General features: G+C 71.6%; 50 protein-coding genes (1 of these 50 cut by a window edge). 33 read left to right on the forward strand and 17 right to left on the reverse strand.

Annotated elements, in window-relative coordinates; all coding sequences use genetic code 11:
* Window positions 1-31 precede the first annotated feature (31 nt).
* Genes P1V51_07375 through greB form a run of 5 tightly spaced genes read left to right on the forward strand, consistent with a single transcriptional unit; the run spans window position 32 to window position 4715 of the window.
* Window positions 32-1003 carry an NAD-dependent epimerase/dehydratase family protein gene (locus P1V51_07375; GenBank protein MDF1562847.1) on the forward strand — a complete coding sequence of 324 codons (972 nt, stop codon included), beginning with the start codon at window positions 32-34 and terminating at the stop codon, window positions 1001-1003.
* 11 nt (window positions 1004-1014) lie between these two features.
* Entirely contained in the window at window positions 1015-2241 is a 1227-nt protein-coding gene (locus P1V51_07380) for an aminotransferase class I/II-fold pyridoxal phosphate-dependent enzyme (GenBank protein ID MDF1562848.1), read from the forward strand.
* A 4-nt stretch (window positions 2242-2245) separates the two neighbouring features.
* The gene (locus P1V51_07385; protein ID MDF1562849.1) at window positions 2246-2983 is read left to right on the forward strand and encodes a hypothetical protein; all 738 of its coding nucleotides are present in this window, start codon (window positions 2246-2248) and stop codon (window positions 2981-2983) included.
* An 11-nt stretch (window positions 2984-2994) separates the two neighbouring features.
* Window positions 2995-4239 (forward strand): DUF819 family protein, encoded by a 1245-nt coding sequence (locus P1V51_07390; protein ID MDF1562850.1) that lies wholly within the window; start codon window positions 2995-2997, stop codon window positions 4237-4239.
* Complete coding sequence (gene greB / locus P1V51_07395; protein MDF1562851.1) at window positions 4236-4715, forward strand: transcription elongation factor GreB; 480 nt, start codon at window positions 4236-4238, stop codon at window positions 4713-4715. The genes P1V51_07390 and greB overlap by 4 nt, the downstream gene beginning before the upstream one ends.
* Here greB and P1V51_07400 read toward each other — a convergent pair.
* Together P1V51_07400 and P1V51_07405 are read right to left on the reverse strand one after the other, a co-directional pair.
* Window positions 4712-7375, reverse strand: coding sequence for a VIT domain-containing protein (locus P1V51_07400; protein MDF1562852.1), 2664 nt, complete (start codon window positions 7373-7375; stop codon window positions 4712-4714). The two genes, greB and P1V51_07400, sit on opposite strands and share 4 nt — an antisense overlap.
* A gap of 96 nt (window positions 7376-7471) precedes the next feature.
* Window positions 7472-9982, reverse strand: coding sequence for a VIT domain-containing protein (locus P1V51_07405; GenBank protein MDF1562853.1), 2511 nt, complete (start codon window positions 9980-9982; stop codon window positions 7472-7474).
* A gap of 220 nt (window positions 9983-10202) precedes the next feature.
* On the opposite strand from P1V51_07405, the gene P1V51_07410 reads away from it, so the two are divergent.
* Both P1V51_07410 and P1V51_07415 read left to right on the forward strand, forming a co-directional pair.
* On the forward strand, window positions 10203-10820 hold the full coding sequence (locus P1V51_07410) for a TetR family transcriptional regulator (protein MDF1562854.1): 618 nt from the start codon (window positions 10203-10205) through the stop codon (window positions 10818-10820).
* Window positions 10817-11887 (forward strand): hypothetical protein, encoded by a 1071-nt coding sequence (locus tag P1V51_07415; protein ID MDF1562855.1) that lies wholly within the window; start codon window positions 10817-10819, stop codon window positions 11885-11887. Before P1V51_07410 ends, P1V51_07415 begins: the two co-directional genes overlap by 4 nt.
* Window positions 11888-11891: 4 nt before the next feature.
* On the opposite strand, the gene P1V51_07420 is transcribed toward P1V51_07415, so the two are convergent.
* Entirely contained in the window at window positions 11892-12701 is an 810-nt protein-coding gene (locus tag P1V51_07420; protein MDF1562856.1) for a hypothetical protein, read from the reverse strand.
* 46 nt (window positions 12702-12747) lie between these two features.
* Here P1V51_07420 and P1V51_07425 point away from each other — a divergent pair, with 46 nt between their 5' ends.
* Window positions 12748-13206 carry a hypothetical protein gene (locus P1V51_07425; GenBank protein MDF1562857.1) on the forward strand — a complete coding sequence of 153 codons (459 nt, stop codon included), beginning with the start codon at window positions 12748-12750 and terminating at the stop codon, window positions 13204-13206.
* A 3-nt stretch (window positions 13207-13209) separates the two neighbouring features.
* On the opposite strand, the gene P1V51_07430 is transcribed toward P1V51_07425, so the two are convergent.
* Entirely contained in the window at window positions 13210-13788 is a 579-nt protein-coding gene (locus tag P1V51_07430; GenBank protein ID MDF1562858.1) for a hypothetical protein, read from the reverse strand.
* Window positions 13789-13849: 61 nt separating this feature from the next.
* Window positions 13850-15607, reverse strand: a complete 1758-nt coding sequence (locus tag P1V51_07435) for a mucoidy inhibitor MuiA family protein (GenBank protein ID MDF1562859.1) — start codon at window positions 15605-15607, stop codon at window positions 13850-13852.
* Between the two features lie 231 nt (window positions 15608-15838).
* On the opposite strand from P1V51_07435, the gene P1V51_07440 reads away from it, so the two are divergent.
* The 5 genes from P1V51_07440 (at window position 15839) to P1V51_07460 (ending at window position 20982) form a co-directional block, all read left to right on the forward strand.
* Entirely contained in the window at window positions 15839-16813 is a 975-nt protein-coding gene (locus tag P1V51_07440) for a retropepsin-like aspartic protease (GenBank protein ID MDF1562860.1), read from the forward strand.
* A 56-nt stretch (window positions 16814-16869) separates the two neighbouring features.
* The gene (locus tag P1V51_07445) at window positions 16870-18000 is read left to right on the forward strand and encodes a hypothetical protein (GenBank protein ID MDF1562861.1); all 1131 of its coding nucleotides are present in this window, start codon (window positions 16870-16872) and stop codon (window positions 17998-18000) included.
* Window positions 17997-18650, forward strand: a complete 654-nt coding sequence (locus P1V51_07450; protein MDF1562862.1) for a class I SAM-dependent methyltransferase — start codon at window positions 17997-17999, stop codon at window positions 18648-18650. Before P1V51_07445 ends, P1V51_07450 begins: the two co-directional genes overlap by 4 nt.
* Window positions 18651-18655: 5 nt before the next feature.
* Window positions 18656-19648, forward strand: coding sequence for an NADP-dependent oxidoreductase (locus P1V51_07455; GenBank protein ID MDF1562863.1), 993 nt, complete (start codon window positions 18656-18658; stop codon window positions 19646-19648).
* A 77-nt stretch (window positions 19649-19725) separates the two neighbouring features.
* A complete protein-coding gene (locus tag P1V51_07460) occupies window positions 19726-20982 on the forward strand; it encodes a tetratricopeptide repeat protein (GenBank protein ID MDF1562864.1) in 1257 nt (418 codons plus the stop codon).
* Window positions 20983-20986: 4 nt separating this feature from the next.
* On the opposite strand, the gene P1V51_07465 is transcribed toward P1V51_07460, so the two are convergent.
* Genes P1V51_07465 through P1V51_07480 form a run of 4 tightly spaced genes read right to left on the reverse strand, consistent with a single transcriptional unit; the run spans window position 20987 to window position 24466 of the window.
* Entirely contained in the window at window positions 20987-21463 is a 477-nt protein-coding gene (locus P1V51_07465) for a hypothetical protein (protein ID MDF1562865.1), read from the reverse strand.
* Entirely contained in the window at window positions 21460-22071 is a 612-nt protein-coding gene (locus P1V51_07470) for an FMN-binding protein (protein MDF1562866.1), read from the reverse strand. The genes P1V51_07465 and P1V51_07470 overlap by 4 nt, the downstream gene beginning before the upstream one ends.
* On the reverse strand, window positions 22068-23195 hold the full coding sequence (locus P1V51_07475; GenBank protein MDF1562867.1) for an FAD:protein FMN transferase: 1128 nt from the start codon (window positions 23193-23195) through the stop codon (window positions 22068-22070). The genes P1V51_07470 and P1V51_07475 overlap by 4 nt, the downstream gene beginning before the upstream one ends.
* Window positions 23195-24466, reverse strand: a complete 1272-nt coding sequence (locus P1V51_07480; protein ID MDF1562868.1) for a hypothetical protein — start codon at window positions 24464-24466, stop codon at window positions 23195-23197. The genes P1V51_07475 and P1V51_07480 overlap by 1 nt, the downstream gene beginning before the upstream one ends.
* Window positions 24467-24627: 161 nt before the next feature.
* On the opposite strand from P1V51_07480, the gene P1V51_07485 reads away from it, so the two are divergent.
* Together P1V51_07485 and P1V51_07490 are read left to right on the forward strand one after the other, a co-directional pair.
* Window positions 24628-25356, forward strand: a complete 729-nt coding sequence (locus P1V51_07485; protein MDF1562869.1) for a putative metal-binding motif-containing protein — start codon at window positions 24628-24630, stop codon at window positions 25354-25356.
* On the forward strand, window positions 25356-27461 hold the full coding sequence (locus tag P1V51_07490) for a phospholipase D-like domain-containing protein (protein ID MDF1562870.1): 2106 nt from the start codon (window positions 25356-25358) through the stop codon (window positions 27459-27461). The genes P1V51_07485 and P1V51_07490 overlap by 1 nt, the downstream gene beginning before the upstream one ends.
* Window positions 27462-27483: 22 nt before the next feature.
* Here the strand turns inward: P1V51_07490 and P1V51_07495 are convergent, their stop codons facing one another.
* Together P1V51_07495 and P1V51_07500 are read right to left on the reverse strand one after the other, a co-directional pair.
* Window positions 27484-28386, reverse strand: a complete 903-nt coding sequence (locus P1V51_07495) for a metallophosphoesterase (protein ID MDF1562871.1) — start codon at window positions 28384-28386, stop codon at window positions 27484-27486.
* 44 nt (window positions 28387-28430) lie between these two features.
* Window positions 28431-28916 carry a cupredoxin domain-containing protein gene (locus P1V51_07500; GenBank protein MDF1562872.1) on the reverse strand — a complete coding sequence of 162 codons (486 nt, stop codon included), beginning with the start codon at window positions 28914-28916 and terminating at the stop codon, window positions 28431-28433.
* 172 nt (window positions 28917-29088) lie between these two features.
* Here P1V51_07500 and P1V51_07505 point away from each other — a divergent pair, with 172 nt between their 5' ends.
* Both P1V51_07505 and P1V51_07510 read left to right on the forward strand, forming a co-directional pair.
* Window positions 29089-30114 carry an alpha/beta hydrolase-fold protein gene (locus tag P1V51_07505; protein MDF1562873.1) on the forward strand — a complete coding sequence of 342 codons (1026 nt, stop codon included), beginning with the start codon at window positions 29089-29091 and terminating at the stop codon, window positions 30112-30114.
* Between the two features lie 121 nt (window positions 30115-30235).
* Entirely contained in the window at window positions 30236-31186 is a 951-nt protein-coding gene (locus P1V51_07510) for a hypothetical protein (GenBank protein ID MDF1562874.1), read from the forward strand.
* Between the two features lies 1 nt (window position 31187).
* Here the strand turns inward: P1V51_07510 and P1V51_07515 are convergent, their stop codons facing one another.
* Window positions 31188-32300 (reverse strand): hypothetical protein, encoded by a 1113-nt coding sequence (locus tag P1V51_07515; GenBank protein MDF1562875.1) that lies wholly within the window; start codon window positions 32298-32300, stop codon window positions 31188-31190.
* Between the two features lie 61 nt (window positions 32301-32361).
* On the opposite strand from P1V51_07515, the gene xth reads away from it, so the two are divergent.
* Window positions 32362-33132: an exodeoxyribonuclease III gene (gene xth, locus P1V51_07520; protein ID MDF1562876.1), complete on the forward strand. Its 771-nt coding sequence runs from the start codon at window positions 32362-32364 to the stop codon at window positions 33130-33132.
* A 31-nt stretch (window positions 33133-33163) separates the two neighbouring features.
* Here the strand turns inward: xth and P1V51_07525 are convergent, their stop codons facing one another.
* Complete coding sequence (locus tag P1V51_07525) at window positions 33164-33508, reverse strand: HPF/RaiA family ribosome-associated protein (protein MDF1562877.1); 345 nt, start codon at window positions 33506-33508, stop codon at window positions 33164-33166.
* A 161-nt stretch (window positions 33509-33669) separates the two neighbouring features.
* Window positions 33670-33876: a Trm112 family protein gene (locus P1V51_07530; protein ID MDF1562878.1), complete on the reverse strand. Its 207-nt coding sequence runs from the start codon at window positions 33874-33876 to the stop codon at window positions 33670-33672.
* Between the two features lie 49 nt (window positions 33877-33925).
* On the opposite strand from P1V51_07530, the gene P1V51_07535 reads away from it, so the two are divergent.
* Window positions 33926-34447: a molybdopterin-binding protein gene (locus P1V51_07535; GenBank protein ID MDF1562879.1), complete on the forward strand. Its 522-nt coding sequence runs from the start codon at window positions 33926-33928 to the stop codon at window positions 34445-34447.
* Between the two features lie 4 nt (window positions 34448-34451).
* The gene (locus P1V51_07540) at window positions 34452-34889 is read left to right on the forward strand and encodes a CoA-binding protein (protein ID MDF1562880.1); all 438 of its coding nucleotides are present in this window, start codon (window positions 34452-34454) and stop codon (window positions 34887-34889) included.
* Here P1V51_07540 and P1V51_07545 read toward each other — a convergent pair.
* Entirely contained in the window at window positions 34886-35335 is a 450-nt protein-coding gene (locus P1V51_07545) for a VOC family protein (GenBank protein MDF1562881.1), read from the reverse strand. The genes P1V51_07540 and P1V51_07545 overlap by 4 nt on opposite strands.
* 51 nt (window positions 35336-35386) lie before the next feature.
* Here P1V51_07545 and P1V51_07550 point away from each other — a divergent pair, with 51 nt between their 5' ends.
* Both P1V51_07550 and P1V51_07555 read left to right on the forward strand, forming a co-directional pair.
* Window positions 35387-36757 (forward strand): FAD-binding oxidoreductase, encoded by a 1371-nt coding sequence (locus tag P1V51_07550; protein MDF1562882.1) that lies wholly within the window; start codon window positions 35387-35389, stop codon window positions 36755-36757.
* Window positions 36754-37494 carry an SDR family oxidoreductase gene (locus tag P1V51_07555; protein MDF1562883.1) on the forward strand — a complete coding sequence of 247 codons (741 nt, stop codon included), beginning with the start codon at window positions 36754-36756 and terminating at the stop codon, window positions 37492-37494. Before P1V51_07550 ends, P1V51_07555 begins: the two co-directional genes overlap by 4 nt.
* 10 nt (window positions 37495-37504) lie before the next feature.
* Here the strand turns inward: P1V51_07555 and P1V51_07560 are convergent, their stop codons facing one another.
* Entirely contained in the window at window positions 37505-38482 is a 978-nt protein-coding gene (locus P1V51_07560) for an SMP-30/gluconolactonase/LRE family protein (protein MDF1562884.1), read from the reverse strand.
* A 112-nt stretch (window positions 38483-38594) separates the two neighbouring features.
* Here P1V51_07560 and P1V51_07565 point away from each other — a divergent pair, with 112 nt between their 5' ends.
* From P1V51_07565 to P1V51_07575, 3 genes are read left to right on the forward strand one after another with little or no spacing between them, the layout of a single operon-like run.
* Complete coding sequence (locus P1V51_07565; protein MDF1562885.1) at window positions 38595-40193, forward strand: UUP1 family membrane protein; 1599 nt, start codon at window positions 38595-38597, stop codon at window positions 40191-40193.
* On the forward strand, window positions 40190-41080 hold the full coding sequence (locus P1V51_07570) for a sugar-transfer associated ATP-grasp domain-containing protein (GenBank protein MDF1562886.1): 891 nt from the start codon (window positions 40190-40192) through the stop codon (window positions 41078-41080). The genes P1V51_07565 and P1V51_07570 overlap by 4 nt, the downstream gene beginning before the upstream one ends.
* Complete coding sequence (locus tag P1V51_07575; GenBank protein ID MDF1562887.1) at window positions 41077-42987, forward strand: tetratricopeptide repeat protein; 1911 nt, start codon at window positions 41077-41079, stop codon at window positions 42985-42987. Before P1V51_07570 ends, P1V51_07575 begins: the two co-directional genes overlap by 4 nt.
* A 10-nt stretch (window positions 42988-42997) precedes the next feature.
* Here P1V51_07575 and P1V51_07580 read toward each other — a convergent pair whose 3' ends face one another.
* On the reverse strand, window positions 42998-44122 hold the full coding sequence (locus P1V51_07580; protein ID MDF1562888.1) for a diguanylate cyclase: 1125 nt from the start codon (window positions 44120-44122) through the stop codon (window positions 42998-43000).
* A 213-nt stretch (window positions 44123-44335) separates the two neighbouring features.
* On the opposite strand from P1V51_07580, the gene P1V51_07585 reads away from it, so the two are divergent.
* The 8 genes from P1V51_07585 to P1V51_07620 all read left to right on the forward strand — a co-directional run.
* Window positions 44336-48736 carry an MG2 domain-containing protein gene (locus tag P1V51_07585; protein MDF1562889.1) on the forward strand — a complete coding sequence of 1467 codons (4401 nt, stop codon included), beginning with the start codon at window positions 44336-44338 and terminating at the stop codon, window positions 48734-48736.
* A 46-nt stretch (window positions 48737-48782) separates the two neighbouring features.
* Window positions 48783-50168 (forward strand): sigma-54 dependent transcriptional regulator, encoded by a 1386-nt coding sequence (locus tag P1V51_07590; protein ID MDF1562890.1) that lies wholly within the window; start codon window positions 48783-48785, stop codon window positions 50166-50168.
* A 195-nt stretch (window positions 50169-50363) separates the two neighbouring features.
* Complete coding sequence (locus P1V51_07595; protein ID MDF1562891.1) at window positions 50364-51125, forward strand: GAF domain-containing protein; 762 nt, start codon at window positions 50364-50366, stop codon at window positions 51123-51125.
* A 16-nt stretch (window positions 51126-51141) separates the two neighbouring features.
* Window positions 51142-52383, forward strand: a complete 1242-nt coding sequence (locus P1V51_07600) for a DUF4388 domain-containing protein (GenBank protein MDF1562892.1) — start codon at window positions 51142-51144, stop codon at window positions 52381-52383.
* 34 nt (window positions 52384-52417) lie between these two features.
* The gene (locus P1V51_07605) at window positions 52418-52786 is read left to right on the forward strand and encodes a response regulator (protein MDF1562893.1); all 369 of its coding nucleotides are present in this window, start codon (window positions 52418-52420) and stop codon (window positions 52784-52786) included.
* Between the two features lie 8 nt (window positions 52787-52794).
* Window positions 52795-53604, forward strand: a complete 810-nt coding sequence (locus tag P1V51_07610) for a GAF domain-containing protein (GenBank protein ID MDF1562894.1) — start codon at window positions 52795-52797, stop codon at window positions 53602-53604.
* A complete protein-coding gene (locus tag P1V51_07615) occupies window positions 53601-54146 on the forward strand; it encodes a chemotaxis protein CheD (GenBank protein MDF1562895.1) in 546 nt (181 codons plus the stop codon). Before P1V51_07610 ends, P1V51_07615 begins: the two co-directional genes overlap by 4 nt.
* Window positions 54143-55640: the 5' portion of a chemotaxis protein CheA gene (locus P1V51_07620; protein MDF1562896.1), read on the forward strand. 161 nt of this gene lie beyond the right edge of the window; the window shows 1498 of its 1659 coding nt (coding positions 1-1498); the start codon lies at window positions 54143-54145; its stop codon lies beyond the right edge, outside the window. The genes P1V51_07615 and P1V51_07620 overlap by 4 nt, the downstream gene beginning before the upstream one ends.

The raw sequence follows: 55640 nt of genomic DNA on the forward strand, positions 1-55640 counted from the left end.
CCAGAGCCCGCCGGCCAGCGTGAGGCCAGCCATGAACGGAAAGAGAAGGTTCCTCGTCACCGGCGCCGTGGGCCAGATCGGCTCCGAGCTCACCCATGCCCTGCGCAGGCACTACGGCGCCGAGCAGGTGGTCGCCACCGACATCCGCCTCCCCACCGATCCGGCCCTGCGGGACGCCGGGCCCTTCGAGTTCCTCGACTGCCTCGACCCGAACCACATCACCCGGGTCATGCAGCGCTACGAGACCGACGTCATCTACCACCTCGGGGCGATCCTCTCCGCCATCGGAGAGCTCAAGCCCGGCCAGGCCTGGCAGATCAACGTCGAGGGCACCTACAACATGCTCGAGGCGGCCCGGCAGTATGGCTGCGCCATCTTCTTCCCCTCGTCCATCGGCGCCTTCGGCCCCGAGACCCCCCGGGACGACACGCCTCAGGTCACCATCCAGCGCCCGAACACGATGTACGGGGTGACCAAGGTCACCGGCGAGCTGCTCTGCGACTACTACCACCAGCGCTTCGACGTCGACGTGCGGGGCCTGCGCTTCCCCGGCCTGATCTCACACGAGACCGAGCCTGGCGGCGGCACCACCGACTACGCCGTCGACATCTACCGGCAGGCGGTCGAGCACGCGGGCTACATCTCCTACCTGGGGCCCGACACGCGCCTGCCCATGATGTACATGCCGGACGCCATCCGGGCGATGATCGAGCTGATGGAGGCCGATCCCGCGCGCCTCGTGCACCGGAACGCCTACAACCTGGCGGCCATGAGCTTCACCCCGGAGGAGGTCGCGGCCGAGATCGCGAAGCACATCCCCTCCTTCGAGATCCGCTACCGGATCGACCCCACCCGCCAGGCGATCGCCGACTCCTGGCCGCGCTCCATCGACGACTCCGCCGCCCGGGCCGAGTGGGGGTGGAAGCCGCGCTACGACCTCACCTCCATGACCGAGGAGATGCTGCGCTCGCTGCAGGCAAACCTCGAGCACTCCCAGAGCTGAAAGGAAGCGACATGAGCCTCGAGAGATTCGAGAAACTCCTCGACCAGGAAGTGAAGGCGATCCGGGAGGCCGGCACCGCCAAGGGAGACGAGACGGTCATCGCCGGCGTGCTGAAGGCCGAGGGGGAGCGCGGTCCCCGCTACCTGCTCGAGGGGCAGGGGGAGAAGCCCTTCATCCGGATGAACGCCAACTCCTATCTCGGCCTCGCCCTCGAGCCCGAGATCATCGAGGCGGAGGAGCAGGCGGCCCGATCCTTCGGCGTGGGCCCGGGCGCGGTGCGGTTCATCAGCGGCAGCTTCACGCCGCACCTGGCGCTCGAGGCGCGGCTGGCTGCCTTCCACGGCCGCGAGGCCGCGATGATCACCTCTTCGGCCTACACCTCGACGCTGGGCGTGGTCAGCACGCTGACCACCCCGGAGACGATGATCATCTCCGACGAGCTCAACCACAACTGCATCATCAACGCGATGAAGCTCGCCCGCCCGAAGGGCAAGAAGATCTATCCCCACAACGATGTGGCGGCCCTCGCGGCGGCCCTCGAGGAGAGCGTCGGGCAGGCCGACGCCGCGATGGTCATCACCGACGGGGTCTTCTCGATGCGGGGCGACTACGCGCCCCTGAAGGAGATCCGAGACCTGTGCACCCGCTTCGACGAGAAGTTCGAGCGGGGTGTGGTCCTGGTGATCGACGACTCCCACGGGGTGGGCGCCTACGGGGCGACCGGGCGAGGCACCGAGGAGATCACCGGCAGTGGTCCGGTGGAGATCCTGATCGCGACCCTCGGCAAGGCCCTCGGGGTGAACGGCGGCTACTTCGTCTCCTCGCAGTCCGTGATCGACTTCATGCGGGAGAAGAACCCCTTCTACATCTACACCAACCCGATCACGCCCTCGGAGGCCTCCGCCGCCCTCGCCGGCCTCGAGCTCCTCGACTCCGAGGCCGGCGTGAAGCGCCTGGAGCACCTCTCGGCCCTCACCGAGCGCTTCTCGCGGGGGCTGGTCGAGGCCGGGCACGAGACCATCGACAGCCCGCACCCGGTGACGCCGCTGGTGGTGCGCGACACCGCCCGGACCAACGCCCTGGTGAAGCACCTCTTCGAGCAGGGGGTGCTGGCCACGGGGCTGGCCTACCCGGTGGTGCCGCGGGGCGACGATCTCATCCGCTTCCAGCTCTGCGCCGACCACACCGAGGCCGACGTCGACGCGGTGCTCGCGGCCATCCGGGCCTTCGAGGGCTAGGCGGATGGGCCGGGGGGTCCTTCTGGTTCTCGTCCTCTCCGCGTCCTGCGGGGAGCCCGGGGTGCCGGTGAACGTGAGCGGGACCGCCTTCGGCTTCGGGGGCGGCGGCCGCATCGAGGGCGCCACGGTCGGGGTCGTGGAGTTCCCCGATCTCTCGACCCTCACCGACGAGCAGGGGGAGTGGGGCTTCGCCGGGCAGCTGCGCAGCGGGGACGAGGTGACCTTCACCCTGGAGGGGGAGGGGCGGCCGCCGATCCAGACGGCCACCTTCGTGCTCGGCGAGGAGGGGCTGGAGCAGGTCAGCTTCCAGTCGCCCGACGACTTCATGTACGAGCTGCTCTCCGACATGGTCTCCCTCGAGCCGGATCCGGAGCGCTGCCAGATCGCCAGCACCGTGACTCGCCAGGGCTACACCCTCTTCGCCTGGTCGGGTGAGACGCACGGTGAGCCGGAGGCGACGGTGAGCATCGAGCCCGCGCTGCCCTTCACCAGCGGGCCGATCTACTTCGACCTGGCCAGCGCCGGGGTCATCTGGCCGGATCCGGACCTGACCCGGACCACCGACGACGGTGGGGTGCTCTTCCTGGACGTGCCCGAGGGCGAATACCGCCTGGAGGCCCACAAGGCTGGCGCGACCTTCCGCGAGGTGAAGATCAAGTGCCGGGCCGGGTGGGTGGCCAACGCCGCGCCCCCCTGGGGCCTGCAGGCCCTCGAGGGTGGCGTCGGGCCGCGCTTGGAGTAAGAAACGCACCCGTGCAGACCCCGCTGATCACCAACGACGCCGTCGTCCTGGGGATCCTCGTGGTGATCCTGGCCCTGATCTTCTGGACCAGCACCAGCGAGCGCCCCGGATGGAAGCGCTTCTACCGCTTCGTCCCGGCGCTCCTACTCTGCTACTTCGTGCCCGGCCTGCTGGGCACGGTCGGGATCATCAGCGGCGAGCACTCGCAGCTCTACTTCGTGGCCTCACGCTACCTCCTGCCCGCGGCGCTGGTCCTGCTCACCCTGAGCCTCGATTTGCCGGCCATCCGCCGCCTCGGTGGCAAGATCCTCTTGATGTTCCTCACCGGCACCGTGGGGATCGTCGTCGGGGGACCGCTGGCGATCCTGATCGTCTCGGCCTTCTCGCCCGAGACGGTGGGGGGCGCCGGCCCCGAGGCCGTCTGGCGGGGCATGGCCACCCTGGCGGGCTCCTGGATCGGCGGCGGCGCGAACCAGGCGGCCATGAAGGAGGTCTTCGAGGTCGGCGACGAGATCTTCAGCGCCTGGATCGCCGTGGACGTCCTGGTGGCCAACGTCTGGATGGCCTTTCTCCTCTTCGGGGCGGGCATCTCCAGGCAGATCGATCGGCGCACCGGGGCCGACGACTCGGCCATCGAGGCCCTGCGGGAGAAGGTCGAGGCCTACCAGGCCCGGCACGCGCGCATCCCCTCGACCACGGACCTCTTCGCCATCCTCGGAGTGGGGCTGGGGATCACCGCCCTCGCCCACGTCGGCGCCGACTGGCTGGCCCCCACCTTCGAGGCGAACTGGCCCATCCTCCAGCGCTTCAGCCTCACCTCGGGCTTCTTCTGGCTGATCGTGATCGCCACCGCCCTCGGGATCGTCGCCTCCCTCACCCGCCTGCGCGAGCTCGAGGGGGCGGGGGCCTCCCGCGTGGGCTCGGTGCTCCTCTACGTCCTCGTCGCCACCATCGGCATGAAGATGAACCTGATGGCCATCTTCGACCGGCCTGGCCTCTTCCTGGTGGGCTTCATCTGGATCGCCATCCACGCCGGCCTGATGCTGGGCGTCGGCTACCTGATCAAGGCCCCCTTCTTCTTCGTCGCGGTGGGCAGCCAGGCCAACATCGGCGGCGCCGCCTCGGCGCCGGTGGTCGCCTCGGCCTTCCATCCGGTCCTCGCCCCGGTGGGCGTGATGATGGCCGTCCTCGGCTATGCCCTGGGCACCTACGCCGCCTGGATCTGCGGGCTGATCATGCAGGCGGTGGCGCCGTGAGCGAAGGCAAGCGCTACATCACCCGGGGTGGCTTCCGGAGGCTGGAGCGGGAGTACGAGCAGCTCTGGAAGGTGGAGCGGCCGAAGATCGTCGAGGAGGTCGCGACCGCGGCCGCTCATGGCGATCGGTCGGAGAACGCCGAGTACAAGTACGGCAAGCGCAAGCTGCGGGAGATCGACCGCCGGATCCGCTACCTCTCGCGCCTCCTCGATCGTCTGACGATCGTCGAGCCGGAGGAGAGCCAGGCGGGGCGGGTCTTCTTCGGGGCCCGGGTCACCGTCGAGGACGAGGAGGGCGAGGAGCACCGCTACCGCATCGTCGGACCCGACGAGACCGACAGCGCGAAGGGTGACATCAGCATCGAGTCGCCCATCGCCCGGGCCCTGCTGCGCAAGGCGGTGGACGACGAGGTGCTCGTCCACACGCCCCGCGGCCAGCGAGAGCTGACCATCCTGGCGATCGACTACGACCTCTAGATCACCAGCAGCTCGAGGGTGAGGCGCGCCTTCGCGTTCTCCACCTTCACTCCCGTCCGCAGCCCCTTCATCTTCGGGGCCAGGCAGCGGCCGAGCACCTCGTCGCCGCCGAGGACCTTCACCCCGCTGACCTTTCCCTCGGCGTCGAAGGAGAGCTCCACCTCGATCGCCTTGCCCTTGGCGAAGCAGGCGCGGGCGAGCCCGCCGAAGTGCTTCTCCAGGGCCTCGATGATCCCCAGAGGAGTGGAGAGGAGGGTGGCGGAGTGGCCGGTGACCAGGAGGGTGGGGCCGTCGCGGTCACCGATGGGCCGGGCGGCGACCTTCTCGGTCTTGCCGCTCTTGCCCTCGTGGACCTCGATCATCCGCTGCCGCTGCTCTCCGAGGGCCCGCGCCCGCTCTCCGGTGAGCAGGGTCTGGTAGGTGGTGCGGGTGCGCTCGGTCTCGGGGCGCGAGGCGGGCATCGGCGGGCTCCCGCCGCTCCAGCTCCCTCCGCTGGCAGAGCTCGTCTCGCCGCTGCCGCCCTTGATGACCTGGATCATCCGCGAGCGCTTGGTCCCCAGGGCCCGGGTGCGCTCGCCGGTGATCAGGGTCTGGAGGGTGGCCCGGCTGCGCTCGCCGCCGGCGTAGCGCCGGGGGGCCGTCACCGTCGGGGTCCCGCCGTTGGGCGCGGCGGCCACGGCCTGGTTCGGGACGCCGGCGGGCAGGGGGCCGGGCTGGTGGACCGTGGTGCTGCTCCCACCCGGGTTCACCACCGCCGAGTCGACGGCCAGGAAGGAGGTGTACTGGGTGAGCAGACGGTGGGAGAGCCCGAGCTGCGTGATCATTTGGACCAGCTCCGGGGCGTCACCGGCCATGGCGAGCTCGTCCGAGAGGAGGGAGATCCACTTTCGCGCCCAGAGGTGCCGCAGGGGGGCGTTCGCCTCGCTGGGCCGGGAGTCCTCCACTCGCACGACCTGCCGGTGGAGGCCGTCGGCGTTCCAGCCCTCGAGGGTGATGGTCCCCTCGGCCTCGCCCTTGTACATGCCGAAGAGGATCAGGGGCCGCCGGGCCATCAGATCGGGCAGCTTGCCCGGGGCGACCTCGACGGCGCGGAAGTCCTCGAAGCCGTAGCCGATCCGGGAGAAGACGGGATCCTGGACGTACTCGGCGAGGTGCTCCGCGACGCCGCCGGCCGCGGAGGGCTCGAGGACCACGAAGGGCTCGCCCTGGCCCGCGCGGGCGAGGCCCTCGATGAGGGCGCGGTTCACCGAGCTCCCGATGCCGAAGGCGAAGAGGTTCGCCTCGTCCAGGTGCTCCCGGACCCACTTGAAGGACTGGGTCTCCACGTTCACGTAGCCGTCGGTGACCACGATGACGCTCCGGGAGACGGCCTCCCGGGGCCGCGGGGCCTCGTAGGCGGCGCGCAGGCCGTCCATGAGCTGGGTGCCACCGCCGCCCCGCTGATCGTCGACCAGCGCGAGGGCCTCCTCGATGTTCTCCTCGCTCGCCGGGATCGAGCCCTCCTCGCTCATCGTCCACGAGCCGCCCGAGAAGAAGGTGATGTTGAAGTAGTCGGACTCCTTCAGCTGGCCGAGGAGGCGCGCCATCAGGCTCTTGGCGGTGTCCAGGGGGAAGCCCTGCATCGAGCCGGAGACGTCCAGGAGGAAGACGAACTCGCGGGGGGTGAGCTCCTCGGGCCGGGGGCGCGCCGGCGGCTCCACCATGAGCAGGAAGTACTTCTCGCTCTCGTTCTCGGGATCCTCGTAGAGGAGGAGGCCGCTCTCGATCTGGTCCCCGGCGAGGCGGTAGCGCAGCACGAAGTCCCGGTCTCCGCCGCCGGACTTCGCCAGATCGACGATGGCGCTCTCGGGGGAGGGGCGCCGGACGTGCAGCTCGTGGGTCGGGGAGTCGAGCGCCTTGATCGGGATGGCCGACTCGAGGCGGACCTCGAGATCGTAGCGGTAGGGCTCCGGCTGGCCGGCGGGCAGGTGGGCGCCCCCGGCGAAGGCCTCCGCCGACTCCCGGTCGCCGCCGGTGAAGCGGGGGCCGACCACCGCGGGGTAGACGAACTCGTAGTCTCCCTCCCGCGGGACGAGCAGCTCGGTGTAGTCGAGCTCGACCTCGACGCGGTCGCCCGGCATCAGGTTCGCGACGCGCATGGTGAAGACGTTGGGCCGCTCCTGCTCGAGCAGGCTGGCCCGCTTGCCCTCGGCCCGGGCCTCCTCGTACTGCTGCCGCGCCTCGGCCTTCTCGTTGATCCGGGCCTCGACCCTCCGGTCTCCGATCGTCATGCGCATCCCGTGCACGGCGGCGCGGGTGGAGCCCGGGAAGACGTAGACCGCATCGATCGGCCAGCCTCCGTCGTTCTCGAAGACCTGCTGGACCTTCACCTGAGCGATGACGCCGACGATCCGGACCTCGGCGGAGACCTCCCGCAGGGGCAGGCGCTCGGCGGCGGCGCCGCTCCCCTCGGCTCGCAGATAGGGTGCCAGGGTCCGATCCTCGGCGGCGCCGGCCGCCGCTCCGGCCCGGTCCGGGAAGGTGCCCCGGGAGGAGCCCAGGCGGGCGCCGCTCCTGGACAGGGCGAGGGAGGGTGAGAGGCGAGCCAGGCCGGCGTGGGCCTCGGGGGTGAGGCCGAGCAGCAGGGCGGCGAGCAGGGCGGGGGCGATCGTGCGGTGCATGGGTTCCTCCTCCAGCACGTTCGAGGATGAACCCAGGCTACGCGCGCGATCGGCGCGCCGTCTGTCAACGCTCTGTAACGGGTGGGAACCCGCGCCCTAGACCCGGATCACCATCAGCCCGAGGACCAGCTTGGCGCCCTTGGTGGCCTTGGCGACCGTGAAGCCCTTGAGCTTCGCCGTCAGGCACTGGCCGAGGGCCTGATCGCCGCCCACGACCTTCACCGCCACGATCTTGCCGCCGGCGCCGAAGGTGAGCTCGAGCTGGACCTTGGTGCCCTTGCTCCCGCAGGCCGCGGTGAGGGAGGCCAGCTTCTTCTCCAGCGCGGCCACGACCGGCTTCGGATCGGAGAGGCCGGTGGGGGAGGCCTTGCTGACCAGGAAGCGCGCGGCGCCGCCCCGGCCCTCGAGGGCGTCCTCCCGCTCGCGGCTGGCGTGGCTCTCCTTCTTGACCGCCATGCCTCCGCGCCCGCTGGCCATGCCACCCCCGAGGGTGCCCAGGGAGGGCGCGGGGCTCGGCGGCGGCGCCATGGACGGGGCCGGGCTGGAGGGCATGGCCATCTCCTCGGCCGCGGCCCGCGAGCGCGAGGGGGCCCGCCGCATGGCGCTGCTCGGCGCGACGCTCAGGCTCTTGGTCTGGGCCACCGCGGCGTTGGAGACGCCCTCGGGCATGGGGAGGGCCTGGCGGACCGCCTCGCCCTCGCCGCCCTTGTTCACCACCTCGGAGTCCACCGCCACGAAGGAGGTGTAGTCGGTGAGCAGGTTGTAGGAGAGGCCCAGGTCGGTGATGACGTCGACCAGCTCCTGGTGCCCGTTGGCCATGATCAGCTCGTCCGACATGAAGGAGACCCACTTGCGGGCCCAGAGGTAGCGGATCGGGGCGTTCACCGCCTCGGCCCGGAAGTCGTCGACCTTCACCTTCATGGTGACGGGCCCCTCGCCGGTGTGCCCCTTCACGGTGATGGTGCCGCTGGCCTCACCCTCGTACTTGCCGAAGAGCACCAGGGGGCGCCGGGCCATCAGGTCCGGCAGCTTCATCGGAGCGACCTCCTTCGCCTGGAAGCCGTCGAAGCTGTAGCTGATCTTCGAGAGCACGGGCTCGCGGATGTACTCCCCGAGGCGCTCGGCCACGCCGGCGGCCTTGTCCGGCCCGAAGACGATGAAGGGCTCACCCTGGCCCGCCCGGGCCAGGCCCTCGATCAGGGCGCGGTTCACCGAGGTGCCGATGCCGAAGGAGAAGACGTTGGCCTCGTCGAGGTGCTCCCGCACCCACTTGAAGGCCTGGCTCTCCACCATCACGTAGCCGTCGGTGACCACGATGACGCTGCGGGAGAGGCCCTCGTGCGGCCGGGGGGCCGCGTAGGCGGTGCGCAGGCCGTCCATCAGGCGGGTGCCGCCGCCGCCCATGCGCTGGTCCACCAGGGCGGTGGCCGCGGCGATGTTCGCATCGGTGGCCGGCAGGCTGCCCTCGCTGCTCATCATCCAGGAGCTGCCCGAGAAGAAGGCGACGTTGAAGTAGTCGTCGACCCGCAGCTGGCCCAGCAGCTTCCTCATCAGCTGCTTGGCGGTGTTCAGGGGGTAGCCCCGCATCGAGCCGGAGACGTCGAGGAGGAAGACGTACTCCCGGTTGGGGATGGCCTTGGGCTTCGGCCGCTGCGGCGGCTCGAGCATCATCAGGAAGAACTTCTCGCCCTCGTGCTCGTAGAGGAGCAGCCCCGTCTCGATCTCGTTGCCGGCGAGGCGGTAGCGAAGGACGAAGTCCTTGTTGCCGCCACCGGACTTCGCCAGCTCCACCACCGCGCTCTGGGGGGAGGGGTTCTTCACCCGGATCTCGTGCGAGGGGCTCTTCACCTCCTTGAGGGGGATGCCGGTCTCGAGGCGGACGTCGATGCCGAACTTGTAGGGCTCGGGCTTGCCGGCGGGCAGGTGCGGGTTGTTCGCCCAGGTCTCCTTCGAACCGCCGGTGAAGCGCGGACCGACGACGCTCGGGTAGACGAACTCGTAGAGGCCGTCCTCGGGCAGGAGCAGCTCGGAGTAGTCGAGCTCGACCTCGATCCGGTCGCCCGGCATCAGGTTCGCCACGTTCATGGTGAAGACGTTGGGGCGGTTCTGCTCGAGGAGGCTGGCCCGCTTACCCTCGCGCTTGGCCTGCTCGTACTGCGCCCGGGCCTCGGCCTTCTTCTCGATCTTGGCCTCGACCGTCCGGTCACCGATGCGCATCCGCATGCCGTGCACCGCGGCCCGGGTGGAGCCCGGGAAGACGTAGATCGCCTCGATGGGCTTCTTCCCGTCGTTCTCGAAGACCTGCCGCACCTTCGCCTGGGCGATGACCCCGGCGATGTGCACGTCGGCGGAGGTCTCCTTCAGGGGCAGGCGGTCGGTGCGGGGATCACCTCCGGACACGTAGAGGTAGGGCGCCAGGGTCCGATCCTCGCCGAAGTCGATGCGGTCGGTGGGCTTCCGCGGGAAGCTGGCCCAGCCCGCTCCGACCTTGGCGCCGGCCGACTCCAGGGCCGCCGAGGGGCTCAGGGAGGTCTTGGCGTTGGCGGGCAGGACCAGGGTGCACAGGGAGAGGGCGACGAGCCAGGAGAGATCGCGCAGGCGCGGCATGGCTTGCTCCATTTCGCTTTGGGGGCTTGGGATCGGGGCAAGACGGGCCAGCAGGCCGCCCCCCGGCGCAGCTCATCCTACGACCGAAGGGCCCCTCGCCTCCATCCCGGGCGGGGCAGGGTCTCACTCACCCTCTCTTCGACGTACGAGCGGCCGGAAAGGATCTATCGCCTTGACCCCCTCCGGGGGAGTGTTTATTATTTGGTTGACCAACCAACAAATGGCCCGCCCCAGCAACACCGACGCCCGCCGTGGCGAGATCGTCGAGGCCCTCCGGAGGGTGATGGCCGAGCACGGCTACGAGAAGGCGACGGTGAGCCGGATCGCCGAGGCCGCGGGCCTGGCGCCGGGGCTGGTGCACTACCACTTCGGCAGCAAGGAGGAGGTGCTGCTGGCCCTCGTCGACGACCTGACCGGCCGGGCCGAGGCCCGGATGGACGAGCGCCTGGCGGCGGCCGGCCCCGATCCCCGGGAGCGGCTGGGGGCTGTCCTCGAGGCCCTCCTGGCCACCGGCAGCGGCAGCGACCCCGACGCGGTGGCTTGCTGGACCCTCATCGGCGCGGAGGCGATCCGGCACCCCGCCGTGCGCGCTGCCTATCAGACCTTCGTCAGCCAGACCGTGGCCCGCCTGCGGCGGGAGAGCCTCGCGGCCTGCCGGGCAGAGGGCCGGGCGGGGGGCGGGGTCGGCGCCATCGCGGCCGGGCTCATGGCCACGGTGGAGGGCTACTTCGGTCTCGCCGCGGCGGTCCCCGGCCTGGTCCCCGAGGGGACGGCGGCCGCGACCGCCCGCAGGATCGCTTTCGGCCTGCTGGACGCGCAGCCCCCGGTGGCCGAATGACGGCCGCCTACCGGCTCCCCGGCGGGGCGGTGGCCCGGCTGATGGACCCCCGGGTCCCCTTCCTGCCCCACTACCGGGTGCTCGTCCTGGAGACCCCCGCCTCGCCGGGCGACGAGGTGGCGCTCCTGGCCCTCGCCCGGCAGCTCGCCCGCCGGCTGGGCCAGGAGGCACTGGGCGACCCCGAGGCCTTCTCGGTGCTCTTCAACGGGGCGCGGACCCGCCGCGTCCCCCGGGCCCACGTCCACCTGCTGCCCTCCGGCAGCGTGGCCGGCAAGCGCTGGGGTCTGCTCTTCCTCTCCCTCAAGCGCGGGCTGCGGGCCGGGCGCGACCTCCTCCTCACCCCGCGCACCCTCCTGCGGGGCTGGAGGGTGGGCCTGCGCCGCCGCTACGCTCGCTGGCGGCTGGCCCGGCTGCGGTCCGAGGCGCCGACACCGCTCCCGGTCCCCGAGCGCGAGGCCCTGGCCGCCCTCTTCGCTGCGGCCTGGCAGGCGCTCGGCTGCAAGGGAGACCCCGCGCCGGCCTTCGGCGATCTGGTGCGCCGCCACGCCGAACCGCACCGGCGCTACCACACCCTGACCCACGTCCAGGCGCTCCTCGCGGGCCTCGAGCGCCACCCGGGGCCCGTCGAGGATCGCGCGGCCCTCCAGCTGGCCATCTTCTTCCACGACGCCATCCAGGTCCCCGGGGGTGAGGAGGACGAGCAGGCCTCGGCCGCCCTCGCCCGGCAGCAGCTCGAGGGCGGCGGCGCCGATCCGGTCCGGCTCGCGGCGATCGAGGAGGCGATCCTCGCGACCCGCCACCGGGCCGCGCCCGCGCCGGGGGACCCCTCCCTGATGGTCGACCTCGACCTCTCCATCCTGGGCGCCCTCCCCGGGGACTACGACGCCTACCTGAGCGCCGTGCGGTCGGAGTGGGCCTGGGTCTCCCACCGCCGCTGGCGGCGCGGGCGGCGCCGGCTCCTGGAGGGCTGGCTCGCCCGGCCGGCCCTCTTCCTCACCCCGGATCACCGCGCGCGCCTGGAGGCGCGGGCGCGGGCCAACCTCGAGCGGGAGCTGGCCTCGCTCTAGCCTCTCAGCCGACCCAGGGGCGCTCGATCGAGACCGGGGCTCCCCGGGTGCCGTGGGCGTCGACGGGGCGCAGCTCGATCCGGACCTTCTCCGGCCTCACCTCCTCGGGCAGGGAGCAGGTGCGAAAGGAGCTGGTCTCCCGCCCACCCTGCCAGGCGCGGCTGAGGCACTCGGTCAGCGCGCCGGCCTCGGAGCCCGGCTCCGTATCCGCCCGGTGGAGTCGGACCTGGATCAGGGAGTGCTCGGCCGCGCCGGGGATCTTCGCGGCGAGATCGAGGCCGTTCTCCCGGTCGCTGAGGCGGCAGGCGATGACCTGGAGGATCTCGCCCTCGATGGCGGGCGGCGCGACGGTCGCCCCGGGGTCCTGCCAGGGGCCGGTCTTCCACCGGGCCGGCTTGCGCTCGCCGCCCGGCTGCCGGATGCGCGGGTTGTAGATCCGGTAGCTCGGCTCCCCGGCCGAGAGCCGCAGGGTGTATTCGGTGTTCGCCTGGAGGGGCACCGCCGGCTTCAGCAGCACCTGCAGGGTCCCCCGGTGCTCGCCCGGCCCCATCTGCAGCACGTTCAGCTTCACCCCCCGGCCCTGGTCCTCGAGGATGGCCCGCCCGGCGGCCCGCTCGATCTGCTCGCGGTAGCTCTCCGAGCCCTCCAGGAGGATCACCCCAACGGTGGGGATGACCGTGTCCACCGGAGGCCAGACCTCGAGCTCTCCGAGGAACAGGGACTTGCGCGCCGGCTCCTGCCACCCCCGGGCCGGGGAGCCGAGGAGGAGGGCCGGGAGGACGAGGAGGAGGGAGCGAAGGGACAGGGTGCTCATGGCCCCTTCGAACGCACGAGGCCCCCGGAGGATCTAGGATGCAGACATGAGCAGGGGTCCAGGCGGCGAGAAGCGGGCAGCGAGGGGAGGCGCCCGGGGCAGCCGCTTCTGGATCGGCACCGTGGTGGTCTTCCTCACCGCTGCGGTGGTGGGGGTCACGGGCCTCCAGGGCTGGAGCGAGGCGGCCGTCACGGAGTGGAGCCGGCGGGACGCGGTCCTCCCCCTGGGCAGCCCCCGGGCCAAGATCCTGGAGATCCACTCTGCCTCGCCCGAGGTGCTGGAGCCCGGCGCGAGCCTGGCGTCCGTGGCCGCCTGGTCCTTCGTCCTGGAGGGGAGGGGGGACTGCGGCGACCCCACCGACGACTGGAGCCGCTTCGCGCGCCGTCAGCTCGAGCAGGGCCGGACCCTGCTCCTCTTCCCCACGGGCTTCCCGGCGGGGCGCACCTACGTCTACATCCTGGGTGAGGACGAGCTCCTCGCCTGCCGGATCGTCGCGGCGTCCTGACCGCTACAGCTTCTTCACCTCGTCCCGGATGCGCTTCACGAGGTTGGGCATCGAGTTCATCTGCGCCTTGTGGCGGATGAAGTCGGGCACAGCGCTCTTGGGGATGGCGAGGATCTCGTAGCGCAGGAGCGTGCGCTTCGGGTCACCCTTGAAGGGCCGGAAGACATAGGAGCCGATCAGGGTCAGGTAGTCGCTCTCCTTGCCCTCCAGGAGGTGCCACTTCCGGTACCACTCGTCGGGCCCCTCTTTGCGCTTGTCGATGGTGACGGCGACCAGGTCGGAGAAGGGGAAGGGCATGTCCAGGGTCGACTCGCAGACGTGGCTGTCGGCGGTCTTCTTGACCGTCTTCCCCGTCTTCATCCGCGGCATGCGATCGACCCAGCGGTCGCAGTTGGTGGTGACCTCGTAGACATCGGCGGGCGTGGCGTCGATCACCGCGGTGGTGATCAGGCGGGGGTGCTCATAGCCCTCGACCTTCTCGGTCCAGACGAAGACCTCGCCCTGATCGAGCTTGGCCTCGCTCAGCTCCGCCGGCGGCGCGGCGAACGCCGACCCCACCGCCGAGGCGGCCAGGAGGAACATCAGAGCCCGGACCATCACCCTTGGAATGTGGCAGACCGGAAGCGGCGTTGGCAACGCGTTTCTAGAGCGCGCTCTCCAGGGCCTGGACCTGGTCGTAGATCATCCGCTGCTTGGCCGGGTGGCTGGCGGCCGGCCGCCCGCGGGCGAGGAAGTCGTTCGGGTACTCGAGGGTGTACTCGATGCGCCAGACCGTCTTGCTGCCGGGCGTCAGGTCCGCGACCCACTTCACGACTCCGTCGGCGTCGCGGGCCGCCCCCTTCGGGATCTCCACGTCGTCGAGCTCGAGGTCCTCGTTCTGCGGCACCGGCACCCGATCGCCCACCTCCAGGCGGACCGCCTCGAGCCCGAGGTTCTCCGCGGAGATCAGGAAGGAGGCGGTGACCGTCGTGCGGCGCCGCCCGCGGTCGATCGAGCTGCGCTCCCGGTCGATGGTGCGCTCGAGCTTCACGCCCTCGTGGATCCCGAGGAAGGTCGAGAAGGACTCCCGCGGCGCCACGAAGGGCAGCTCGCTGGTGCCCACGAAGGCGCCGTCCAGGTAGAGGGCCGTCCGGCCCGGCAGGATCGACTGCTCGGAGGTGTTCATCAGGGCCGCCGTGCGGATCACGTTGAGGGAGACCTCCGGCACCGCCACGAGCTTCAGGCCGGCGTCGAAGCTCGCCCGGGCGATGGGCACCCGGACGGTCTTGCCGTCGCTGCGCACCGTTCGCTGGGCGAGCGCCTCGAAGTGGGCGGTGGTGCCCCGGGCCGCGAGGCTCTCGAAGGCGGCGGTGGCGCGCTGCTCGACCTGCTGCTGGTGCTCGAGCTGCATGCGCCACTCGGGGTTCGCCTTGTTGGCGAGCTCGTTCTGGAGCAGGTAGCTCGAGCGCGCCTTCTGGAAGGACTCGGTCGCCCGGTTCACCGCCTCGCCCAGGCCCACCCCGTCGTCTCCCAGGAGGAGGGCCTGCACCTCGGGGACGACCAGGGTCTCCCGGGGCAGCTGGGTGGAGAAGGTGAGCTTCGCCCCCTCCCAGTCCTCACCGGTGGTCTGCACCACCGAGGCGGCCTGCAGCATCGAGACCGCCCGGCCCTCGGCGCGGGCCCGCAGCTCGCCCACCGGCTCCCAGGTCGCGCCGCTGGTCAGGTAGGAGAGGTTCAGCTCGGCCTTGCCCTTGCCCCGGATCTGCAGGTGCACCGACTGCTGCACCAGCTGGGTGCGGGAGCGCAGCTCGCTCAGGGTCAGGGAGCGCGCCGAGAGCTCGGGCTCGAGGGCGCGGCGCTGGCGGCCGACCTTGCGCAGGGCGGCGCGGGCCTCCCGCAGCCCGCTGCCGAGGAAGTCGAAGGTGGCCTCGTAGGTCTTCACCTCGATGTCCCGGGTCGCCATGTCGCGGGGGAGCTTGTCGTTCGAGAAGGCCCGCAGGGCCTCGAGCTGGGCGATCTCGGCGCGCAGCACGGCCTCCTCGTCCTGGAGATCCTCCAGGCGATCGGAGATCTCTCGCAGGCTCTCCTCCGCCGCCTTCACCGACGCGTCGGTGGCCTCGACCAGGAAGCTCTTCTCGACCCTCACGTCGAGGATCTCCCCGGCGGCCGCGGGGGCGAGGCCCGCCCGCACCGACTCGGGGTCGATCCAGCCGGGCAGCCCCCGCACCACGACCTCCTTCACCTCGGCGTCGAGGCGCAGGGGGGCGGTGCGGGTGACCTGGGCCCGGTCCGCGAAGACCGTGACCGCCGAGATCCGGGTCTCCAGCTCCGAGGTGGGGAGGGTCGCCGCGAGGGCGAGGCAGGGAAGTGCGAGGAGCGCGCCCAGCGTGAGCCGGGCGGCCAGGGAGATCGAGCGGCGCATGGGGCCTCCTGCAGGAAGATAGACGACGTCCAGGAGGTTCTACGGACGAGCCGGCTCCGGGATCTGTCCCGGGGGTTGGTCGTTCCCACGGCTCCCGGCGTAGATCTCGACGGCCACCCGTCCGTCAGGATAGGGGAAGAGCGAGCGCGGAGACCCACCTTGACCAACCCCGAGTCCACCGTCATCACCAGCCGACCCACGCTTCCGAAGAAGAGGAAGCGTCGCTGGGGTGTGTTCTCCCTCTTCTTCGCCTTCCTCTTCAGCTACGCCCTGACGGTGGTCTACGCCGCCTGGGCCGGGCAGCTCATCGACTCGGACGAGCTCCTCCTCGGGCTCTCCCTGGGAGCGGCGGTCGTCCTCCCGATCCTCCTCGGGCTGCCCATCAAGGCCATCGGCCCCCGCCTGATGGCCGCCCTGAACCTCCTGATCCTCGGCGGCATCCTCTTCTTCGCGGGAGAGGGGACGGACACCTTCCTGGCCCGGAACGGGGCGCGGGTCTTCCACCCCCTGGGGGACTCGCCGGCCGTGACCGGCACCGCCTCCCTCACCGTGGACGCCCTGCGCTTCGCCGCGCGCCATGGTGGACCGGCCCCGGTGGAGATCGACGAGCGTCCGACCGACGGGGGCGTGGTCGAGGGTGTCGACGGCGGCTCGCCCTGGGGTGTCCTCCTGGGGGGACCCACCGCCGATGGCGGGAGCGGTCCGGTGGACGGCGGCGGCGCGGAGGGCGTTCCCGACGGCTCGGTGTCGGGTGGCGCGATCGAGCCGGCCGAGGATCCCGCCGACGGCGGCGGGCCGGGAGGGCTCCCCGATCCGGTGCCTGGCGACCCCGAGGTCCTGGTCATCCCCATCGACGCCAACGGAAGCACCTTCGACGTCGGAGCCCTGGTGAACGGGAAGCCCACCAGCTTCGTCTTCGACAGCGGCGCCCACGACGTCTCCATCACCTCGGCGCTGGCTCGCCGGCTGGGACTCTCGGACGCGGACGCCATCGACTGGCGGGTCTACCGGACCGCCAACGGTCAGGTCCGGCAGCCGGTGGTGATCATCGACTCGATCGATCTGGGCGAGGGCTTCGTGGTCGAGAAGGTCGAGGGGAGCATCTGCCGGGGCTGCTCGGACAACCTCCTGGGCCGCAGCTTCCAGAAGCACTTCCTCATCGAGATCGACTCGAAGCGCGCCGAGGTGCGGCTGCGGCGCAACTGAGGGCCCGCCGGGCCACGGCGCAGACGAAAGCGCGAGGCGCCTGCTATGAAGGCGGGATGAAGCGCGCCCTCGTCCCCGTCGCCCTCCTCGCCTTCGCCGCTGCCTGCGGGCCGAAGCCGGAGCCCCTGCAGCTCCCCGATGATCCGGCCGAGACCGGGGTGCCGGTGGGGGTGCGGACCTTCTCCGTCGGCGAGCTGGTGGTCGAGGCCTGGTACCCGGCCAGCGACGCGGTCGCGGGCGAGCCCACCGAGATCCTCTCCCTCGCCGAGTGGATCCCCATCGCGTTCACCGAGCGGGTCGGGGAGATCGACGCGCCGACCCTGCAGACGCCCGCGGTGCGCGACGCCGAGCTGCGGGTCCCCGAGTCCCCCTACCCGGTGGTGATCTTCTCCCACGGCCTCGCGGCCTTCCGCTCCCAGTCCATCGATCTGGTCACCCACCTGGCCTCGCGGGGCTATGTCGTGGTCGCGACGGACCACATCGGCCGCTCCTTCCCCGACCTCCTCCCCTGTGTCTTCGATCCGGCCCCCGACGACTGCACCCTCGGAACGGCCTTCGACGATCCCGCGCCGCCCCAGGTCGCGGAGGTCGTGACCTGGCTCGAGGCCGCGAACGTCGAGGAGAAGGGCTTCTTCGAGGAGGCCCTCGACCTCGAGAGGCTGGTCCTCTCCGGGCACTCGGCCGGCTCCTCCACCACCGCCACGGTGGGGCAGGAGGACGAGCGCTTCGTGGCGCTGCTGCAGCTGGCCGGCGCCCGCTCGATCACCCGGGAGGTGCCGGTGCTCGCCATGGGCGCCACCTGCGACACCTTCGTCACCGACCAGGACATGCGCGAGGGCATCGCGGGCACTGCCACCGGCAACCTCGTGCAGATCGCCGGCGCCGGGCACCTCGCCTTCTCCGACATGTGCGAGATGGGGCTGGTCGAGCTGGGCCAGGCCCACCTCGAGGGGCGCACGGATCTCAACCAGTTCATCTACGACATACTCATCGAGCTGGGCTCCGACGGCTGCCCGGGTCACGAGCTGCCCAACATGCCCCAGGCCTGCCTCGACTCGGGTTACCTCCCGCTGGCGACCTCGGACCGGATCATCCGTCACTACACCACCGCCTTCCTCGACGACGTCCTCTTCGGGCGGGGGCCGGGTGCGCAGGCGGGCGTCTTCCCCGAGGCGGAGATGCAGTGAGCGGGGAGGCCAAGGTCCGGACCAAGCTCTACGATGGCGGGGTCTACGGCGCGCTCCTCGAGCCCCTCCTCGAGGGCCTGCACACCTTCGTCGCCGCGCAGGTGGAGCCCGGCCAGGTGCTCCTCGACGTTGGCTGCGGCACCGGCGCGCTGCTGCGCAAGCTGGCGCCGGCGGCCCGCTCGGTGGAGGGCGTCGACCTCTCCCCCGCGATGATCGCTCATGCTCGCAAGCGGGCCGAGGCCGCGGGCCTCGAGAACGTGAGCTTCCGCACCGGAGACGCCACCCGCACCCTGAGCGAGCTCCCCGCCGATCACTTCGATCAGGCCACCCTGGTGCTGGCGCTCCACGAGATGCCGGCGAAGGTGCGCGCGCCCCTCCTGCAAGAGGTGGCCCGGGTCTCCCGGTCGATCCTCTGCGTGGACTTCCGGGTGCCCATGCCCCGCAACCTCCCCGGGCTGCGCAACCGCACCTTCGAGCTCCTGGCGGGGCTGGATCACTTCCGGGCCTTCCGGGACTTCTACCGGCGCGGCGGCGTCGAGGCCATCGCCCGCGCCGCGGAGCTGCGCTATGAGCACTTGCGCTTCGTCGACGGCGCCACCCTCGAGCTGGCGCGCCTGAGCCGGCCCACGCCGGGGAGCGAGACCGCTTGAGGGCCGTGCGTCTACACGCCTACGGGGGGGCCGAGCACCTGCATCTCGACGTCGTGCCGCGCCCCGAGCCGGGCCCGGGCCAGGTCTTGCTGCGGGTCCGGGCAGCCGCGATCAACCCGGTGGACTGGAAGATCCGTCAGGGGAACCAGCGGGCGGTCGTGCCCCTCAAGCTGCCCGCGATCCTGGGGATGGACGTCTCGGGTGAGGTGGTCGAGCTGGGGCCGGAGGTCGGCGCGTTCCAGCCCGGCGACGAGGTCTTCTGCTCCCCCCACCACACCCGGCAGGGCGGCTACGCCGACTACGTGGTGGTGAACGCCGACGAGGTGGCGCACAAGCCTCCCTCCCTCACCCACGTGGAGGCGGCGTCCATTCCCCTGGCGGGCCTGACGGCCTGGGTGAGCCTGGTGGAGAAGGGAGAGCTGCAGGAGGGGCAGCGGGTCTTCATCCAGTCCGGCGCCGGCGGCGTCGGCAGCCTGGCGATCCAGCTCGCCTCGCACCTCGGCGCGGAGGTGACCACCACCTGCAGCGCCCGGAACGCCGACTTCGTGCGCTCCCTCGGCGCGACCACGGTCGTGGACTACCGCGAGCAACGCTTCGACGAGGTGGTGCGCGACCAGGATCTGGTCCTCGACACGATGGGCGGCGAGGTGCTGCGGCGCTCGGTGATCTGCCTTCGCCGGGGGGGCATCCTGGTGACCATCAACACCGGCCTGCCCCGCGCCGTGCGCCTCTTCGGGCCGTGGCTGGGAGTGCTCGCGGTGGCCTGGCAGCTCTTCACCTGCTGGGTGAGGGCCCGGATGTCTCTCGGCGTGCGCTTCCGGCTGGCGGTGCGGCCGGCGAGCGGCGAGCGACTGGAGCGCCTCGGTGCGCTCTTCGAGTCCGGGACCCTGAAGCCGGTGGTGGGCTCGGTCTACCCCTTGGAGCGGGTCGCCGAGGCCCACGCGGAGAGCGAGGCGGGCCACAGCCGGGGGAAGATCGTGCTCGACCTGGACGTTTGAGCGCCCGGGGCCTTGCCGCAGGTGGCTCCCGCGAACATAGTGCGGGCCTCCCGGGGGGCCGGAGGAGAGGGAAGTCGATGGCTGTCGACGTCATCCATTCCTGGTGGAACAAGCGCGAGGCGCTCCTCGACCGCTATCGGTCGGAGGAGGCGCGCTACCTCGTCGTGGCCCGGGCCCTGCGCCGCCAGATCAGCGACATGCTCAAGGACGAGGGCATCGCCGGTTCGGCCCACACCCGGGTGAAGAAGTTTGACGCCTTCTTTCGCAAGCTCCTCGAGCGGGCCGCCGAGGAGGCGGAGGAGATCCGGGATCCCTTCCTCTTCATCACCGACCTCGTGGGCATCCGGGTCGTGGTGCCCTTCATGGAGGACATCGGGAAGGTCCACCAGCTGCTCCGCGACAACTTCGAGCTCACCGAGGAGGAGGAGAAGGGGGCGGCCCTCTCCGTGCGCGAGTTCGGCTACACCTCCACCCACCTGCTGATCGCGGTGCCGCCGGAGATGCTCGAGGACCACGGCCCCCTCTCGGTGACCGAGGTGGAGATCCAGCTGCGGACCACGCTGCAGGACGCCTGGGCCGAGGTGGAGCACGAGCTCGTCTACAAGGCGGGCCTCGACGTGGTGAACGATCAGGTCCAGCGCAAGCTCATCGCGCTGAACGCGACCCTCTCCCTGGCGGACACCATCTTCCAGGAGATCCGCGACTACCAGAAGCAGCGCTCCCGGACCCTGCGGGCGCAGCACCAGGATCTGATGGACAAGGTCTCGACCATCCCCGAGAAGATGGGGCGGGTCTGGCGAGGCGAGGAGCCGATCTCGGCCGGGGCCCAGCTCGGTGAGATCGATCGGCCAGGCACGGTCGACGAGACCCAGGACGCCGACGCCCACCTCTCCAACCTGATCCTACGGGCGCTCCAGGCGCACCTCGACGCGGATCTCGACACCGCCGTCCGCCTCTACTCGAAGGTGCTGGCCGTCCAGCCGGCCTACGCCATCTACAATCACCGGGGCATCGCCTACTTCACGATGAGCCAGTACGAGAAGGCCATCGCCGACTTCTCGGCCGCGATCGAGCTCGAGCCCCACCAGGTGCGCGCCTACACCAACCGGGGACTCGCCTATCGCATGGCCGAGCGCCACACCGATGCGCTGGCCGACTTCGATCGCTCCCTGGCGATCGATCCCTACTGGGCCGACACGCTCTACGGGCGGGCGCTCACCCACTTCGACATGGGCAACATCCCGGCGGCGCTCACCGACTGTGATCGCGCCATCGCCGTGAAGCCGGACTTCAAGCAGGTCCTGCGCTTCAAGCGCTTCGTCCAGGGCGAGTAGGGCCCTACCCCTCCAGGGTCGAGAGCCGGGCCTGGAGGATCCGCTCCATCGCCCGGCGGCTCCTCCGGACACGCAGCGCGACCAGGGTGTGCGCCACGCTCAGGGCCACCCAGAGCCCCCCGCTGCCCAGGTGCATCCAGGAGAAGGCCGCCCGCCAGCCCTCGGCCACCGAGATCTGGAGCAGGTAGCCCGAGGCCGCCATCGCGACGAAGGTGGAGGCGAGGCCCAGCCCCGTGAGCCTCCCGGCCGGCCCGAGGCGCAGGCGCGCGGCGAGGTGCACCTGGAAGAGGAGGCCGAAGGTGAAGACGAGCAGGGGGGCGGCGAGCACGTGGAGGTGCTGCAGGGTCGGCTGCCAGGGATGGTTCACCACCGCCCACTCGTCGGCCGGCTCGAGGAGGAACTTCATCCAGAGGTAGACGAGGCCGGTGGCGGTGACGGAGAGGTTCGCGCCGTGCTGTACCCAGCGCAGGGCCGGGCTCACGGCGCCGGCTCCGGCGGGACTTCGGCCTTCGCGCCGAAGATCACGCGGTGGAGGGCGAGCACCCGGCGGGCCGCCTTGCTCGTGGCCTCGGCGGTGAGGGTCGCGCCCGCGACGGGCCGGATGGCGCCCTCGAGCGAGAGGTCGTCCTCGAGGCGCTTGGCCTCGAACTGCCCGTACCAGCCCCGGCGCGGCAGGTAGTCCGGCGGCTCGTCGAAGGAGAGCACCTCGATCCGGAGGATCTTCCCCCCGGCATCGACCGCGACCATCACCCGCTCGGGGAGGGTCCGCACCCGGTGGACGTCGAAGTAGGCGGCGCCCCCTGGCTTGCCCTCGCAGGTGGCCAGGTAGGGGTGGACCAAGGCGCTCTCGATCTTCGCGCCGGCGAGCTTCTCGGCGGCCTCCTTCTGGACCTTGGAGAGGAAGACGGTCCTTCGTTCGATCTCACAGCCGGGGAAGGCGAGAGCCAGGGCCTCGTCCCCCTCGAGGCGGACGCCTGCGCTCGCTGGCGAGGCCCAGAGCAGCCCGCTGGCGAGGAGGAGGGCGAGACCCCGGCCCCGGCCGGGTCGAATCGGACGATGGGAGCGTGAGCGTGAAGGGGGAGTCATCATTCGAGGGAGGCCGGGAGTGGTCGCAGGAGAGCGTCGTCGGAGCTCCAGATCCGGGGAGTCCCCACGGCCGAGGTGTCGACCACGAAGACCTCGACGCCAGGCGTGATCGCCGCGTAGCGCAGGGCGGCCTCAGGTCCCAGGACGTAAAGGCCCGTGGAGAGGCAGTCGGCCTCGGCGGCCGTCGGCGCCAGCACCGAGAGGGAGCCGAAGTCCTCGGCCGGCCGGCCGGTGCGAGGATCGAGGAGGTGGCCGACGCGCTCGCCCTCCACCTCGATGCCCCGCTCGCCGTTGCCGCTGGTGGCGAGGGAGCCCGCCCCCAACCGCACCTCGGCCACGATCCGCTGGCGGTCGCGGGGGTGGGCCAGGGGGATCCAGCGGTCGCGCTCCCCGGAGGCCGGCAGCCGGGAGAGCTGACCGCCGAGATCGAGGGTGGCGCCGCGGGCGCCGGCCTCGCGGGCCGCCTCGAGGGCGAGGTCCAGGCCCCGGCCCTTGCCGAAGGCCCCCTCGTCCAGGGTGAGGGGGGCGTACTTGAGGGCCCCCTCCTCGGTGAGGCGCAGGTGCCCGGCGCCCACCTTGCCCAGGGCGAGATCGAGCTGGTCCTCGGTCGGTCGGCGGCCCTCACCCCGCAGGTCCCAGGCCTCGACCAGGGGACCCACCGTGGGGTCGAAGGCGCCCCGGGTGATCTCGCTGCATTCCAGCGCCAGGCCGAGGTCCTCGCGCAGCGCGTCGGAGATCGGGTGAGGTCGTCCGGGCGTCGCGGTGTTGAGGGCGGCGAGCTCGGTGTCCGCCCGCCAGGTGGAGAGCCGGGCCTCGGTCGCCTCCAGGGCGCGCAGGGCGGCCTCGCTGGCCCGCAGCGCGGTCGCGCGATCCCCGGCCAGCACCTCCAGCTCGATCGCCGTGCCCATCACCGAGGCCGAGCGCTGCAGGCGGGTGAGGGCGGGGCCCACGGGCGCCGGCGTGCTCGCCGCCGCCGGGGGCAGGTTCGCCGGGTGCCCGCAACCCTCGAGGAGGAGGAGCCCGGCGAGCGCCACCGGCAGGGTGATCATCGCCGCCAGGGAGGAGAGGTCCAGGAGGACGCCCCGCCACTCCCGTCGGCGACCAGCTCGGTTCGAGATCCCGAACATCAGAAGATGTACCCGAGCAGGAGGTTGAGGGTGGAGTCGTCGGCGCCACCCGCGTCGGTGTGCCGCTGCCACTCGGCCTTGACCGCCACCTGCTCGATGGGGGCGAAGGCCAGCCCGAGGGTGAGGAACTCCCGGTCGGACGCAGGGTCGGCCGGGTAGCCGCTCGGCATCGTCTGCTGGGTGTTCAGCCGCTCGTAGCGCACGTAGGGGGAGAGCGAGAGGCGGGTGCCTTCGACCAGGGAGAGGAGGTCGTAGCCGGCCTCGGCGTAGAAGCCGCTCATCGTCTCGCCGACCGGGGCGTCGCCGTCCACGGCTCGCAGGTCCGAGAGCTCGAGGGCGCCGCCCACCTGGGCCCCGGCGTAGAGCGCGCGCAGCTTCAGCCCCCGCCAGCCGAAGTCCACGTGGCCCTCGTAGACGAGGTTCGTCACCTGGGTGTCGAGCTGACCCTGATCGGCGCCACCGTAGTAGACCGAGCCACCCACCAGGAGGCCGTCGAGGCCGACGTAGTCGGCCCGGAAGACCACGCCGAAGTCGTTGGCGAGGGCCTTAGCGCCCTTCTGCCGGCCGCCCCGCAGGCCGCCGGTGCCCCCGAAGCCCGTGCCGTCCATGCCGTTGATCAGGTAGGCGCGGTAGCTGACCGGGCCGAGGTCACCGAAGAGGCCCACGCCGTTCTCTCGCCAGGTCGAGGGGATGATCCGCCGCTCGGTCTCCGGCCGGAGCGCCGGCAGGAAGGTCGTGGGCTCGTGCAGCTCGTTGATGATCCCCATCGGGACCAGCAACAGACCGGCGCGGACGTTCAGCTCGGGACGCCAGAGGAAGTCGAGGTAGGCGAACTCGAGGAAGACCTCGCTGATGTGCTCGATCTCGATCTCGGTGTTGAGCACGAAGCGGTCGTCGAACTTGTATCCGGCGTAGAGGATGTTCCGGTAGAAGTCGAAGACGTCGGTGCCGTCGGAGTCCAGCTCGTTCTGGTAGAGCATTTCACCGTAGCCGCCCAGGGAGACGCCTCGCTCGGCCTGGTAGACCTTCGAGGCCGCCGGCCCGAGGCCGAACTTGCGCTGGGTGGCGGAGGGGGCGACCTCGCCGAGGCGCAGCCGCTCGATCTCGGCCGCCAGGATCTCCAGCTTGCGGTCGGTCTCGGAGGCCTCGTGGGGGGCCTCGGCGACGGGCTCGGGGGCCGGCTCGGTGGCGGCCTCGGCCTGGGCGAGGGTGGCTGCGGGCAGGAGGAGGAGGGCGGCGAGGAGGGCGGTGCGGAGCGAAGAGGGACGCATCGGAGAGTCTCCAGTGGGTCGGGGTGAATTCGGAGATCTTCGTTTAGATGAATATGAGAACCATTGTCAATAAAGAAGTCCGAAAAATCGACCTCGCCACTGCCGAACGCCGAAGCGGCCGAAAACAGGTCTTCTCCGGGCGCCGGGGCTAGGATGAGCCCATGCGAGGCTCACCTCTGCTCACCGGCCCAGGTCTGCTCCTGACCCTGTTCATCCTCTCGGCCTGCCCCGGCGGGGGCGGGGGCGGGGGGATCCCCGACGGCGGCGATCCCGTCGAGGACGGAGGCAGCGATGGGGGCGCCGCCGACGCGGGCGACCCCTGGTGGGAGGAGGAGGTGGTCGACTTCGACGGAGACGGCTACTCGGTGGCCGAGGGGGACTGCGACGACGAGGAGCCCGAGGTGAACCCCGGCTACAGCGTCGATCTCTGCGACCACCTCGACAACGACTGCGACGGCGACACCGACGAGGACTTCGACGGCGACGAGTGGGAGCCCAACGACACGACCCCGGTGGAGCTCGGCGACCTCACCGACACCCGGGAGACCCTGATCTTCGGCCACCTCTTCCCCGAGTCCGACGTCGACCGCTACCGCTTCTACGTGAACGACGGCCTGACCACCTACTTCGACATCGAGGCCTGGCTCTACGGCGTGCCGGCCGATGCCGACTACGCCCTCGACCTCTACTGGGTCGAGGACGCCAACGGCGCCGATCAGGGCCTGATCCTCAGCTCGGATCGGGAGGCTCTCGGCGGCTACGAGCTGATCAACCACGGTGGGAGTCTCGGGACCGACGACACGGGGTGGTACGAGCTCGAGATCCGCTCGGTGAGCGGGAAGAGCTGCGCCGCGCCCTATACCCTTCAGCTGGTGGTGGGGAGCTGGTGATGACGCGCACGATCTCTGCAGGCCTCCTCGCACTCCTCCTCTCCCTCGCTCCTGGCTGCCCGAAGGGCACCGGCGGGGGCGGCCCCGACGGGGGCGGCACGAGCGACGGCGGCGGCGGTGACCTGCCCGCCGCGACCTACCTGGAGCTGGTCCCCCTGGACATCTGGGGCAGGGATCACGCCGACGCGACGATCACCCTGGGCCTCGCCCCCACCGCGATCGACGAGGTCGGCGCGGGCCCGGGGGTGGCGCTGATCCGGGTGGCCGAGGGGCACCCCTTCGAGCTGCCGGTCCGCATCTCGGCCCCGGACTACTTCGAGACCACCTTCACGGTGAGCTACGACGGCACCACCTCGGCGGACGCCTTCTCGGTCACGGTGCCCGACGGCGGCGCCCGGGCGGTGACCGGTGAGGACCAGCGGACCATCGAGGCCACCGACGGCCGGGTCTTCTCGGTCTTCGCCGGCCTGGATCACCGCTGGTTCGCGGCGAGCGCGAGCCCGCCCTCCCTCAACGACGTCGAGGTCTACCTCGACGGCGAGGAGGCCTGGGCCTCGGTCTACGAGGATCTGAAGACGGCCACCCGGCGCGTGACCTGGACCACCTGGTTCTGGGAGTCGGACTTCGAGCTCTGGCGCTCTCCGGATCACCCGCGAGAGATCGAGGCCGCTCGCTACCCCTACACGGTGATGGGCATCGTCGATTCCCTCCCGGGCGTGGACTGGAAGGTGTTGATCAACCGCTTCTGGGGCGACAACACGGACTACGCGGCCTACCTGAACACCGACACCGCGCTGCGTGACAAGGCCGAGGCGGCGGGCGACGGCTTCGACGTGATCCTCCAGGGCAACCCCACGGCCGTGCCGCTCGGCGGGCAGTACTTCGGCCAGCCGACGTACTTCGCCTTCGCGCCCCGGGTGCTCGAGAACCCCCGCTACGCCGGGCGGACCCTCCACCAGGGGGAGCTGGGCAGCCAGCAACAGCCCCTGACCACCGACGCGGCCAGCTACCATCAGAAGGCCACGGTGATCGACGGGCAGGTCGCCTTCGTCGGCGGCATGAACACCAAGTCCACCGACTGGGACAGCAACGAGCACCTTGTCTTCGATGCCCGCCGGATGACCTTCGACGCCACGAACGCGGCGCGGATGGACGTGCTCACCCGCAACGAGCTGCCCGAGCTCGGCCCGCGCAAGGACTACATGATGCGCATCGCCGGGCCGGTCGCCCGGGACGTCGAGGAGATCCTCTGGAACCGCTTCGAGCTCGGCCTCGCGGCGGGAGACATGTTCTCGGAGAACGCGACGGCCTGGGCCCTCGACCCGGCGGCGCCCGAGCCGAACGGTGGGGTGCTCACGCAGGTGGTGGCGACGCTGCCCGAGCCCTTCTCCCAGATGCAGATCCGGGAGAGCCACGCCAAGGCCCTGGCCCAGGCGGAGCACTACATCTACATCGAGGACCAGTACTTCCGGGCGCCGATCTTCGAGCAGATCATCGTGCAGCGGATGCTGGAGAAGCCCGACCTCCGCCTGATCGTGGTGACCAAGGAGGTCGGCACCCTCGACGGCGGGTTGAAGTTCACCTACCTCGGCGATGCGCTCTTCCGGGAGCTCTTCCCCGACCGCTACCTGGTGCTGGTGCTCAAGACGGCGGACCTCTACACCGAGGAGGGGATCTTCTGGGACACGGTCGACCTGCACCTCCAGAACATCGACACCCACTCGAAGATCCGGATCATCGACGACCGTTTCGTCTCCCTGGGCTCCTGCAACTACAACAACCGCGGCTACATGTACGAGGGCGAGATGAACGGCTCGGTCCTCGACGATGGCCTCGCCACTGCCGTGCGCCAGCGGGTCTTCCGCAACATCGCCGGGCCCGGCTGGTCGCGGCAGCTCAACGGCGATCCGATCAACGACTTCGAGGTCCTCAAGGCAGCGGCGGCCGACAACGAGTCCATCATGAACTGGTGGAAGGACAACGTCGGGGACCTCGACGCGCCCGAGGCCGAGGCGGCGCGCCTGCAGAGCTGGCCGGACGGCTTCGCCTACCCGCTGACGTTCTCCGGCGACTACCTCCTCGAGGTCGGTCCCGATATGTTCTGATTGTCCGGGGGGAGCTCCGGATTCAGGGCCGTGGGTGAAGGTCGATGGGGGTGACGTGGATGCGGCCGGTGGCGCCGCGCACCTCGTAGCCGTAGACCCGATACACGCCGCTGGTGCCGGGCTTGGGCTCGGTGCTCGCCGGGGCGCCGACGATCCGGACGCCGTCGAGCTCTCGATCGTCGCTGCGGTGGAGGTGGCCGTGAGCGATCAGCCGGACCCCGCCGAGCGCGCAGAGGTGGCGCAGGGTCACCCGGTCGACATCGGGGACCTCGTGCCCCCAGCGGGAGAGCGGCCCGTAGTGCTCGGCGCCGCGGCGAGCGCGGGGGAGGTTGGGGCTGTGGTGCATCAGGAGGATCTTGGCCGGGCAGGCGGCCACCTCCGGCTGCCGCAGGAGGCGCACCAGGCGCCGGGTCTGGCGGTTGCCGATCCGCCCGATGGCGTTGACCACGCCGTTGCCGTTCCCGGCGTTGTTGGAGTCCAGGCCGATGAGGGCCAGGCGGCCGGGCTCGAGGAACTCCACCCAGGGGAAGAGGGTCTGCTTGCGGGGCCGGCCGAGGCAGACGCCCGCCCGCATCCTCTCGAGGTCCTCGCCCATGAGGCGGGAGCGCTCGCCGATCCTGGGGGCCCCGAGGTGGCAGACGTCGTGGTTGCCCGGGACGAGGCGGACGCGGCGCTTCAGGCCTGCCTCCCCTACGGCCGCCCAGAAGACCTCCCAGGCCTCGCGGTCCCCGCGATCGGTGACATCGCCGGTGACGAGGATCCAGTCGGCGCTCTGGACGGGCTCCTCCCGCAGCAGCGCGCGGAAGGTGGCGTTCATGCCCTGGAGCTTGCCGAAGAGGCGCGGCTCGGAGCGGCTGTCCTCGTCGGAGGCGGTCAGGTGGAGATCGGAGAGGTGGACCAGGCGGATCGGTCGGGGGCGAGCCATGGTCTCAAGGGAGTACCATGCCTCGGGATCCCGGCGCGGGGGGATCAGCCGGCCTTCTCTGCCTCCGGGGCGTCTCCCGCGGCCGCGGGCTCGGCGCTCGGCGGGAGGTCGACGGCGACCACGTTGATCACGCCGCGCATCATGTCCATCCCGCAGGCGAAGGTGACGGTGCCGCTCTCGGGCATCTCGACCGGGATGTTCACCGTCTCGTTGAGGGGCAGCTCCGCCCGGGTGTCGGTGCCGAGGACCTGGACGTACTGACCACAGGGGCTCTTCGAGGTGCGAGTGAAGGCGAGGACCACGGTCTCCTTCGGTCCGGCCTCGAGGGTGTTGGGCTCGTAGCCGGCGTCACCGACCGTGACCGTCAGGGAGCGCGCACCCTCGGGGAGGGCCGGGATGTTGTCCACGAAGGCGTCCGCCGGGGGGGACGCGTGGGCGGCGGCCGCCTCACCTCCGGCCTCCTCCTGGGGGCATCCGGTGGTCAGGACGAGGAGGGGGAGGGCGAAGAGGAGGGGGGCGAGGGTGCGCATGAGCGGATCTTTCCTGCTGAGGTTCTGTTCGGCGAGGCTCCCAACGGCATCTTCTTCGCTTTCACCGGGGAAGGCCACAGTGGCCCTGCGTGGGAGCCGGGCGCGGGGCCAGGCGATTCACCCGGAGCCGGGAGGGCTTGCTCGCGTCCGGCGAAGATGGTCTCTCGCCCCCATGCCGCTGCATCCCTACGAAGCCCCCCGCGGTCGACGCCTGACCTTCACGGTCGACTCCGAGGCCCTGAAGGGCAACCTCCTGGGTGACCCCCACCGCCGCCGGGTCGAGGTCTACCTCCCGGCGGAGGCCGAGGGAGCGCGGGAGCTCCCGCTCCTGGTCGACCTGGTGGGCTACACCGGGAGCGGCCCCAAGCACCTGGCCTGGTCCGCCTACGCCGAGTCGGTGCCGCAGCGGGTGGACCGGCTCATCGACGAGGGGAAGCTGGGGCCGGTGGCGGTGGCCTTCCCCGACTGCTTCACCCGCCTGGGCGGCAACCAGTACATCGACTCCCTGGCCCTCGGGGCCTGGGAGCGCTTCCTCTGCGAGGAGATGCTCGAGGTCCTCGAGGCGGCGCTGCCCCTGGGGCGGGGCCCCGAGCACCGCGCGCTCTTCGGCAAGTCGAGCGGGGGCTACGGGGCGATCGTCCATGGCATGCGCCACGCCGACACCTGGGGCGCGGTGGCCTGCCACTCCGGGGACATGGCCTTCGAACTCTGCTACCTCGGCGACTTCCCGGCGATCCTCGACGCCCTCGCCCGGGAGCCGGAGGGCATCGTCGGCTTCCTGCGCCGCTTCGAGGAGGCGCGGAAGGTCTCCGGCAAGGACTTTCACATCCTGATGGGTCTCGCCATGGCGGCCACCTACGATCCCGATCCGCAGGCCCCCTTCGGCGTGCGCCTGCCGGTCACCGAGGACACCTGCGAGCTCATCCCCGCGCGCTGGGAGCAGTGGCTGCGCCACGACCCCGTGCGGATGATCGAGGAGGAGGCGGTAGAGGCCAACCTGCGCGCCCTGAAGGGGCTCTACGTCGACTGCGGCAGCCGGGATCAGTACAAGCTCCACTACGGCGCCCGCCGGTTGAAGCAGCGCCTCGACGCGCTGGGGATCGAGCACCGCTACGAGACCTTCGAGGACGACCACTCGGGCATCGACTACCGGATGGACGTCTCGCTGCCCTTCCTCTACGAGCGCCTGCGGGGCTGACAAAAGGGTCCCGCGGCCGTTGGAACGCAAGAGGGCTCGTGCCATCGTGTCCCGCAGGTCGAGGGGAGCGCGGCTCGTGAAGCTCTCCCGGACTCGCCTGACACCCCCCGAGGAATCGACGATGCGCGCCTCTCTCTCGTTCGCCCTGACCTGCCTGGTCGCCTCGAGCGCGGCCTGCGCAGGCAAGCAGCAGCCCCCGACGCCGACCGCCACCGAGGCCGAGGCGCCTCTCTGGCTGGAGGCCTGCACCGCCAAGGGCGATCCCTCCTCCTGGTTCATCACCTGCGACCGCCTCTTCGCCAACTTCGGGAAGCTCACCGAGATCTCGGCGGAGGCCCAGGTGGACGCCTGGCTGGTGGGCGCGCGCGGCGGCTTCGCCGGCGAGATCACCTCCGAGCCCGGCTCGGCCGCCTACCTCGGCGTCGAGCGCCCGGGCCTCCAGGTGGCCTTCCTCGGGCCGGACTCCCAGCCCCTCTTCTCGGGCCACGTGGCGGCCTGGGACGAAGACGACGGCTCGGTGCGCCAGGTCGCCTGCGTCGCCCACGGTGACATCCCGGCCGAGCGCTGCGCCTATCTGCGGGACTGGTTCGCCGAGCACCAGGCGCTGCCCCGGGGCATGAGCCAGGGGGTCGACCCCTCCTCCCTCTTCGACGTGCGGGGCTGGATGGCCTCGGTGGGGACGCCCCTGCCCGAGAGCTGTTCGGTGAAGCTCGACGGCAGCGCGCCGGCGCAGGTCTCCTGCCCGGGCGGCATGCTGGTGCTGGCGGTCATGGACCTCGAGGGCGGGGTGGCCGATCCCCAGGGCATGACGGATGGCCTGGCGAGCTCCCTCATCAACGAGTACCGGCGCACGGGCAGTGAGGTGACGCCCAGCCGGCTCGAGTGCGCGGCGGCCGGGCAGCCCCTGAGCTGCCACCTCCTCGAGATGAAGGTGGGCGAGGAGCGCATCGACTCCCTCATCGGTCTGGTGGGAGAGGCGCCCGCCGTCTTCGTCCAGTGCATCCAGTCGAAGAGCGAGGGCGCCCCGCCGATCCCCTGCCCGCTGCAGCCGACCGCGCCGCAGACCCTCTAGGCTAGCCGCCGGGCACCACCGCGGCGGAGGGCACGCAGAGCTCCAGCTCCCCGGCCGCGCCGCCCTCGGTGGCGCCGCCCGGCCAGAGCGGGACGCTCCGGGCGAGGCAGGTGCGCCCGGCGCCCTCGGAGACGATCCGCTCGAAGCCCGCCAGGTGGACGGCCCGCCCGGCGCGGCGGCCGTCGGGCCAGAAGAGGTCCGTCCCCGGCGCGACGCTGGCCGCGAGGCCCGGGCGGGCGCCCTCTTCCGCGGCCGTGCTTCCGGCGGTGGCGGTCTCCTCCGAGCCCACCAGGGCGACGAGCTCCACGCAGGGGTTGCCCAGGTTCACCCGGCGCTGGCCGCTGGCGGTGCCCAGCACCCGGGCGGAGCGGGGCTCGTCCAGCCGCACCCGCGCGCCCAGCCCGAAGCGAACGTGGGCACCGCGCGGGAGCTCGACCCGCTCCCCCTCGGCGCCGGCCTGCTCGGGGTCGGGGAGGGGAGAGGGCGTGTAGTCGGTGCCCACCGCCGTGTCCGGGATCTCGGCGTTCAGGGCGAGGCCCGAGAGCTGGAGGTGGCGGATCTGGGCGCCGGCGGAGGCCTCGAAGCCCAGGGGGGCGCTGACGCCGACGCCGGGCGCCAGGCGCAGGGAGGTTCCGTCGGGGTAGTGCTGGGTCACCGAGGTGCGCAGCACCCGCGCCACGTCGCTGCGGTGGACGAAGAGCCGCAGGGTCAGCCCCCGCAGCCGGCCGTCGGCCTCGTGGCAGTGCGCGTCGCCGGTCTCCCCGGGGAGGCTCTCGACCTCGAGCCAGGCGCCGTGATCCGCCACCAACCGGTAGACCGAGACCTCGCCCGGCGGGTGGGCATGGCCGGAGCGCTCGTCGTGGCCGAGGGTGGTGCCGGTGTGGGCGACGCGGTGGAGCCGGGCGTCGTGGCGCAGGAGGAGGTGGCGGGGCGGCTCGAGGGGCGCGTCGAGCGGCTCGGGCTCGGGGGTCTCCGCCTCCCTCTTCTGCTCACGGGGCGCCGGGTCGTCCGGCCGCAGTCGGGTCGGCGGCGGGCAGCCCCCGAGGAGGGGCAGAGCGAGGAGGAGGCCGGCGAGGGGGCCGGCGAGGCCCCCGGGATGGCGAGGAGCTGGCATTCCAGGGATCGGAAGTAGAAGGGAGTCGCCGGGCAGTCAATGGGCTGGTAGGGATCGCGGGATGCAGATCGTCAGCTGGAACGTGAACTCCATCCGCGCCCGCCTCGAGCGGGTCGTCCCCTGGCTCGAGGATCACCTGCCCGAGGTGGTCTGTCTGCAGGAGACGAAGTCGGTGGACGAGGCCTTCCCGGTCGAGCCCTTCGAGGAGCTCGGCTACCGGGTCACCTGCCACGGGCAGAAGACCTACAACGGGGTGGCCACCCTCACCCGGGGGCCCCTCGAGGAGGTGCTGCGGGGCTTCGACGACGGGGAGGAGGAGCCGCAGGCGCGCCTGCTGGCCGGCACCTACGAGGGGGTGCGGATCCTCAACGCCTACGTGCCCAACGGCAAGGAGGTCGGCACCGACAAGTGGAGCTACAAGCTCGCCTGGCTGGAGCGGCTGCGGGGCTACCTCGTCGATCGCTGCGATCCGAAGGCTCCGCTGGTGCTCTGCGGAGACTTCAACATCGCCCCCGACGACCGCGACGTGGCGAAGCCCGAGCAGTGGGCGGACTCGGTGCTCTGCCACCCCGAGGTGCGCGCGAGCCTGCAGCGCCTCCTGGACTGGGGGCTCGCCGACGCCCAGCGCCTCCACAGCGAGGAGGGGGGGTTCTACTCGTGGTGGGACTACCGCCAGCTCGCCTTCCCCAAGAACGACGGCCTGCGGATCGACCTCCACCTCCTCACGGCGCCGGCAGCCGGGCGCTGCACCGGGGTGGAGATCGACCGTGAGGCGCGCAAGGGGCAGAAGCCCTCGGATCACGCGCCGGTGATCCTCACGTTGGGGGACTAGGTGGCCCGGAGCCCCGCGGGGCTCGCGCCGATCAGGTGTTCGCGCGCTTCGCGTCGCGGCGCTTGGCCAGGAGGCTCTTGAGCTGGCGCTCGGCCGCCCGGAAGGCATCGTTCACGGCGTTGTAGACGTCCTCGTGCGACTTGTCGCCGTCGCCCTTCTGGTCGACGACGATCTTCTCGCCGGCGACCGAGAGGTCGATGTGGCAACTGTAGAGATTGCCCTTCTGGTGCTGCCGGTGGGGGGCTTCGATCACGACCCGGCACCCCATGACCCCCTCGTAGAGAGAGTCGATCTTGTCGACCTTCTTCTCGATGATGCGCTCGACGGCGGGGGAGGCAGGGATGTCACGGAACGTGACCTGGAGAGGCAGCTTCATGAGTCGACACCTCACTGTCTATGGCTGTCATGTGGAGGTCCCGGACCGGGTCCACCCGGTGGGACGCTACCAGTCTAGCGTGGATCCGGAGTTCAGGATCGCAAGCCCCGCACGAAGCGGCGAGGCGGGCACCTCCCGGGCCACGACGCAGCGCGCCAAGGTCAGCCGAGGAGCGCCTCCAGCTCGGCCGCCTCCGCCTCGCTCACCTCCCGGGCCTCCTCCGGCAGGAGCCGGGGGAGCCCCTCCTCGACGCGGTAGGCCAGCCGGGCGAGGCGGGCGTAGAGTAGGCCCCGCTCGGCGACGTGGACGAGAGGCTCGCGGGTCCTGGGACAGGCGAGGAGGTCGGCGAGTTCGGGGGAGAGCGGCATCGAACCCCGAGCCTCCAACAGTGGCTCTGACGAAGCAAGAGGATCCGCCGTGAGCACCGCAAGCGCCTTTTCGCCCCTGGGTATTCGCATCGTGACCGTCTCGGACAGCCGGGGCGTGGCCGAGGATCGCTCCGGGGACCTTCTCATCGGCCGCCTCGAGGCGGCGGGGCATCGCCTCGTCGAACGCCGGATCGTGAAGGACGAGCAGCCGGCCATCGAGGCCGCGCTGCGCGAGGGGATCGAGGATCCCGAGACCGAGGTCGTCATCGCCACCGGCGGCACCGGCATCACCGGCCGGGACGTGACCCCCGAGGCGCTTGAGGCCGTCTGGGAGAAGGCGCTGCCCGGCTTCGGTGAGCTCTTCCGTCAGCAGTCGGTCCCGAAGATCGGCACGGCCGCGATGCTCTCCCGGGCCTGCGCCGGGGTGGCCCGCGGCACCCTGCTCTTCGCTCTGCCCGGCTCGACCGGGGGCTGCGCCGACGCCTGGGACGGGATCCTCTCGGCGCAGCTCGACAACACCACCAAGCCCTGCAGCCTGGCGACGCTCCTGCCTCGCCTCCAGGAGGTCTGATCCCATGCCCGAGTACAAGGACGAAGCCGATCTCCGCCGCATCCTCACCGAGGCGCGCACCATCGCGGTGCTCGGCGCCCACCCCCGCGAGGAGCGCCCGGCCCACTACGTCCCGGCCTACCTGAAGCAGGCGGGCTACCGGGTGCTGCCGGTGAACGCGCCGAAGGCCGGGGAGACCCTCTTCGGCGAGACGGTGCGAGCCCGCCTCGACGAGCTGAAGGAGCCCGTCGACATCGTCGACGTCTTCCGCCGCGCCGACGCGCTGCCCGGGCACCTCGAGGAGATCCTGGCCATGGAGCCGAGGCCGAAGCTGGTCTGGCTGCAGCAGGGGATCTGGAACGGCGACTTCTGCGCCAGGCTCCTCGAGGCCGGCATCGACGTGGTGCAGAACCGCTGCACCTACGCGGAGCATCGGCGGATGGGGATCCCGAAGATCGCCTAGCGGCCCTCCGGGGCCTGGACCAGTTCGATCAGGACGCCGACCCCCCCGTGGGGCTTCTCGTCGTTGCCCTTGGGGTGGATGAAGCAGACGTCGTGGCCGGCGGCGCCCTTGCGGATGCCGCCCGGCGTGAAGCGCACCCCCTGCTCGTCGAGCCAGGCCACGGCCGCGGGGAGGTCGTCCACCCAGAGTCCGATGTGGTTGAGGGCGGGGTCGTGCACCTTCGGGCGCCCCTCGGGATCGATGGGGGTCATCAGGTCGATCTCGACCCTCGCCTCGCCCTCGCCCACGGTGGCGATGACCTCGTCCACGTTCTCCTTCTCGCTCCGGTAGCGGCCGTGCTCCGAGAGGCCGAGGAGGGTGAGCCAGAGGTGGGAGAGGGCGTCGGCGTCGCCGGAGCCCACGGCGACCTGCTGCAGCCCGAGGATCTTGAAGGGGCGTTCGCTCATGGTGTGGGTAGATAGCCTGGCGGCGGCCTTCGCGGTATCTCCTGGGGTGCGATGTCCGGAAAGCGACAGAGGATCTCCGGCTGGGGCGGCGTCCCGGAGGCCGAGACCGAGCTGCACCGCCCCGAGCGGATCGCCGAGCTCGTGGGCCTCGCCCGCGCCGGCGAGGCGCGCATCCCCCGGGGGCTCGGCCGCGCCTACGGTGACGCGGCCTTCCTCGGCGGCGGCCGGACGGTGCTCCTCGAGCGCCTCGATCGGCTGCTGGCCATCGAGGAGGAGGGCGACGAGGTCTTCGTCCGGGCCGAGGCCGGGACGCGCCTCGATCGGTTGATCGACGCCGTCCTGCCCCGGGGGCTCTTCCCCGCGGTGGTGCCGGGCACCGCCGAGGTGACCCTCGGGGGCATGGTGGCCGCCGACGTCCACGGAAAGAACCACCACCGGGACGGCGCGGTCTCGAACCACGTCCCCGAGCTGGGCCTGATCGGGCCCGACGGCGCGCGCCACACGATCTCGGCGCGCGCGCAGGACGAGCTCTTCTGGTCCACCTTCGGGGGCATGGGGCTCACCGGCTTCATCGAGTGGGTGCGGCTGCGGCTGGTGCGGGTGCCGAGCGCCTACTTCTCGGTGGACCTCGAGCGCAGCCCCGACCTCTCCACCAGCCTCGCGCGCTTCACCGATGACGACGACGCCTATGGCTTCTCGGTCTCGTGGATCGACTGCCTCGCCCGGGGCAGCAGCCTCGGCCGCGGGGTGCTGATGCGGGGCAACTGGCTGCCCGCCGAGGACCTGCCGGCGAAGCTGCGGGACGAACCCTACCGGGTGGCGAGGAAGCCCCTCGAGCCGAGGGTGCCCCTGATGCCCCCCGTGAGCCTGGTCAACCCGCTGACCATGCGGGCCTTCAACGAGGCCTTCTACCGCAAGCACCCGCGGAAGCGCGCCGGGGTCGTCCAGGGCTACTCCGACTTCTTCTTCCCCCTGGACTGGGTGAGGGACTGGAACCGGATCTACGGGCCGGGGGGCTTCCAGCAGTACCAGTTCGTGGTGCCCTTCGAGACGGCCGAGGCGGCGCTGGTGCAGGTGCTGGAGCGCATCTCCGCGGCGGGCGTGGCCTCCTTCCTGGCCGTCCTCAAGCAGATGGGGCCGGGGCAGCCCAGGGCCCGGCTCTCCTTCCCCCAGCCGGGCGTGATCCTGGCCCTCGACCTGCCTCACCGCGGCGTCGAGACCGACGCGCTCCTCGAGGAGCTCGACCGGAGGGTGCTCGAGCACGGGGGCCGTCTCTACCTGGCCAAGGACGCGCGGATGAGCGCGGCGACCTTCCGGGCGATGTACCCCGAGCTGCCGGCCTGGCAGGAGGTGAAGGCGAAGATCGACCCCGAGGGGCGCTTCGTCTCGGACCTCGCCCGCCGGCTGGAGCTGATGCCATGAGCGGGACCGTGCTGATCCTGGGGGCCACCTCTCCCATCGCCCGCGGGGTGGCGGAGGCCTTCGCCCGCCGGGGTCACCCCCTCTGCCTGGCCGCCCGCTCCCTCGAGGAGGCCGAGCGCCTGGCCCGGGACCTCGAGCTGCGCTTCGGCATCGAGACCGGCGCGCGGGCCTTCGAGGCCGAGGCCGTGGAGACCCACCGGGACCTCCTCGAGGCCGTGGACGCCTGCCGGGACGGGCTCGGGGGCGTGGTGCTGGCCTTCGGAGCCCTCGGCGACGCCGAGGAGGCAGCCCGGGACTTCGAGGCGGCGGCCCACCTGATCGACGTGAACTACCGCGGGGCCGTCTCGGTCCTCACCCACGCCGCCGAGCTCCTGGAGCAGAAGGGCCACGGCTTCCTCGCCGTCCTCTCCTCGGTGGCCGGCGACCGGGGCCGCAAGTCGAACTACGTCTACGGCTCGGCGAAGGCCGGGCTGACGGCCTACACCCAGGGCCTGCGCGGCCGTCTCCACCCGGCCGGGGTGCGGGTGCTCACCGTGAAGCCGGGCTTCGTGGACACCGCGATGACCTTCGGCAAGCCGGGGGTCTTCGCCGTCGCGGATCCGCGCCGGGTGGGGGAGGGGATCGTCCGGGCCCTCGAGCGGGGCGAGGACGTGGTCTACCTGCCTCGCTTCTGGCGCGGGATCATGACCGTGCTGCGGCACGTGCCCGAGGTCATCTTCAAGCGCCTCGATCTCTAGGCCGGCCCCTTCAGGACCCCGGCGGGAGCGGGGCGATGAGCAGGGCGTCGAGCTCGAAGAGGGGCACCAGCACCCGCGCCCGCCGGGCGTCGTAGCCGAGGTCGGCCGGGGACTGGAGGTCCTCCAGCAGCGGCACGAAGGGTCCGGCGGCGGGGCCGGCGAAGATCGTCCGGGCCTCCCAGCTGGAGATCAGGAGCTGCCCCTCGGGGGTCGCGACGATCCCGTCGAGGCGGCCCGCCGGGAGCTCCAGGACGCGGGTCTTCTTCCCCTCCTCGATGGCGTAGAGCTCCTTGGCGCCGAAGGTGACGACCCGGAGGGTCTCGCTCTCCCAGCAGAGGCCGTTGGGGCGGTTCAGCTCGGTGCTCTTCACCAGCGGGGCGTGGCGATCGGGGCCCTCGATGCGGTGGATGGCGTCGGTGCCGGAGGGGCCGAAGCCCTCGGGGCCGATCATCATGCCCATGTCCGAGACGTAGAGGGCGCCGTCGGGGCCGACGGTGAGGTCGTTGAGGAAGGTGGCGCCCACGATCTGGAACGCCCCCCGGGGATCGCCGGTCTTCAGGTCGAAGCGGCGGACGTGATCGATGTCGGTCACGTAGAGCAGGCCCTCGCTGATGGCCATGCCCTTGGGGGCGTTCAGGGTCACGTCCTCCCTCGCGCCGTCGATCCACTTCAGCTCCTTCACCTTCCCCTCGGGGGTGACGCGGGAGATGAAGCCGTTGTCGTCGACGCCCAGGGGGGAGCCGTTGATGTTGCTGACCAGGTAGAGGTCGGCGGCGTCGTCGTGGAGCACCGACTCGGGGGTGGCGAAGCCCACGCCCTCCAGGCGGAGCCCCCCGGCCGGCGCGGCGGCCTTCTCGGCGGCCGGGGCGGCCTCCACCGCGGGCGCCTCGCCCGGGGCGTCGGGCCGGGGGGCCGGCTCGCCCTTCGGGCAGCCGGTGAGGGTGAGCAGGGAGAGGCCGAGGGTGAGCAGGGCAAGCGTCTGGCGCATCAGGTTTTCTCCTCCTGGAGGGCAGGCATAGGCCGGCCGGGGCCCGGAGGGCCAGGCCAACGGGACGCTGGCGCCGCCCGGCCGAAAGCCCGTAATCTCCCGGCGTGGGTCCATGACAGCGTCGAACTCCACATCCGGGAAGCGCCGCCAGATCGCGCGCATCGTTCTGGGGGCCGGGCTGATCCTCCTGCCGCTGGGGATCTCGGCCTACAAGATCTTCGCGCTGGGCTACGACCTCACCGACATCCTCCCGCAGCGGCGCTACCGGGTGACCTACGACCTGCGGCTCGACGGCCAGGACGAGGCGGTGCGGGTGCGCACCTACCTGCCGGGCTCGGACACGCGCCAGGAGATCACCCAGGAGCAGGATCACTCCCCGGGCTTCCACCTGGAGGTGGAGTCGAGCGAGCAGGGGCGAGAGGCGGTCTGGAGCGCGGCGCGGGGCCGGGACGGCGCCCGCATCGAGCACGCCTTCTCCGTGACCCTGCGGCCGGTGCGCTTCGCGATCGATCCGGCCCTGGAGGTGCCCACCCGCTATCCCGACTCCCTCTCGCCCTACCTCGCCCCGGAGGAGGCGATCCAGGTGGGGGCACCGGAGATCCAGGCGGTCCTCGAGGAGATCGGCGCCGACGAGGGCACGGTCCTCGAGCGGCTCCGGAAGATCCACGAGCGGACGGCCTCGCTCGGGGCGCGCCCCTTCAAGGGCCTCACCGACGCCCTCACCGCGCTGCGCCTGGGGGAGGCGAGCTGTAACGGGAAGAGCCGGCTCTTCGTCGCGCTGGCGCGCACGGCCGGCATCCCGGCGCGGCTGGTCGGGGGTCTGATCCTCGACGCCGGCACCAAGAAGACCTCGCACCAGTGGGTGGAGGCCTGGGTGGGGGGGCACTGGGTCCCCTTCGGCCCCACCAACGGACACTTCGCCGAGCTGCCCGAGCGCTACCTCACCCTCTACCGGGGGGACGCCGCGCTCTTCCGCCACACCCGGGACATCAACTTCGACTACCGCTTCCACGTGAGCCGCGCGCTGGTGCCCTCGCCGGCGGCCCGCACCTGGCTGCCGGCCTTCAACGTCTGGGCGCTCTTCGAGCGGCTGGGGCTCTCCTTCGCCCTGCTGCGGACGGTGCTGATGTTGCCCCTCGGCGCGCTCCTGGTGGTGCTCTTCCGCAACGTGGTGGGGATGCCCACCTACGGCACCTTCCTGCCGGCCCTGCTGGCGGCCGGCGCCGGGCTCACCGGCCCGGGCTGGGGCGTGGCCGGGTTGCTGATCGTGGTGGGCTGCGTGGCGGCGGTGCGCTGGGTCTTCCACCGGCTGCAGCTCCTGCACTCACCGATGCTGGCGATCCTCCTCGCCGCGGTGACCAGCAGCATCCTCGCCACGGCGTTGCTCGCCGATCACCTCCAGCTCGGACGCCTCGCCTACGTCACCGCCTTCCCCATCGCGGTCCTCGCGATCACCGCCGAGCGCTTCTACCTCTCCCTCGTCGAGCGTGGCAGCCGGGAGGCCCTCCTCCACCTCGGGGGGACGATGGTGGTGATGCTGGCCTGCTACGTGGTGATGACCTCCCTGGCCTTCCAGGTGCTGATCATCGGCTTCCCGGAGGTGCTCCTCCTGGTCGTCGCCGCCGACGTCTACCTCGGCCGCTGGGTGGGGATGCGCCTCTTCGAGTACCTGCGCTTCCGTCGGCTCCTGGCGCCGGAGGGCGAGGCGTGAGGTCGCTCTTCTCCGGGCTCGAGGCCCTGGTGAAGCGCCGCGCCCGGGTCATCGGGATGAACCGGCGCAACGTGGAGCTGGTCTACCCGCACAACCGCCGGATGGACTACCCGCTGGCGGACGACAAGCTCCTGACCAAGGAGGTGCTCGCCGCGGCGGGGGTGCCCACCCCCGAGGTGATCGCCATCTGCGAGGCCCTCCACCGGGTGCCGGCCACCCTGGCCGCGCTCCGGGGACGCTCTCACTTCGTGGTGAAGCCCGCCCGGGGCAGCGGCGGCGACGGCATCCTGGTGGTGGACGAGGCCCTCGAGGGCGGCGGCTGGCGGCGGGGCCCCGAGCGGATCGTGGACGAGGACGAGCTGCGCCGGCACCTGGGGGACATCGTCTTCGGGGCCTACGCCAAGGACCGCGAGGATCGGGCCTTCGTCGAGGAGAAGGTGCGGGCCGATCCCGTCCTCGGGCGGCTCTTCCCCGGCGCCCTCTGCGACATCCGGGTGTTGATGCTGGAGGGCCGGGTGCTCATGGTGATGGTGCGGGTGCCCACCCGGCGCTCCGGCGGCCGCGCGAACCTCCACCAGGGCGGCGTCGGGCTGGCGGTCGATCTCGAGGACGGCGAGCTCGTCCGGGGGCTCTGTGGCGGCAAGGTGATCACCACCCACCCCGACACCGGAGAGCCCCTGCTGGGGACGCGGATCCCCGCCTGGGAGGAGATCCTGGAGGTCGCTCGCCGGACGGCGGCGGCCGTGCCGCTGGGCTACCTGGGGATCGACCTGGTGGTCGACGCCGAGCGTGGCCCGCTCGTGCTCGAGATCAACGCCCGTCCGGGGCTGGAGATCCAGAACGTCCACGGCCGCGGCCTGGCGCAGATCGTGGAGGCCGGCCCGTGAGCCACCCGCTGGCGGTCAGTCGACTCTGGCCGGTGCTCACGGTGCTCGCCGGCCTGATCACCGGGGCGCTGGTGCTGGAGCGGGTCGCCGAGGATCGCGCCGCTCAGCCGATGATCGTCACGATCCACGCCGGCGCGGTCATCGATCCCGAGGGCGAGGACGGCGCGGAGGAGGAGCAGCTCGACGACGCGATCGTCGATCCCCGGCAGAGCGAGGCCCGCGCGCTCGGGCGCCGGGGCGAGGTGGGGCCAGCGGTCGAGACCCTGCGCGCCGTGGTGGCCGACCACCCGGAGAGCCCCGCGCCCCGGGCGGAGCTGGCCTTCTGGCTGCTGGAGGCGGGCCAGGTGAGCGAGGCCCTCTCCGCCGTCGACTCGGCCCTCGCCCTGCAGCCCGACGAGGCGCGCTGGCACCTGCGGCGGGGCATCGCCCTGGGCCGCCTCGGACGCGACGCCGACGCCGAGGCGGCGCTGCGTCGCGCGCTGGAGCTGCGCGAGACCCTCGACCGGGCGCGGATCCTCCTGGGGGTCCGCCTGCGGCGCCGCGGCGATCTCGACGGAGCCCGGGAGACGCTGCTGCCTGCGACCACGCGGGGGAGCAACGAGGAGCGCGCGCGAGCCCTGATCGAGCTCGGGCAGGTCCTGCTCCTCGAGGGCCGCAACGACGAGGCCGCCGATCACTTCGAGAGAGGCCTGAATCTGGCGCCGGCGATCCCCGAGCTGCGGGTTCGGATCGGGCGCGCCTGGATCGCCAGCGGGCGGGGCAAGGAGGCGCGGCGGCGGGGCCTGGCGGTCCTCGAGAAGGCCGCGGTGCTCGCCCCGGATCTGCCGATGGTCCACGACGCCCTCGGGCGCGCCTACGAGCGGCTGGAGCGCCCGGACGAGGCGCGGTTGACCTACCTCAAGGCTATCTCCCTGGACGGCGACGACACCTACGCCCGCCGGCGGCTGCTGCGGCTGGAGATGGCCGAGCAGGCCTTCTCCTCCGCGCGCCGCCAGGTCGAGCGCCTCCTGGAGGTGGACGCCGGCAACCCCGAGCACCACTTCCTGGCGGGGCTGCTCGCCGCGCGGAGCGGCGAGGCCGCAGAGGCCCGGCAGGCCTACGGTCGCGCCATCGAGCTTCGCGGCGGGCGCTACCCCGAGGCGCACTTCAACCTCGGTGCGCTCGAGCGCCGGGAGGGGAAGCTCGAGGCCTCCGCGGCGGCCTACCGCGCGGCCGTCGAGCACCGGCCGGACTACAAGGCCGCCATCAACAACCTGGGGCTGGTGCTGGCGGAGGCGGGGCACAACGACGAGGCCCTGGCCGCCTTCGACGAAGCCATCGCGCTCGACGCCGACTACGCCATCGCGCACCTCAACCGGGGCAAGCTCCTGACCACGCTCGAGCGCTACGACGAGGCCGAGGCCGCCCTGAAGCAGGCGCTGGCCATCCGCGGAGACTACCCGGCCGCCACCCTCGACCTGGGGGTGGTCCACCTGCGCCAGGCGGATCCGGCCGAGGCGGTGCGGCTCTACCAGGAGCTGGTGGACCATCACCCGCGCTACCTCCTGGGCCGCTACAACCTCGGCCTCGCGCTCCTCCAGGCCCGGAAGGTCGACGAGGCCCGGAAGAGCTTCGAGAAGGCCCTGGAGCTCGACCCCTCCCACCTGCCCTCCCTGCGCCAGCTCGTCGGTCTCGACCTCGAGCAGGAGCAGCCGGCCCGGGCCCTGCCTCACCTCCGGGAGATCCTCGACTACGCCCCGGACGACCTCTGGGCCCGCCGCCAGGTGGCTCGCAGCCATGCAGCCCTGGGCGAGCTCGAGGCCTGCCGGAGGGAGCTGGCGGTCCTCCAGGCCGCCAGCAGCGAGGGTGAGGACGCCGACCTGCAGGCGCTGGTGCAGGCCTGCGCCGAGCCCGCGCCGGCTCCCTGATCCCCGGGCGTCAGTGCCGCCGGTTGTGACCGGGGATCGGCCCGACGGTGGCGAGGGCCTCCTCCTCGTCCTCCTCGCCGATGTCGTAGTCCCCGGCGCCCTGGATCCGGTTGCCGCCCAGGCGCTTGGCCAGGAGCATCGCCTGATCGGCGGCCTCGATGAGGCTCTCCCGGGTCTTGGCGTCCTCCGGGAGGGAGGCGACCCCGATGCTGACGCTGATCCTGGTCCCGGCCAGCTCCTCGTCCGGGAAGTGCCAGCGCTCGACCGCCTTGCGGATCCGCTCGGCCCGGGCGAGGGCACCCGACTTCTCGGTCTCCGGCAGGCTCATCACGAACTCGTCTCCCCCGTAGCGGGCGACGTTGTCGGCGGAGCGCCCCGCGAGCTCGGGCGCGCTCTCGTCGCGGGTGGTGCTGAGGATCTTCGCGATGGCCTGGAGGACCGCGTCGCCGGCCTGGTGGCCGAGCCGGTCGTTGTAGGCCTTGAAGTGATCGACGTCGACGAAGAGCAGGCTCAAGGGGCGGTCGTAGGTGGTGGCGCTGGCCACCTCGGCCCGCAGCAGGTCCTGGAAGTAGCGGTGGTTGTGCAGGTCGGTGAGGCCGTCGCGCATCGCCAGCCGGGCGAGCTCGGAGTTGGCCATCATCAGGGCGCGGGTGCGCACGGTGATCTCGCGCTCGAGGTGCGCCTCGTTCTCGCGCAGCGCGCCGAGGGCCTGGTTGAGCAGGTCGTTCTTCTGCCGCAGCTCCCGCTCGAGCTCGACCTCCCGGATGGCGCTGCTGACGAACTCGCCGAGCTCCGAGAGCCCGAAGGGCTTCATCAGGATGCGGTGGGCCCGGGCCAGGTTGATCGCGTCGTGGGCCACCTGCGGCTCGTGGGAGGAGGTGACGAGCAGGCGGGCGGCGTCGGGCTGCAGGGAGAGGCAGCGGCGCAGCAGATCGATGCCGGTGATCTCCGGCATCATGTGGTCGGCGAGGATCGCGTCGAAGGCGCCCTCGCTCTCCTCTTCGAGGATCTCGAGCGCCTCCGCCCCGCAGTAGGCCACGGTGACCTCGAAGGACCGGGCGAGACTCCTCTCGATCAGCCGGACGATCTCCGGATCGTCATCGACGATCAGGATCCGCCTTCCCGTGCTGGTCACTGTCGTTCCCCCTTGTACCTCCTACGATAGACATTTCACCGGCGGGATCAATGGCGGCTTTCCCGTCCGGGCCTTGCCCCCAAGGAGGGACACATCCCCGCACATGCCCCGGCCCTAGATCCTTTCCCGGGACTGGGGCGTAGTAGGGGAGACGGTCGACCGCCCTGCGGTGCCTGCTCCCTGTCCGTCCACACATCCACTGTCGGGGGAAAAATGAAGCGCCTCGCTGGCCTGTTCCTGCTCTCCTTCCTGATCGCGGCCTGCCCGGAGAAGGCGCCCCCGCCGCCCCCGCCCCCCCCGCCGCCCCCTGAGGATCCGAAGGAGACGCCCGAGCCGCCGAAGGGGATCGGAGACGAGGCCGCGGCGGCGGACCTCCTGGCCCGCAAGCCCGACCTCCCGCCAGTGGCGCCGGAGAAGGCGCCCGAGGCCAGCCCACGCCTGGGCGAGGCGCCCGACGTGCAGGCGCTCCTCACGCGGATCGATCGGCACTTCGAGGACCGGGCGGGGCAGCGCATCTACATCCAGACCGACAAGCCCCTCTACAAGCCGGGCGAGACCATCTGGGTGAAGAGCTGGGATCTGATGACCAGCACCCTGGCGGGCGCGGCCCACAACCAGGGCAGCTACTACGAGCTGGTCAGCCCCAAGGGGGCGGTGGTCCTCAAGAAGCGGGTCCTCTCGGAGGGGGGGCTCTCCTCCAACGACTTCGAGCTCCCCGCCGAGGTGCAGGGCGGCGAGTACAAGCTGCGGGTGCGGGCCTTCGACGGCTCGATGGCGGAGCGCACGATCATCGTCAGCACCTACGAGCCGCCGCGGATCAAGAAGAAGCTGGAGTTCCTGCGCAAGGCCTACGGCCCCGGGGACTCCGTCGCCGCGTCGCTCTCCCTGAAGCGGCCCACCGGCGAGGCGCTGGCCCGGCAGGCGGTGGAGGGCATCGTCATGCTCGACGGCGCCGAGCTGCCCCGGATCCGGGCCAAGACCGACGAGGAGGGCGAGGTGGTCCTGAGCTTCGCGCTGCCGGAGACCCTCGAGGTGGGTGACGGACTCCTGACGGTGATGATCGACGACGGCGGGGTGACCGAGTCGGTGACCCGGCGGGTCCCGATCCTGATGCGGAAGGTGCAGCTGGCCTTCTTCCCCGAGGGCGGCCAGCTGGTGGAGGGGCTCTCCGGCCGCCTCTACTTCGAGGCCAAGAACATGCTGGGCAAGCCGGCCGATCTCTCCGGCCGGATCCTCGACGACCACGACCAGGCGGTCGCCCGCTTCTCCACCTACAAGAACGGGCTCGGCCGGATGAACTTCACCCCCGCCACCGGCCGGACCTACCGGGCGGTGATCGACGCGCCGGCGGGCATCACCGAGGAGGTGGCCCTGCCGCTGCCCGCTCCGGAGGGCTGCGTGCTGCAGAGCTTCGACGACCTCGACGGCCAGCTCGAGGCCCTGCGGGTGGGGGTGCGCTGCAGCGAGGCCCGCACGGTGACCGTGGTGGCGACCCTGCGGGAGCGGGCCATCGACGCGGCGACGATCGAGGTGCCGGAGGGTGGGCAGGCGGTGGCCTACCTGAAGGCCGAGGAGGAGAGCCTGGTGGGCCGCCAGGGCGTGGCCCGGGTGACGGTCTTCGACGCCGAGAAGCGCCCCCTGGCCGAGCGCCTCGTCTACCGGCACCGGCGAGCCCGGCTGAAGGTGGAGGTGACGCCGCGCAAGAAGAGCTTCGCGCCGCGCGATCAGGTCCTCCTCGAGGTCAAGACGAGCACCCCGGCGGGCGAGCCGGTCCCGGCCGAGCTGGCGCTCTCGGTGGTGGACGACACGGTGATCTCCTTCGCCGACGACAAGACCGGGCGGCTCTTCGAGACGCTCTTCCTCGAGCCCGAGCTCCCCGGGAAGATCGAGGAGCCGCGCTTCTTCTTCGATCTCACCGAGGACAAGAGCGCCCTGGCCCTCGACCTGCTCATGGGCACCCGCGGCTGGCGGCGCTTCGACTGGAAGCCGGTCTTCGCGCCGCCGCCGCCGGAGCCGCTGCCGACCAGCACCGAGGTGGCCGGATTCCGGGAGCTGCCGGCCGGGGCCATGCCACCTCCCATGCCGAGACCGCGCCTGAAGGCCAAGGGCGGGATGCCCCGGGACCTCGCGGTGCCGCGCCGCGCCCCGGCGAAGGCGCCCGCCGAGATGAGGCGGCGGGCGGTCCTGGCGCTCCCCGAGGCGGAGCCCGCGCCCGAAGCCAAGAAGCAGCTACGGGTGCAGGTTGCCGCGGACCGCCGGGAGAACCGCCTCGCGGATCCGGCCCCCGAGCCGCCGCCGATGGCGGCGCCCGTCGAGGCCGCCCCGAGGCAGATGGCCGACCAGCTGATGGAGGCCGACGAGGCCGAGCCGATGGAGCTCGGCGGGCTCGAGCGAGCGGCCGGCGGGCGGGGTGTGGGCCTCTTCGGGGGGAAGGACGCCGACTGGGAGATGGCGGCGAAGGAGGAGGCGCAGGTCGCCTGGGCCCCGGTGCGGGTCTTCCCGGCGCCCAGCTACTCGGGGGCCTACGACGGTCCCCGCACCGACTTCCGGGAGACCATCCACTGGGCGCCCACCGTGCGCACCGGCAAGGACGGGACGGCGGCGGTGACCTTCTACCTCTCGGACGCGGTCACCTCCTTCCGGATCGTCACCGAGGGCGTGGCCGCCGGCGTGGCCGGCCGGGACGAGACGGTGATCCAGTCCAAGCTCCCCTTCAGCATGTCGGTGAAGCTGCCCCTCGAGGTCAGCGCCGGAGACCGGCTGCTCCTCCCCCTCTCCCTCACCAACGAGCGCGCCGAGCCCATGGAGGTCGAGGTCGAGGCCACCTTCGGGGAGGGGCTCGCCCTCGCCGAGCCCCTGGCCGCCGGTGCGGTCAGCATCGCCGCCGGTGAGCGCAACAGCCAGATGTACCCGCTCGAGGTGAAGCGCCAGAAGGGTCAGGTGCCGGTGCGCTTCGCCGCCTCCAGCCGCGGGCTCTCGGACGAGTTCGTCCGGGAGGTCCGGGTGGTGCCCCGGGGCTTCCCCCAGGAGGTGAGCCACAGCGGAGAGGTGGCCGAACGCCAGTCGTTCACCGTCGAGGTGATCGATCCCCTCGAGCACACCACCGAGGCCTCGCTGCGGGTCTATCCCTCGCCCCTGGCGACGGTGACCGGAGGCCTCGACGGGCTCCTGCGCGAGCCCCACGGCTGCTTCGAGCAGGCCAGCTCGGTGAACTACCCCAACGTCATGGTCATGGGTCTGCTCCAGTCGGCGGACAAGATCGATCCCGCGCTGCTCGAGCGCTCCCAGGGGCTGCTCCAGCGGGGCTACCGCAAGATCGTCGGCTACGAGACCCCGCAGAAGGGCTACGAGTGGTTCGGGGGCGCGCCCGGTCACGAGGCCCTCACCGCCTACGGCCTGCTCGAGTTCGCCGACATGAAGCGAGTCTTCCCCGAGGTGGACGACGCCATGGTGGACCGGACCGCGCAGTGGCTCCTCTCCCGCCGCGACGGCAAGGGGAGCTTCCAGCGCAACAGCCGGGCCCTGGACAGCTTCGGCCGCGCCTCGGCCGAGGTGACCGACGCCTACATCGTCTACGCGCTGACCGAGGCGGGCTACACCGACCTGGGGCCCGAGCTCGAGGCGCAGGCCGCCCTCGCCCGCGCGAGCGAGGACGCCTACCTCCTGGCCCTGGCCACCGCCTCCCTCCACAACCTGGAGCGCTGGCGGGGGCAGGCGAAAGCCGCGGCGAAGCGCCTGGCGGCCCTCCAGGCCGAGGACGGCAGCTGGAAGCGGGCCGACCACTCCATCACCCGCAGCAGCGGGCTCAACCTGACGATCGAGACCACCGCCCTGGCCCTCCTGGCCCTCCTCGACGTCGGCGGCCACGACGCCGCGGTTCGCCGGGGCGTCGAGTGGCTCAACGCCAACCGGGGCGGCTTCGGTCAGTGGGGCGCCACCCAGGCCACGGTGCTGGCGATCAAGGCCACCCTGCGGCACGCGGAGGCCTCCCGCCGCATCTCGGGCGCGGGGAGCGTCACCCTGAAGGTGAACGGCGAGGAGGTCGCCACGCTCTCCTACGAGGACGGCCGCGGCGAGCCCCTGCTCTTCGAGGGCTTCGGCGAGCGCCTCGTGTCCGGGGAGAACACCCTGGAGCTCGTCCGCACGAGCGAGGTCCCGGTGGAGGGTGGGCTGCCCTTCTCCTTCGCCGCGACCTACCGGACCCTGACCCCCGACAGCGACGAGGGGGTGCCCCTCGCCCTGGAGACCGAGCTCGCCCGCGCGGAGGCGAAGCTGGGCGAGAACCTCCGGCTGACGGTGCACCTGAAGAACAAGACCGAGAAGGGGCTGCCGATGGCGCTGGCCCGGGTGGGCCTGCCCGCCGGGCTCACCTTCCAGACCTGGCAGCTCAAGGAGCTCGTCGAGAAGGGCACCATCGCCTTCTACGAGACCCGGGCCAGGGAGGTGATCCTCTACTTCCGTCAGCTGGAGCCCGGGCAGGCGCTCGACGTGCCCCTCGAGCTCACGGCCTACGTGCCGGGCGAGTACCAGGGGCCGGCCTCGAGCGCCTACCTCTACTACGGCAACGACCAGAAGGTCTGGGTCGGAGGGCTGCCCGTCCGGATCCTCCCCTGACGGTAGGGACATTCAGGCCACTCTTGCCTAGGGTCGGGCAAGATCCATGAGCACCCATCGACGCAACGAGTCCGGCAAGCGAGAGACCATCCTGCTCCTGGAGGACGAGGAGGGCCTGCGTTTCGCGGTGCGGGACTTCCTCGAGGGCGAGGGCTTCGAGGTCCTCGCGGCCGAGACCTGCGCCGAGGCCCTGGAGATCCTCAAGGATCAGGACGCCGATCTCGCGATCCTCGACTACCGGCTGCCGGACGGAACGGCCCTGGACGTGATGGGCGGGCTCAAGGAGCTGGATCCGGCCATGCCGGTGGTGGTGGTCACGGCCCACGCCACCATCGACCTCGCGGTCCAGGCGGTGAAGGAGGGCGCCGACCACTTCATCACCAAGCCGGTGACCTTCGAGGCCCTGCTGGTGCTCGTCGAGCGCACCCTCGAGGCGCGCCGCGATCGGCGGGTCCGGCAGGCGACCCAGCGCAGCCAGGTCCGGGCCGAGGTCGATCCCTTCCAGGGAACGAGCCGGGTCATCCGGGACCTCGCCCTGCAGGCGCGGCGCATCGCCTCCACCCACAGCCCGGTCCTGCTGGTCGGGGAGACGGGCACCGGCAAGACCCTCCTGGCCTCCTGGATCCACCGAAACGGTGCGCGCCGCGAGGAGTCCTTCGTCTCGGTGAACTGCGCGGCCCTGCCCGCGGCGCTGCTCGAGAGCGAGCTCTTCGGCCACGAGAAGGGCGCCTTCACCGGAGCGAACGCCATCAAGCGCGGGCTGATCGAGGTGGCGGATCGGGGCACGCTCTTCCTGGACGAGATCGGCGACCTCGACCTCACCCTCCAGCCGAAGCTGCTCACCAGCCTCGAGGAGCGGCGCTTCCGGCGGGTGGGGGCGGTGCGGGATCAGCGGGTGGACATCCGCCTGATCGCCTGCAGCAACCTGGATCTCGCCGCCGAGGCCCGCAAGGGGCGCTTCCGCAGCGACCTCTACTACCGGATCAGCACGCTGCCCCTGCGCGTCCCCCCCCTGCGGGAGCGGCTCGAGGACGTGCCGCTGCTGGCCCGCACCATCCTCCATCAGCTCTGCTCGGATCTGGGGCGCCCGGTGCCGGAGCTGACGCCCGACGCCGACACCTGCCTGAGCGCCCACCCCTGGCCGGGCAACATCCGGGAGCTGCGCAACGTCCTCGAGCGGGCGCTGCTCTTCGTCGACGGCGATCGCATCGACGCCCTCTCCCTCAAGATCCACGGGCGGGCGCCGAGCTGTGCCCTGACCCGGGACGAGGACCGCTTCCTGCTGCTGGAGGAGGTCGAGCGAGACCACATCAACGAGGCGCTGGTGCGGACCAGCGGCCACGTGGGTGAGGCGGCCCGGCTCCTGGGGATCCCCCGGAGCACGCTCTACCAGCGGCTGAAGAAGTACGGCATCGAACGATCCAGATCCTAGACGGAAGCCCATCCAGGATCTGGATCCGTCGCGTCCTCACGACCGCCTCTGCGGGTGGAGGGATCGCGCAACCCCCCGGACTCCTTGCGCGCTCACGCGGAGGTCCAGGCTGGTACGGCCTTCGCACAGGGGTGAGGTCACGCCCGTCGAACTGGTCGCGGGCGAGAGTGCGCGGGGGCGAACTTGGGCGATCCATTGGACAGGCGAGAGGACGAGGCGGAGGGCGAGGCGTCCCGCGAGCTGCTGCTGCAGATCCGGTCGTCGATGGCGCGGGCCCACCGCCTGACCCGCCAGCTCGAGGAGCAGCTCGCCGCTCATCGAGGGGGGGCGCCGGGCGCTGACGACGAGACCGAGCTTCGCCTGGCCGAGCTGGAGGGTCGCCTGGCCGAGGCCGACGAGGATCGCGAGCAGCTCACCATGCGGCTGGTGGAGCTGGAGAACCAGGCCGGCCGGCTGATGAGCCTCTACGTCGCGACCTACCAGCTCCACGCCACCCTCGAGCCGCGCGAGGTCCACACCGCCATCGCCGAGGTGGCCACCAACCTCCTGGGCGCCGAGTCCTTCGTGCTGCTCCTCGCCGACGAGGCGGCCGGCAACTGCACCGTCGTCCTGCGTCAGGGCGACGACCCTTCGGGGCACTTCTCGGGGCCGACCTATGAGGGCGGCAATCCCCTCGTCGACGCGACCCTCGAGGACGGCGTGCTGCGCCTCGCCCCCGACGGCGACGTCGGCCTGGTGGCGGCGGTGCCCCTCTCGGTGGACGGCGTCACGGTGGGCGTGCTGGCCGTCCTCTCCCTCCTCTCTCACAAGGGGGCCCTGGCCGATCAGGACCGGGACCTCCTCGATCTCCTGGCAGCGCACGCCGCCTCGGCCCTCTTCGCGGCCGAGGTCTACGCGAGCACCCAGCGCAAGCTGCGCACGCTGGAGGGCCTCACGGGCCTCCTGCGCAAGCACTAGGAACGGAAACGTCACCATGAGCCTCTCCGGAAACCTGCAGGACGTCAGCATCGCGGACATCATGCAGTTCATCCATCTCGGGGAGCGCACCGGCACCCTCGCGGTGGTAGGCCAGGAGGGGACCGGCACCATCACCTTCCACCGGGGCTGGGTGGTCCACGCCCAATCTCCCTCGGCGGTGCGCCTCACGGCCTTCCTGATCGCGCGCGGGATGATCCGCCCCGAGGACGCCGAGCGCGCGGCCGCCGCCCAGCAGGGCTCCAGCCCCTGGCGGCCGATCGGTCACCACCTCCTCGAGCTGGGCCTGATCACCCAGGAGAAGCTCCACGCGGCGATCCGCACCCACATCGAGCAGTCGATCTACGAGCTGGCGGTCTGGACCCGGGGGCAGTTCGACTTCGCCCTCGACGACCTGCGCCCCCTCGACGCCGCCGGGCTGGATCCCTCCGAGATCATCCCCTCGATCCGGCTCAACACCCAGATGGTCCTGCTCGAGGCGATGCGCCTCTTCGACGAGCGCAACCGCACGGGGGCGGGGCCGGTGGTGGAGCGCCACCTGCGGGGCCGCAGCGCCGCCACGGTGGTGGTGCCCTCTCCGGCGGGCGCGGTGCCCCCCGGCTCCGAGGCCTCGGGCAGCGGCCCCACCGAGATCCACACCCACCCCGAGCTGGAGCACCTCGAGGGCGGGCTGCCGATGCAGCCCCTCGGCGAGCGGGGCTCCGACTCGCTCTTCCAGCTCCAGAAGCTGCGCCGGGTGGTCGTCGAGATGCGCAGCGGCCTGGTCTCGGCCACCGTCGCCCTCTCCCTGATGAACGTCATCTCGGAGTCGGTCGAGCGCGCCATCCTCTTCGCCGTTCGCCCCAAGCGCCTCGTCGCCCTCGGGGCCTTCGGGACCACCGCCTCCGGGCAGCCCCTGGCCCAGGTCACCGCCGCGCTCTCCCTCTCCCTCGAGAGCGAGAACGTCCTGACCCACGCCCTGCGCCGGGCCCGCATCACCACCGCGGCCTTCGATCAGTCGGGGCTCGACGCCGCGATGCGCGGCCTCATCGGCGCCCCCCGTCACCCGCAGGTGGTGGCCTTCCCGGTGGTCGGCCAGGAGCGGGCCATCCTGATCATCTACGCGGACAACGGCTTCATCGAGACCGGGATCGACGAGGTCGACGTCATCGGCCTCGCCGCCTCCCAGGCGGGCCTGGCCTTCGAGAACGAGCTCTTGCGGCGCGAGCTGGAAGAGGCTCGCCGCAGTCGCAGCGCCTGAAAGACCTCCCGCAGCCCATAGGAGAGCGGCACCGATGGAGAAGAAGAAGATCTTGCTGGTCGACGATTCGAACACCGTCCTGATGATGGAGCGGATGCTCCTCAACGGCAGCGGCTTCGAGCTCTTCACCGCCATGAACGGTGAGGAGGCGATCTCCGTCGCGCTGGCCAAGCAGCCCGATCTCATCCTGATGGACGTCGTGATGCCCAAGATGAACGGCTTCGAGGCCTGCCAGCAGCTCCGCCAGCTCGAGAAGACTCGCGAGATCCCGATCATCCTGGTGACCACGCGGGGTGAGTACGAGAACGTCGAGCAGGGCTACGCGAGCGGCTGCGACGACTACGTCACCAAGCCGATCAGCAACATCGAGTTGACCTCGAAGATCCGCAACCTCATCGGCTAGGGGGAACCATGTCCAAGTCGAGAGAGCGGGCCGAGGGTTTCGTGGGCAACGTGCTGGAGCACACCCGCGACTACGTCCAGGGACTCCTCGGTGAGAACGCCCGGCTGCGGAAGCTGGTCGCCACCTACGAGACCGAGCTGTCGCGCAACCAGGAGGAGAAGCTCAAGCTCCACGAGCGGATGCTGGAGCTGCGCGAGGAGGTCGAATCCTACCGTGCGGATCAGGCGCGCCTGCAGCGGCAGCTCCAGGAGATCGAGCAGGAGAACGAGGCCTTCGCCGACCAGTTCCTCGACATCGAGGAGCAGAACGCCAGCCTGGCGAACCTCTACGTGGCGAGCTACCGACTCCACGGTGATCTCGAGCGGGAGAAGGTCCTCGAGGCCATCCTCGAGATCATCATCAACCTGGTGGGCTCGGAGGAGGTGGCGGTCCTGGAGCTCGATCCCGAGAGCCAGGAGCTGGTGGTCGCGGCCACCTTCGGCCTGGACTGGCCGATCGGCAGCCACCGCACGGCGAACAAGGGCCTCATCGCCTCCTCGCTGCGCTCGGGCGAGCTCTGGTGCGCGCTGCGCGGCGAGGGCGAGGGCGAGGTCCCGACCGGCGACGAGGCGCACCTCTCCTGCTGCATTCCCCTGAAGGTGGGGAGCCGGGTGATCGGCGCGATCGCGATCTTCCGTCTGCTCCAGCAGAAGGAGGGCTACGACGAGACCGACCTGGCGCTCTTCGATCTGCTCGCGACCCACGCCGCGGTGGCTCTCTACAGCGGCTCCCTCGAGGCCCGCCTGGCGGCGGGCGTGGAAGCGCGGGTGAGCGGATGACGGTGTTTCCCCTCGCCTCGCGCCCGGGCGCGCAGGACGGCACGACGACTCGCGGCAACCGGGAGCCCGGTGAGCCGAAGACCGGTGCCTACCTCCAGCCGGGCCGCATCTTCGTCGGGCGAGGCGAGGAGGCCGTGAAGACCGTACTGGGCTCCTGCGTGGCCGTCTGTCTCTGGGACGCCGAGCGCGCGATCGGCGGGATGAACCACTACCTGCTCCCCCTGCGGGCGAGGGGCTCGCGCAGCTCGGCCCGCTTCGGAGAGGTCGCCATCCAGCAGCTCCTCGAGGAGCTCGAGCGCCGAGGGGCGCGCCGGAATGGGCTGCGGGCCAGGGTCTACGGGGGCGCCTGCGTCGTCGACTCGCTGCGCCGCAGCGGGGGCGGCGTCGGGCCCCGGAACATCGAGGTGGCGGAGCGGCTGCTCGATCACCTCGGCATCCCCATCGTCGCGCGGGACGTCGGCGGACGGGCGGGGCGCCGGGTGGTCTTCCGCGTCGGTGACGGCGAGGTCTGGATGCGGCACCTGCAGAGAGGCCGGAGATGAGCGACCTGGACTTCGATCTCGACACCCTCTTCCGGACCTTCCGGGCCGACGCGGAAGAGCACCTCGCGGTGATGGAGGAGATGGTCCTCCAGCTCGAGGCCGGGGAGGGCGGGCGCGAGGAGATCGACACCCTCTTCCGCATGGCCCACAGCCTGAAGGGTGACGCCCTCTGCGTGAACCTCCACGACCTCTCCGAGTTCGCCCACGTCCTGGAGGATCTCCTCGAGGGGCTGCGCGACGATCCCGGGCGGGACGCCGGCGAGATCTACCCACTGGTGCTCCAGGGCATCGACGCCCTGCGCGAGATGACCCCGGGGCGCGCCGACGACCTGAAGGAGCCGACGGCCGAGCAGAAGGCGCTGCGTCAGCGCATCGAGCAGCTGGCGGCGGAGATCGCGGGGAAGGCGGTTCGCAGCAACGGCGGCGCGGCGGAGCCGCGGGGGTCGGGCCCCGCGGAGGGCCGCGAGGCCGCCGAGCGCCGCAAGCGAGACACCCTGCGGGTCGACGTCGAGAAGCTCGACCGGCTCCTCAACCTCACCGGTGAGATCGCGATCGAGCGGGGTGGCATCCGGCAGCTCCTCGAGGAGGGTGACGTCGAGGCCGCCTTGCAGTCCCACGCGGACCTCGATCGCCTCTTCCAGGAGCTCCAGGAGATCGTCCTCGAGGTGAGGATGGTGCCGCTCGGGCCACTCTTCCGCCAGCACGTCCGGACCGTACGGGATCTCTCCCGCCGTAGCCGGAAGCTCGCGCGCCTCGTCACCGAGGGGAGCGAGGTCGAGGTCGACACGGCCATCGTCCAGCTCCTGCGCGACCCGCTGACCCACCTGATCCGCAACGCCGTCGATCACGGACTCGAGCGGGCCGAGGAGCGCAGCGCGGCGGGCAAGGACCCGGTGGGGACGGTGACCCTGCGGGCCTTCCACCAGAGCGGCCACATCCTCGTCGAGGTCACCGATGACGGCGCCGGGCTGGACGCGGAGGCCATCGTCGCGCGAGCCCGGGAGCTCGGGCTGCTCGACGAGGGGGCGCCCGCGCCCGCCGATCTCTCCAGCCTGATCTTCGCACCTCAGCTCTCCACCGCCTCCGAGATCAGCGAGGTCTCGGGCCGGGGCGTGGGCATGGACGTGGTCCGCCGCAACGTCGAGGCCCTCCGGGGCACGCTCTCGGTGAGCAGCCACCCGGGCGCGGGGACCACCGTGCGGATCCGGCTCCCGCTGACCCTGCTCATCATCGAGGGCTTCGCCGTCCAGGTGGCGCGAGAGACCTACGTCCTGCCCCTGGAGAACGTGGTGGAGTGCCTCGATGTTCCCCGCGCCGCGCAGGGAGGACAGGAGCGCTACGGGACCATCCACCTGCGGGGCGAGCCCCTGCCCTTCGTTCGCCTCGCCTCCTTCTTCGAGGCCCGCACGCAGGGGCCGGTGGAGCGGGAGAGCATCGTGGTCGTCCAGGATCAGGGCCGGCGGGCCGGCCTGGTGGTGGACGAGCTCAACGGAG

The organism is Deltaproteobacteria bacterium (assembly GCA_029210625.1).
In the GTDB taxonomy this organism is placed as follows: domain Bacteria; phylum Myxococcota; class Myxococcia; order SLRQ01; family SLRQ01; genus JARGFU01.

What these genes read in the sequence shown, in the direction of transcription:
- P1V51_07375 (MDF1562847.1), top strand. Translation starts at nt 32, where the DNA reads ATGAACGGAAAGAGAAGGTTCCTCGTCACCGGCGCCGTGGGCCAGATC.
- P1V51_07380 (MDF1562848.1), top strand. Translation starts at nt 1,015, where the DNA reads ATGAGCCTCGAGAGATTCGAGAAACTCCTCGACCAGGAAGTGAAGGCG.
- P1V51_07385 (MDF1562849.1), top strand. Translation starts at nt 2,246, where the DNA reads ATGGGCCGGGGGGTCCTTCTGGTTCTCGTCCTCTCCGCGTCCTGCGGG.
- P1V51_07400 (MDF1562852.1), bottom strand. Translation starts at nt 7,375, where the DNA reads ATGCACCGCACGATCGCCCCCGCCCTGCTCGCCGCCCTGCTGCTCGGC.
- P1V51_07405 (MDF1562853.1), bottom strand. Translation starts at nt 9,982, where the DNA reads ATGCCGCGCCTGCGCGATCTCTCCTGGCTCGTCGCCCTCTCCCTGTGC.
- P1V51_07410 (MDF1562854.1), top strand. Translation starts at nt 10,203, where the DNA reads ATGGCCCGCCCCAGCAACACCGACGCCCGCCGTGGCGAGATCGTCGAG.
- P1V51_07415 (MDF1562855.1), top strand. Translation starts at nt 10,817, where the DNA reads ATGACGGCCGCCTACCGGCTCCCCGGCGGGGCGGTGGCCCGGCTGATG.
- P1V51_07420 (MDF1562856.1), bottom strand. Translation starts at nt 12,701, where the DNA reads ATGAGCACCCTGTCCCTTCGCTCCCTCCTCCTCGTCCTCCCGGCCCTC.
- P1V51_07425 (MDF1562857.1), top strand. Translation starts at nt 12,748, where the DNA reads ATGAGCAGGGGTCCAGGCGGCGAGAAGCGGGCAGCGAGGGGAGGCGCC.
- P1V51_07430 (MDF1562858.1), bottom strand. Translation starts at nt 13,788, where the DNA reads ATGTTCCTCCTGGCCGCCTCGGCGGTGGGGTCGGCGTTCGCCGCGCCG.
- P1V51_07435 (MDF1562859.1), bottom strand. Translation starts at nt 15,607, where the DNA reads ATGCGCCGCTCGATCTCCCTGGCCGCCCGGCTCACGCTGGGCGCGCTC.
- P1V51_07445 (MDF1562861.1), top strand. Translation starts at nt 16,870, where the DNA reads ATGAAGCGCGCCCTCGTCCCCGTCGCCCTCCTCGCCTTCGCCGCTGCC.
- P1V51_07460 (MDF1562864.1), top strand. Translation starts at nt 19,726, where the DNA reads ATGGCTGTCGACGTCATCCATTCCTGGTGGAACAAGCGCGAGGCGCTC.
- P1V51_07470 (MDF1562866.1), bottom strand. Translation starts at nt 22,071, where the DNA reads ATGATGACTCCCCCTTCACGCTCACGCTCCCATCGTCCGATTCGACCC.
- P1V51_07475 (MDF1562867.1), bottom strand. Translation starts at nt 23,195, where the DNA reads ATGTTCGGGATCTCGAACCGAGCTGGTCGCCGACGGGAGTGGCGGGGC.
- P1V51_07480 (MDF1562868.1), bottom strand. Translation starts at nt 24,466, where the DNA reads ATGCGTCCCTCTTCGCTCCGCACCGCCCTCCTCGCCGCCCTCCTCCTC.
- P1V51_07485 (MDF1562869.1), top strand. Translation starts at nt 24,628, where the DNA reads ATGCGAGGCTCACCTCTGCTCACCGGCCCAGGTCTGCTCCTGACCCTG.
- P1V51_07490 (MDF1562870.1), top strand. Translation starts at nt 25,356, where the DNA reads ATGACGCGCACGATCTCTGCAGGCCTCCTCGCACTCCTCCTCTCCCTC.
- P1V51_07495 (MDF1562871.1), bottom strand. Translation starts at nt 28,386, where the DNA reads ATGGCTCGCCCCCGACCGATCCGCCTGGTCCACCTCTCCGATCTCCAC.
- P1V51_07500 (MDF1562872.1), bottom strand. Translation starts at nt 28,916, where the DNA reads ATGCGCACCCTCGCCCCCCTCCTCTTCGCCCTCCCCCTCCTCGTCCTG.
- P1V51_07505 (MDF1562873.1), top strand. Translation starts at nt 29,089, where the DNA reads ATGCCGCTGCATCCCTACGAAGCCCCCCGCGGTCGACGCCTGACCTTC.
- P1V51_07510 (MDF1562874.1), top strand. Translation starts at nt 30,236, where the DNA reads ATGCGCGCCTCTCTCTCGTTCGCCCTGACCTGCCTGGTCGCCTCGAGC.
- P1V51_07515 (MDF1562875.1), bottom strand. Translation starts at nt 32,300, where the DNA reads ATGCCAGCTCCTCGCCATCCCGGGGGCCTCGCCGGCCCCCTCGCCGGC.
- xth (MDF1562876.1), top strand. Translation starts at nt 32,362, where the DNA reads ATGCAGATCGTCAGCTGGAACGTGAACTCCATCCGCGCCCGCCTCGAG.
- P1V51_07525 (MDF1562877.1), bottom strand. Translation starts at nt 33,508, where the DNA reads ATGAAGCTGCCTCTCCAGGTCACGTTCCGTGACATCCCTGCCTCCCCC.
- P1V51_07530 (MDF1562878.1), bottom strand. Translation starts at nt 33,876, where the DNA reads ATGCCGCTCTCCCCCGAACTCGCCGACCTCCTCGCCTGTCCCAGGACC.
- P1V51_07540 (MDF1562880.1), top strand. Translation starts at nt 34,452, where the DNA reads ATGCCCGAGTACAAGGACGAAGCCGATCTCCGCCGCATCCTCACCGAG.
- P1V51_07545 (MDF1562881.1), bottom strand. Translation starts at nt 35,335, where the DNA reads ATGAGCGAACGCCCCTTCAAGATCCTCGGGCTGCAGCAGGTCGCCGTG.
- P1V51_07550 (MDF1562882.1), top strand. Translation starts at nt 35,387, where the DNA reads ATGTCCGGAAAGCGACAGAGGATCTCCGGCTGGGGCGGCGTCCCGGAG.
- P1V51_07555 (MDF1562883.1), top strand. Translation starts at nt 36,754, where the DNA reads ATGAGCGGGACCGTGCTGATCCTGGGGGCCACCTCTCCCATCGCCCGC.
- P1V51_07560 (MDF1562884.1), bottom strand. Translation starts at nt 38,482, where the DNA reads ATGCGCCAGACGCTTGCCCTGCTCACCCTCGGCCTCTCCCTGCTCACC.
- P1V51_07565 (MDF1562885.1), top strand. Translation starts at nt 38,595, where the DNA reads ATGACAGCGTCGAACTCCACATCCGGGAAGCGCCGCCAGATCGCGCGC.
- P1V51_07585 (MDF1562889.1), top strand. Translation starts at nt 44,336, where the DNA reads ATGAAGCGCCTCGCTGGCCTGTTCCTGCTCTCCTTCCTGATCGCGGCC.
- P1V51_07590 (MDF1562890.1), top strand. Translation starts at nt 48,783, where the DNA reads ATGAGCACCCATCGACGCAACGAGTCCGGCAAGCGAGAGACCATCCTG.
- P1V51_07600 (MDF1562892.1), top strand. Translation starts at nt 51,142, where the DNA reads ATGAGCCTCTCCGGAAACCTGCAGGACGTCAGCATCGCGGACATCATG.
- P1V51_07605 (MDF1562893.1), top strand. Translation starts at nt 52,418, where the DNA reads ATGGAGAAGAAGAAGATCTTGCTGGTCGACGATTCGAACACCGTCCTG.
- P1V51_07610 (MDF1562894.1), top strand. Translation starts at nt 52,795, where the DNA reads ATGTCCAAGTCGAGAGAGCGGGCCGAGGGTTTCGTGGGCAACGTGCTG.
- P1V51_07615 (MDF1562895.1), top strand. Translation starts at nt 53,601, where the DNA reads ATGACGGTGTTTCCCCTCGCCTCGCGCCCGGGCGCGCAGGACGGCACG.